Below are 55,063 nucleotides of genomic sequence, written 5' to 3' on the forward strand. Positions count from 1 at the left end.
CAGCTCCCGACGGGCCGTCTCCCCCAAGGACCGGTCACCGGGCTCGCGCCCCCCGCCTAGCAGGGACCACGCTCCCGGCTCCCAGATGCCAGGGACCTGATCTCGCAGGTGCAGCAAGTACTCGCCGCGGTCGTTGACGATCAGGACCGATGCGTTCTCAGGCTCTGGAATGGACGAGTCGGAGTCGAGTGGTCCGGTAATTGTCGGTGCTTCTTCGTGAGCTGAGGCCAACACGTCCCCCAGAAGTCGCGCGAGAGTTCGATGTCGCCCAGCTCAACGACACAGCGAGTCTGCCGAACGCACGTTTTTCAGACGTGTTGAGATCCGCACCAGGAAGGGAGCCACGAGACGTGCGGGATGAGAAGGGTTGCGCGGCGGGTCGGAACGTGGCCCGCCGCGCTTGTGGTGCTCAACTACGCCACGGGTCGCAGCCACTCATCCGCTCGAGGCCATACCCGTGGGTTCATGGCGCCGCGAAGATTGAGCCGTTCTGCGCACTTTCCTTCGATGGCGTTGAGCGCGTCGCCCGGGTGTGATCTTGGAGGTGGAGTACGCGTACATGGGTGAAGACGGCTCGCTTGTGCGGGTCCGCCTATGCTCACCCAGGCGCGCACTGAGGTCGTCGTCGCGACTCTTCCCGGTCGTCTTGGAGGTGGTCTTCGGCAACTCGGGTTCGTGGATGTCCGATTCATCCGAGGCGCAGCCGGTGACCGTAACTACGGTGCTGGCTCGTCCCGGCCAGGACCATTCAGTGTCAGCGGTCCCTGCGAGCATACAGATCATGAAACGATCCGACGATCTCCTGGCAGGGCTGGACGACATCGACTGGGCAGCCCTGGGGCACGCCTATGGCAGCGCCGAGGACGTGCCCGGCCAGCTCCGGACGGTGTGCGGACTGGACGAGGAGGCCCGGAAGAGCGCCTTCCGCAGCCTGTTCGGCAACATCTTCCACCAGGGCACCCGGTACTCGACCTCTCCGTACGCCGTGCCGTTCCTCACCCGAATCGCCGTCGCGGGCCCGGTCGGCGCCCGGGCCGACGCGCTGCTGCTGCTGACCCGTCTGGCCATTGATTGGCACGACGAGTACGACCTCCCGCTCGGCATCGACACCGCCGCGTGGCGCGCCACAGCCATCAGCCCCGAAGAGAATCTGCGCTGGTACGACGAGCAGATCGCCGCCGAGACCGACGAGGAGCGGCTGAAGAACCTGTGCGAGGGACGGGCGTACTGTGCGGCGGGGCACCCCGTCGACGCCCGCGAGGGCGCACTGCGCTCCTATGACGCGGTCCGCGCCCAGCTTCCCGTCCTGCTCGAACTGCTCGACGACCAGGACCCCGAGATCCGCACCAAGACCGCGTACCTCCTCGGCTGGTTCCCCGAGGAGGCCAACGCCACCCTGCTCCCATTGCTGGCCTGCCTCGACGGCGAGCGGGACCCAGTCTGCGTCGCCACGGTCCTCGTCTCGGTCGGGCTGATCGCCGACCACGACCCGGACGGCCGACTCCGGCACCACCTCGACCACGAGCACCCCTTGCCGCGCTGGGCCGCCGCCACCGCCCTGACCCGCTTGCTGGTCGCACACCCGGCCACCGCGTCCGGCCTGCCGCCAGCGGAGCGCATCGCCGCCGAGCTGGCGGCCTTCGGCGCCGGGCCGGCCCCCGAGACCGCCACCGCCCACCACGCGGGCGACCTGCACAGCTACACCGTCCGCAGCCTGCTGCACCTGATGGGCGCCGCCGAGGACCCGGACGGGGTCCTCCTGGAGATCGTCCGCGCCCTGCCTCGCATCGAGGAGACCGGAGTCGTGCCCCGCCCGCTGGCGGTCCGCGCCGAGAACCTGCTGGAAGCCCTGTTCGACCCCGCGGACACCGTACCGGTGTTCGCCGAGCTCTCCCCTGGGCGCCGGGAGTTGCTGAGGGTCCTGGCCGAGCTGCTGACCGCCGCGGATTTTCAGCCCGTGCCGTTCGGCTCCGACCTCCACGAGCGGTTCACCCAGTACGGCCTCCCCGGTACCCGCCCCGCCCTACGCGCCTACGTCGGACTGTCCACCGAGGGTGAGGACCCGAGCGCTCCCCTCCCCGACCCCTGGGCACCGTTCCGCAACCACTGATCCCACCGCCCCTCACCGAGCGCTGGCCGCTGGCCGAGATCGGGTGGCAGGAACCCAGCAGCGGTCAAACTCACCTGGCAAACGTCTGGTCGCCGCCCGCGGCGATGAGCTGCAGGCGTTGCGCGAGCTCGCACGCTGGAGCAGACCGAGCCCCGCGAGGGCGACGAAGCCGCCCGGGCCGAACTCACCCGCCGCGCGGGAGGGTACGTCCAGGCCGACGTCGACGCCTGGCTCGCCCACGCCCTGGCCGCGCGCATTGGGCACTACGCGGATCCGGCAGCCCGCGAGACCGCCGCCATTCTCCTGCCGCAGCCCGTCCTCGCCCACGCCGCGCTGGACGCGGTCGGCAACGGCGTCCTTGGCGGTGAGCATCAGCACCGGCAACCAGGTGCCGCGCCAGCGTAGCGCAGCGCAGACCTCGAAGCCGTCCAGACCGGGCAGCATCACGTCCAGCACCATCGCGCCGTAGGCGGCCACGTCCGTCAGGGCGAGGGCCTGTGGCCCGTCCTCGGCCGTGTCAACGGCGTAGCCCTCCTCGGTCAGGGCCCGGCGCAGCAGATCCCGCATCTTGGGCTCGTCCTCGACCACCAGGATCCGCATGATGCCATCCCTCTGCCTTCTGCTGCTGCGCGCCGTTTGCCCCCACGATCCCGGTCGCTGATGAAGCTGTCATGAAGTCACCCAGATGGCGGTGCTCTTCATGCCAGCTTCATCAGCGGCGGCTTGTCTGGCCACACAGGCACCATCGACGAGGAACTCGACGAGGAGTGGTCATGTCACCCCATTCGCACATGAAGCCGGCCGTAGGGGCAGCGGCCACCCTCCTTTTGGTGGCGGGTTCCGGCCTGCTGGCGGGCTGCGGCTCCGCGACGACAGAGGGCGCTGCAGGTGGCGATACGCAGGCGGTCGCGGATCAGACCGCCACCCACGGCCAGGCGCAGCAGCCCGAGCAGACCACCGAGAAGGACTGGAAGCCGGTCGCCGACGCCCTCGGCCGTACCGGCACCCTGATGAAGGGCACCGTCTACCGCGTCCCGCTGCCCCGCAAGGACCTCACCGTCACCACTCAGGGCATCACCATCAAGCCGGGCCTCGCGCTTGGCGGCTACGCGACCTTCGCCAAGTACCACGACGGAACCATGCTCATGGGCGATCTGGTCGTCACCGAGGACGAACTGCCCAAGGTCACCGACGCGCTGCAGGCCGCCGGGATCGAGCAGACCGCGCTGCACAAGCACCTGCTCCAGCAGTCCCCGGCGATCTGGTGGACACACGTCCACGCCATGGGCACCCTGGCCGCTCTCGCCAAGGGCCTGAAGTCGGCGCTGGCCGCGACCGCCATCCCGCCAGCCTCGCCGCCCCCGGCCACCCAGCCGCCCATCGACCTGAACACCGCAGGCATCGACAAGGCGATCGGCCGCAAGGGCACCGCCGACGGCGGCATCTACAAGTTCTCCATCCCCCGTAAGAACACCGTCACCGACGGCATGCACGTGCTGCCGCCCGCGCTCGGCATCACCACCGCCATCAACTTCCAGCCGCTGGGCGGCAACAGGGCCGCCATCAACGGCGACTTCGTCATGACCGCACCCGAGGTGCAGAAGGTCATCCGCGCGCTGCGCAAGGGAGGCATCGACATCGTCGAACTCCACAACCACTCCCTGAACGACCAACCGCGCCTGTTCTACATGCACTTCTGGGCCACCGGCGACGGCGTCACCCTGGCCAAGGCACTGCGCCCGGCGCTGAACGCGACCGCGCTGGCTCCCACGTCGTGATCGGTTGGGGCCAGATCGTCTACGGCGCCGTGCTGTCAGCCGTCGTCGCCGCCGTCCTCATCGCCGTCACCCGTGGCCGCAGCCGTGCCGTCGTCGCGACCGGCGCGCTCGCTGCGGCCGTCGGCCCCCTGGCCTGGAACGCGATCCTGCGCGCCGCCCACGGAGATCAGTTCTTCACCGACGCACCCGTGATCGTCTTTCCCGTCAGCTGGCAGGACACCGGCTCCGGCGTCTTCACCCTGGCAGCCGCGTCCCTCGGCTACGGGCTCGGCCCGCTGGCCGCGCAGCCGAGCCGCACCAGCATCCGCAACGCGCTCCTGGCCGCTATCGCGGCTCTTCTCGTGGACATCTACCTGTACTGATACCTGTACTGAACGGCCCGGTCGTCCCGCCGCCGCTCGCCCCCGCGGGCGGCGGCGGGACGACCGGGTCTCTTCACCACCAACCCCGGGAAAGCCCACACATGATCCGTCGTTTCAGCCCTCGAGTTCTGCTGGCCCTTGCCACCGGGCTGGTCCTCGCCGTCGTCGCCGCCGTGGCCGGCGTAACGCTCACCCGGGTCGGCGGCCAGGCACCCAAGGTGGCGCTGCCGCTCCGCTCGGTGAAGGAGATCGCACTGCCGGGTGACAGCTCACGCTTCGACTACGCGAGCCTCGACCTCGACCGTGGGCTGCTGTTCATCGCCCACCTCGGCGCGAGCCAGCTCATCGAGGTGGACGTTCACACGGACCGCGTCGTACGCACCATCGACGGACTGGCCGGCGTCCATGGCGTGCTGGTCGTCCCCTCCCGCCACACGGTGTACGCCACCGCCACGAAGGCCAACCAGATGGTGGCCCTAGACGAGACCACCGGCAGAGTCCTGCAGCGCAGCCCCACCGGCGACTACCCCGACGGACTGGCCTACGACCCCGTGCACGACACGGTGTGGACCACCAACGAGTCCGGCGGCTCGGAAACCGTCGTCGACGCCAGCAGCGGAGCGGTCCGCGGCACCGTCACACTGGGGGGCGATGCCGGCAACGTCGCCTACGACCCCACCACCCGGCAGATACTCGTCGACGTCCAGACCCGCAACCAGCTTGCCGTGATCGATCCGGCCTCCCTCCACATCACCCGCCGCGTCCCTCTGCCCGGCTGCGACCACGACCACGGCCTAGCTGTACTGACCCGTGAGGTTGGGGACGCGGCTGGCGGGTGGTTGGCCTTTCAGCGCGGTGTGTCCGCGGTGGTGATTGTAGGTGTGGAGCCAGCCGGGGAAGGTGTCGCGTCGCTCCTGCTCCGAGCGGTAGGGGCGGGCGTAGGCCCACTCGTCCAGCAGCGTGCGGTTGAAGCGTTCGACCTTGCCATTGGTCTGGGGCCGGTAGGGCCGGGTGCGCTTGTGCGTGATCCCGGCGCGGGCCAGCTCGTCTCGCCAGTCGTGTGAGCGGTAGCAGGCGCCGTTGTCGGTCAGGACCCGCTCGACGGTGATCCCGCACTCGGCGAAGAAGGCGTGGGCCCGCTTCCAGAAGCTGGTGGCTGTCTCCTTCTTCTCGTCGGTGTGGATCTCGCTGTAGGCCAGGCGGGAGTGGTCGTCGACGGCGGTGTGCACGTAGCTGTAGCCGACGTTCGAGCGGGTCTTTCGGCCTGTCTGCCGGCCCAGGACCTTGTGTCCGCCGCCGTCGGGGATGTTGCCGAGTTTCTTGATGTCGACGTGGACCAGTTCGCCTGGCCGTTGGCGTTCGTAGCGGCGTATGACACGGCCGGTTGCCCGGTCCAGATGCGCGAGGCGGGCCAGGCCGTAGCGGGTCAGCACGCGGTGCACGGTCGAGGGCACCAGCCGCAGCAGGCCCGCGATGCGGGCTGGTCCCCAGCGGCGCAGGACACGAACCTTGATGATCCGGCGCTCGGTGCGGGTGGGGGTGCGGCGCGGGCTTGTGCGCGGGCGGGAGGAGCGGTCGCACATCCCGGCCTCACCGAACTGCCGGTAGCGCTCAGCCCACCGCTGGGCTGTCGTCGGCGAGACCTGGAAGCGTTCCGCGGCGCGTCTGAGGGGCCAGTCGTCCTCGACCACGCAGCGAGCCAGACGCAGGCGGCCGGTCTCGGTCAGGGGTGCATTACGGTGGGGCACGAGGGCCTTTCTGTTGCTGGTGCAGATGTCGCAATCCACACCAGGCCAGAAGGCCCTCACCCATTTCAAGATCGATCAGCCGTGAGCCCTGTCACCGTCCACAGCCTCCCGGAACAGAACACCTAGCCCTCGCCCCCACCGACCAGCTGGCGTTTGTCGCCTGCGACGGCAACGCCCGCCTGCTCACGATCGACCTGACCAGCTGGCGCGTCACCGGCACCGACCAGGTCGGCCAGGACCCCGACGTCCTCGCCTACGACCCCACCGCCCGCCACCTCTACGTCGCCGTCGAATCCGGCTGAGTCACCACCGCCAACAACCACAACCGGCACCTCACCGTCACCGGCCGCGCCCTCCTGGCCGACGGCGCCCACGTCGTCGCCGTCGACCCCACCACCCACCTCAGCTACTACCCCATCCCACACGGCGCCGGCGGACACCCGGCGCTGCTCGCGTATCGGCCCGGCCCATGAACCCTGACGAGACCGACAGGGATTGGTGTAACCGGCCTAGTAGGCGAGGCGCCGAGACGACCGCGTGAGCTGCGTCTTCGCTGGTGGAGTGCTTCGTTAGAGCCCCGGAGCCGCCAACTATCGTGCAGAGGTCCCGCCAACTGCGGTGACCAGAAACGCTGCGACCTGCAGAGACTCCCCGAGCAATCCGCCAACTATCGCGAACAGTCACAGCGGCTGTGACACCGGCCGATAGCTGGCGGTTCCGATCGCTACCTGGCGAACGAGGCGACGGACTGGGCACCAGCCGTGCAGGGTCAGGTGATTGCGGGACTGCGACGTTCGACGAGGACGACGTCGCGCCACGTTCCGTGGTGGCGGCCAATGCGTTCGCGGGTGCCGATAACGCGGAATCCGGCCCGCTGGTGCAGGGCGAGGCTGGCGGTGTTCTCCGGGAAGATGCCGGACTGCACCGTCCAGATCCCGGCGGCGTCGGTGGAGGCGAGCAGAGCAGTCAACAGGGCACGGCCGACTCCTCGACCGCGGGCGGCGGGGTGGACGTAGACGGAATGCTCGACGACACCGGCGTACGCGCACCGGTCGGAAACCGGCACCACGGCAGCCCAGCCCAGGACCCGGCTGTCCTCGTTCAACGCGACGAGGCGGTGCTCGTCCAGCTTGGCGGCGTCGAACGCCTCCCAGCTCGGGGCGGTGGTCTCGAAGGTGGCGTTGCCCTCGTCGATACCCAGCTGGTAAATCGCCAGGACCTGCCCCGCGTGCTCCGGCCGCATCGGCGCGATGCGCACGCCGGTCACGGTGTCCCTCACGCCACCGCCTCAATGCCGAGTTCGGCGAGCAGGCCGCGGATGCGCCGCTCGATCTCATCCCGGATCGGCCGCACCGCAGCGACGCCCTGTCCGGCCGGGTCATCCAGCTGCCAGTCCAGGTACCGCTTGCCGGGGAAGTACGGGCAGGCGTCGCCGCAGCCCATGGTGATCACCACGTCCGAGGACTGCACGGCCTCGGTGGTGAGGACCTTCGGGATCTCGGCGGAGATGTCGATGCCGGCCTCCTTCATGGCCTCCACCACGGCCGGGTTAACGGCGCTCGCGGGGGCGGACCCGGCCGAGCGAACCTGAACGCGGTCGCCTCCGAGGTGGGTCAGGAAGGCGGCGGCCATCTGGGACCGGCCGGCGTTGTGCACGCAGACGAACAGCACGGAGGGAACGGCAGAGGTGCTCATCAGGTCAGGGCGCTTTCTTCGGCGGAACGGGCGGGAGCGGCGGACTGCTGCCCACCATGGGGAACGACGACCTCGTCCTCACTCACGGCGGCCGGGCGGCCGAAGCAGACGCCGACCAGGCCCAGGCCGACAGCGGCGCCGATCAGCTGGGCGGCGACGAACGGCAGCACGGAGGTGGGGGCGATGCCGGCGAAGGTGTCGGTGAACGCCCGGCCGATCGTCACGGCCGGGTTGGCGAACGACGTGGAGGAGGTGAACCAGTACGCCGCCCCGATGTAGGAGGCGACCAGTAGCGGCGCGAGGTGCGCGCGGCCGGCGCGGGCCAGGCCGAAGACGAGCCAGACCAGCCCGGCGGTGGCCACGACCTCCGCCAGCCACAGATGTCCGGCGAACCGGTCGTGGGTGGAGAAGCGCACCAGCGGCTTGCCGAACATGGCGTCGGCCAACACCGCGCCGACGATCGCCCCGGCGACCTGGGCAGGCACGTACACCGCGACGTCGCGCAGGGCCAGGCCGTCGCCGGTGCGGCGGCCGGTGAACCAGGCGGCGAGGCTGACCGCCGGGTTGAAGTGCGCCCCCGACACCGAGCCGAGCAGGGCGATCAGCACGCCGAGGCCGAAGACGGTGGCGAAGGAGTTCGCCAGCAGCTGCACCCCGACGTCACGGGTCAGTTCGGTGGCCTGGATGCCGGAGCCGACCACCACCGCGACCAGCGCGGCCGTACCGAGCCCCTCGACGACGGCCCGCCGCAGCAGCGGAGCCGGCGCGCTCACGCGGGGGCCTTCGCGGACACGACGGGGATCTGGAGCAGGGCGGAGAGCTTCGCCAGAGCCTCGGGGAGCACCCAGTAGTACACCCAGGTCCCGCGCCGCTCGGAGCCGACCAGCCCCGCCTCGCGCAGCACCTTCAGGTGGTGGGAGATCGTCGGCTGGGAGACATTGAACGGGCCGATGAGGTCGCACACGCACGCCTCGCCACCCTCGTGGGAGGCGATCAGCGACAGCAGCCGCAACCGGATCGGGTCGGACAGCGCCTTGAACATCCGCGACAGCTCAGCCGCAGCCTCCTCGCCCAGCGGCTCGCGGACCAGCGGCGCGCAGCACGCCGCGTCGTCCTGCCCGAGCACCGGCAGACCAGCTTGTTTCGACATACCTCAATATTGACAGCCGTCGATCCTGGCGGCAAGGTCGGTTGTATCGACAGACGTCGAAACAGCCCGTTTGATGGGAGACCGCCATGTCCCGTATTCAGCTCGCCCTGCGTGTCGCCGACCTCGAAGCCTCGATCGCCTTCTACTCCAAGCTTTTCGGAGCCGAGCCGGCCAAGCGCCGCGAGGGCTACGCCAACTTCGCCATCACCGAGCCCCCGCTCAAGCTCGTCCTCATCGAGGGCGAGACCGACGAGGACACCCGTCTGGACCACCTCGGCGTGGAGGTCGCCACCACCGACGAGGTCACCGCGGCCACCACCCGACTCAAGGACGCGGGCCTGGCGACCTTCGAAGAGAACGACACCTCCTGCTGCTACGCCCTCCAGGACAAGGTGTGGGTCACCGGCCCCGGCAAGGAGCCCTGGGAGGTCTACGTCGTCAAGGCCGACGCCGACACCCTGGAGAAGGCCGGCACCGCTCCGGACGCCTGCTGCGGCACCACAGCCTGCTGTACCCCCGACGAGCAGGCCGTCGACCCGACCCAGACCCCGGCCGAAGCCAAGGTTGCCGCCGGATGCGCCTGCACCAGCTGACCCTGGGAACGCCCCGGCGATGGCGGCCGCAAGGCGATATGACATCGGCCGCGGCGACCGCGCCAAGGTGCGGTGTAGCAGATGCAGTCGACCAGTAGGTCGGTACCGTCTCCCAGGGCAGCCTGGAGCTGACTGTCGTCAGACCGGTCCGCCGCGACAAAGCGGGCTAGCCGACGCCCGGCTCCTGCTGCCACTGGCCAGGAACGCCATCTCCACGGTGTTGATCTCCAGCAAGGCCGTGTACGTCGATGCCGACGGCAACCACTCCAACTCCGACGCTCCGCCCCGCTACGACGGTCCTGTCCGCGAAACCCAGCCCACCCTGCCCCCCGGTGACATGGACTACCAGTCACGGGAGGGATACGGCCCCAACAAGGTCGCGGCCGAGCATGTCGCCCTGGACAGCGGCTTGCCCATCACTGTCGTGCGCCCTTCGCGCATCCACGGTGTGGGCGCGGCCCGCCCCAGGGAATGGGTGGTCGTCAAACGCGCCCTGGACCGTCGCGGTGTTGTGCTGCTCGCCAACCGGGGCAACGGGGTCGTCCACCCGACGGCGGCGGCCAACATCGCCGCTCTCATCGAAACGGCCGCCGACAAGCCCGGCGCGCGCATCCTCAACTGCGCGGACCCCGACGCGCCGAGCGCACTCGAGATCTTCCGCGCCATCGCCCGGCACCTGAAGCACACCTGGGAAGAAGTCCTCCTCGACGACACGGTTCCGGACACCCTGGGTCGAACCCCCTGGGACTCGCCCCACCCGGTGGTCCTCGACACCTCCGCCGCGGAAGCTCTCGGGTACCGGCCAGCCGGCGACTACGCGACGACAGTCGCTGCTGAGATCGACTGGCTGCTCGACGCCGCCCGGGCCGGCGACCGGGCGGGAATCCTGCCCAAGACGGAGGACCCGTACTTCAGCCGGTTCTTCGAGTACGCAGCTGAGGATGCGTTCCTCGCCGGGCGCACACACTGAGGTCCGGGGCACGTACGGCCAGCAGTCCGGCCCGGCCGTTACTGGACTCCTTCAGGCGCGGCGGAGAAGCTCATGCCGCGTGAGTCTCGGGGCATTCGACGAGGTGGCCGCGTTCGAAGCGGTCTCCGGCGCGGACAAGGGCGACGAGGTGGGGGCCCTGCTCGCCCATGCCTTCCTCGCCATCACCGCCGCAATCGAACGCCGAGACCAGACGCTGACCGACGACGGAACGAGCCCGAACGGGTCTGGCTTTGTTCACGAGTTGCGTCGTCAGTTGTTCACGGTTTGGGAGGCACCCAGATCCACGGTCGGGTCATGTTCACGAGTTTTGGGCTCTGGCACAGATCTTGGGGAGCGGTCGCGGAGCATCACCGGTCAGGTCGTTTCGCGGCTGTAATCACACTTGTTCTTGGTAGATCCTGATTTCCTGGGGATGGGAGTGGCGGACGATCGTCCAGAATTCCTGGCGGCCAAGGCCGTCGGCCCAGCGGTCGAGTTCGTCGTCCGTGTCGTGGAAGAACCAGGACTCGAAGTGCCCCAGCGCCCGAAGTTGAGGGACGGGCTCGTATCGAAGTTCGCAGTGGAGCTGGATGTAATGATCACGCTCGCCGGAAGCGTCGTTGATCTCGAACTGCCGGGCAAGGTCCAGCGTGAAGACGGGCGGTCCCTCGAAGGCGTGAGTCCCGTACTGGAAGAGAAGGCCATCAGCGTCCGGCGTATCCGCGGTGTCGAATCGTTGGGAGCCGAAGCGTACGAACCTGAGCCACACCTCGTCCAAGTCCAACTCGGCCAGGGGCTGCTGCCCACGGCTCAGCTCATGTTGAAGTCGCTCCTCGGCCCGGTCTATGGGCAGTCTCCTCGACATCCCTGTCCTTCGCGGTCTCGACGGAATCTGTGGCCTCGCGGCGATCTTCTCAGCCCACCACACTCGCTGACGTGATCAGGGTTGGCTGCAGAGCCTGGGGCGAGACGCTATTGGAGCAGGATCATCTTGCGGAGTAACTCGAATCCGGCACGTCCGTAGAGCTGCCTCTTGATCTTCTTGATGCGGTTCACGGCGCCTTCCGTGCCGCCGGAGCTCCAGTGCAAGGTGAGGCCGGCGGTCACCGCATCGAGGTCTCGAAGCAGATGGAGGGCGAAGTTGGTGAGGCCGGGCAGCTGGCTGGCATCGACGGCCTCGATCCATGCGGGGAGCGTGGGACCCAGCCGGTGAGCTGTCCGGTCCGCCGCGCACCGAGTCATTGGGCGGCGCCTCAACGTCCGTTTGTGTTGGCGCTGTGGGTCCGTTCAGGCATTCGCGGTGGGCGGCGACGCAGGTTTCCACGGCTCGGCCGATGCCCTGCCACAGGTGGAACCGGTCGGCGACCTGGATCGCGGCGGGAGCGCCGAGTCGCGCGCCCTCGGCATAGGCGCCCGCTCGGTCACGGCAGATGATCTCCACGCCCGGGTGGGTGGCCAGCCACGCGGCCAGCGGTCCCGAGTCGCGCGTCGGAATCACGTCCACCACGCGATGGGTTTCTCCACAGGTCAAGACGGTGGAGTAGGTCTGCCCACGGCGGGTAGCGAAGTCGTCCACACCCAGCACTCGCGGCGTGCTGGGCTGCGGGTCAGGCAGCGCCATGACCTTGCGCAGCAGGGTCATCCGTCCCACCTGGAAACCCAGGTGGGCGGTCAGCCGAGCGCCGGCCCGTCCGGCGAGTGCAAGCCCGACGCGCTCCAGGACCTCGCCCAGCCGCGTGGTGAAGCGCGCGTACGGGGCGGTCAACTGAGCGAACGGCTCGGCGAACGTGCGACGCGGGCAGTTGTCCGTGCTGCAGATGAAGCGTCGGACCGTCAGATGTATCACGACACTCTGTTCAGCGAGCGGCAGATCCTTCAGTCTGCGCTGGTAGGAGTCGTGCACTCGGCTCGAGGAGCGGCCGCAGTCCGGACATGCTGCCCCGGCTGTCCGGCCTCTGGCCGTGACGTCGATCGTGCCGAAGGCGGCGGTCACCGCTTCGACGTCCACGTCGTCGATTCCATCGAACACGAGCGAGTCCCAGAACGTTGCGTCGGCCTGCACGACAAGCACCGTCACTGCTCGCTGCGGTCACCGGAGAGGTCGAGCGCAGAGCTGACGGAGCGTCACTCCCTGCTGCAAGGCGGGAAGGCGTACGCGGTCTCACACGAATCTGGGTCCTTGCAATCGAACGCCGCGGTGACGCTTCGCGACCGCTCCCCAAGATCTGTGCCAGAGCCTCTTTTTCATGTACGAAGCCACTCAGCCGGACTGCCGGTGGCCGGCGTGGAAGGCATGACCGTGTGACGTGGAACCTGCCTGATCCGATGCTGACCGTGGCCGTGAACAACTCCGCTCTGCCCACCGGGTGGGCGGCGGAGCCGAAATTATGGACAGGGTTTAATGCTGTCCGTTGTCCGCTTCTCGACGCCTGTTGGTGCCCGCATCGAGGGGATCCTCAACGCACGGGTTGTCACGGGTCGTGAGCTGGCCTGAGCACAGCAGCGATCGGTGCAGTCACTCCGGATTGGCTTTGATCACCGAGATCCCTGCCGGTGCTGCCACTCTCGCCGTGCCGTCGGCCGCGATGGCGACGTCGAGTGAGCCGTCGGCCGCCCGGAGCCCCGTCACCGTCAGCGGGCCGTACGCGTCCGCGAAGGTGGGGGTGACCGTGACCGTGCCGCCGGGCACATCCGTCTCCAGTCCGAGGGCTGCCTGGACCACGAGGACGGCTGACGCCGCCGCCCATGCCTGCGGCCGGCAGGAGGCGGGGTAGGGCGCGGGGCGGGTGCCGGCCTGGGCGCCGTGGCCAGCGAAGAGTTCGGGCAAGCGGGCGTCGAAGTCGGCGGATGCGGTGAGCAGGCCCGCCGCGAGCGAGGCGGCCGCTTGGGAGAAGCCTGCCCGGACGAGACCGTGCACGGCGATCGCCGTGTCGTGCGGCCAGATCGAACCCGTGTGGTAGCCGTAGGGGTTGAAGCCCCCCGATTCGCTGCTCAGGGTGCGTAGTCCGTGGCCGGAGTCGAGGTCCGGTGCGCTCAGTCGGGCCGCGATCAGGGCGCTTTCCTCGTGGTTAAGCATGCCGATGCCGAGCAGGTGGCCGATGTTGGAAGTGACCGAGTCGACGGGGCGGCCGTCACGGTCCAAGGCGACGGCCGGGTAGGCGCCTTGGGAGTCCTGCACCCAGAAACGCCTGCGGAAACGCGTGGCCAGCCGCTCGGCCCAGTCCTCCCATTCGTCGGCTCCCGGACGGCCGAAGGCGCGCAGCAGTGCGGCTCCGCCGCGCGCGGCTTCGTAGGCGTACGCCTGTACCTCGCACAGCGCGATCGGGGATGCGGCGAGGCGCCCGTCGCGGTGGCGGATGGAGTCGTCGTGGTCCTTCCAGCCCTGGTTGGTCAGGCCGCGGCCGGTCTGGTCGACGTACTTGAGGAAGCCGTCGCCGCTCACGTCGCTCTGCTCGCGCATCCAGGACAGGGCCGCCTCGGCGTGCGGCAGGAGCTGTTCGACCTCTTGCGAGGCGAGGCCCCAGCGCCAGGAGTCGTGCAGCAGGATGATCCACAGGGGGGTGGCGTCGATGGTGCCGTAGTAGATCGGTGGCAGGACGAGGGTGTCGCTGAACTGCTGGGTGCTGCGCCGTACTTCGTGCAGGATCTTGCCCGGCTGTTCCTCGGTCGTCGGGTCGGCCAGGGCGCCCTGGCGGCGAGCGAGGGTGCGCAGGGTACCGGCGGCCAGATCGGTCCCCAGGGGCAGGAGCATGCGGGCCGCCCAGAGGGCGTCGCGGCCGAAGAGTGTCAGATACCAAGGGGCTCCGGCGGCCAGGAACTGATCGGGGCGGCCCGCCGGGGTGCCGGCTGAGAGCGGGTCGGTCAGGCGCAGCCGGTCCAGGTCGGCGAGGGACTGCTGCAGCCAGCGGTCCAGGCGCCGGTCGGCGCTGCGCAGCACGGGCGTGCTCCACGGCACGTCTTCGGCCGGTGCGGCCGGGAACTGGTCGCCCTCGGCCTGTGCCGCCGTGCAGGCCAGGAGTATGGTCCACGACCGGCCGGGGGCCAGATCGATGTCGTACGACAGCCGCCCGGATGTCGCGTCCAGTGTGTCGGGCACCGGCGTGCTGAGCAGTCGTACCGTGAGCCCGTCGCGGGACCAGACCAGTCCGCCCGCCGTGGCCTGGGCGGGTATGTCGTCGAGGTGCTGCCCGGACTTCACCCGGTCCATCGAGGCGAGGTCGGTGGCCGCCTCCACGGTGAGCCGGAAGCGGACGGGCTGCGCGCCGGAGTTGGTGACCTCGAAGGTCTCCTCCAGGCGGCCGGAAACGACGCTGCGGCGGCGGTGCAGCGCCACCACCGGGTCTTCCGTCACCTCGCCCAGGCCCCGGAAGACCGCCCGGAAGCCGGCTCGGTCGGCGCCCTGCAATCCTCCGGAAACCGGCGCGAGAGGGATGCCCGCGGCGGCGACCGTCAGCCGGGCCAGCGCCCTGCTGTCGCCGTGGAAGAAGCCGTCCGCACCGCCTGTGACCTGGCCGTCCGCCCGCGAGATGACGAAGCTCGGGGCGTGCAGCGTGACGACGGCGTCATGCAGGAACGGCTGCAGGCCCTGGGCCGCGGCAGCGGAGGCGGTGGCGGAAATGTTGCCGTCGTGGGGCTTGACAGTGACGTCCAACGGGGCGCAACCTCTCGTTCATTAAATCGATAAAACGAACCTAAACACGAGGCCACATGACTGACAAGCCGCTCTGAATCGCTTAAATAGAGGCCACAACTCGTCTCTTTCCGTCTGACCGATCCTGGAGATCGTTATGCCCCGCTCCCCTCGCAGCTCCTCGGCCAAGGGCCCGGTGACCATCGCCATGGTCGCCGCCCGGGCCGGTGTCTCCGCGCCGACCGTGTCCAACGCGATCAACGCGCCGGAGAAGTTGCGCCCCGAGACCCTTGAGCGGGTGCTGCGGGCGATCGAGGAAACGGGCTACCGGCCCAGCCGCGCCGCCCAGACCCTGCGCACCCGCTCCAGCAAGCTGATCGGCTACGGTGTCAGGCCTACCCCGCCCGGCACCACGGCCCCGGTCATGGACCGTTTCCTGCACGCCCTGTCGAAGGCCGCCGACGAGGCCGGCTACCGCATCCTGCTGTTCGCCTCACCGCCCGGCGGCGCAAGCCTCACGGGATATGAGGACCTCCTCGACCAGCACGATGTCGACGGTTTCGTCCTCAGCGACACCGACGAGCGAGGGGATCCGCGACAGCCCTGGCTGGACAAGCAGGGGGTGCCGTTCGTGGCCTTCGGCCGGATGTGGTCGAAGCGGCAGATCGGCGACTGGGTGGATGTGGACGGCGCCGCCGGCACCGACGCGGCGGTAGAGCATCTGATTTCGCTCGGCCACCGCAAGATCGCCTTTCTGGGCTGGGAGCGCGGTTCGTGCGTCGGTGACGACCGTGCCGAGGGCTGGCAGCGGGCCATGCGACGGCACGACCTTCCGACGCGGGCCCGGCGGGCCCAGAGCGCCGATGACGTCGATGCCGCGCGCAGTGCCGTCAAACCTCTACTGGACGCGGGCGCTACCGCGGTGATCGCGGCCAGTGACACCCTCGCTCTGGGCTGCTACTACGCGCTGCGCGAGCGCGGGGCCACCCCGGGCCGGGACGTGGCCGTGGTCGGTTTCGACGACTCGCCGACCGCCGGCATCCTCTCGCCCGGCCTGACCTCCGTCGCCCAGCCGCTGGAAGCCGTCGGCCGGGAATGCGTCCGGCTGCTGCTGGCACGCATGGCCGACCCGGACGCCGAGCCCGAACGGGTCCTGCTGGAGCCGTCGTTGGTCGTCCGCGACAGCACCCCCGCACCGGACGCCTGAACCAAAGAGGCTGAGCCGCCATGTACCTGTGCACGACACAACGCCCAAACCGAGCCGACCAGCGCAGTGCGCCCCGGCCACGCACCCGTCCGGCACGGCAGGTGCGTCTTCGAACCACCGGTGTGGCCGGTCATCCCTGACCTGCCCGGCCGCACCGGTTCGACCGCGGCGCCCCGCGCCCTCCCCGCCCCGCGCGCGGGGCGCCGCCGAGCCGCCCATGGCCCGCACCCGCCGCTGAGCGCGGTTCGCTCTCCGATCCACCGAAAGGCACGCGTGTGTCCACCGCACCCCTCGATCCGCACCGGCCCGTCGCACACCTGCGCCCGCCCCAAAACTGGATCAACGACCCCAACGGACTGGTCTTCCACGACGGCCACTACCACGTCTTCCACCAGTACAACCCGCACGGCGCGACCCACCCGATTCATGCACTGGGGCCACTTCCGCAGCCCCGACCTGATCAGCTGGGAACCCCTCCGATCGCTCTGGCCCCGACCCCGGGCGGCGTCGACGCCAACGGCTGCTTCTCCGGCAACGCCGTCTCCGACGGCGACCGGATGATCGCCTTCTACTCCGCCTACCGCCAGCAGAGCCCACACCACCAGCCGGTCACCACCGCCACCTCCCACGACGGCGGACACACCTTCACCCCGCGCGGCCGACTGCTCATCCCCAAGGTGCCCGACGGCTGCACCATGTACCGCGACCCCTACGTATGGCAGCACGCGGACGGCTGGCGGATGCTCGTCGGCGCCTCCCTCGCCGACGGCCGCGGCGCCGCCCTGCTCTACGACTCGCCCGACCTGGAGACCTGGACCTACCGCGGCCCGTTCGCCGCCCACCACAAGCAGGACGTCGGCCACGCCGGCCTGCACACCGGCAAGGGCTGGGAATGTCCCCAGTACCTCCCGGCCGCCGGCGGCGGGCCCGGCGCCCTGATCTTCAGCGCGTGGAACGACAACGACAGCCCCCGCTGCGTCGTAGCTCTGATCGGCGAGGAAGACGGCGACGCGTTCGAGGGCGGGCCGCCCGTCTTCGTCGAGCATGGCCCGGAGGGTTACGCGCATGCGCTGCTGCGCGCACCCGCTGGCCGGTGGCTGCTGTGGGGCGTGGACTCGGGGGCATAGGTGCCTGTTCCTGATCCGAACATGCCAGGCTCGTTTTTGCGATCTCTCGCAGTGAAGGCCGTTTGGCTAGATCTTCTGGAGAGCGAGAGCCGCTCCACCTGCCCCAGTACTGTGACTTCGCATGACCGACTCTGAGATCGAGATCACCGCAGACCTGGTCCGCGAGCTGCTGCGGGAGCAGCATCCGGACCTTGCGGGGTTGGCCATCCGTGAAGTAGCGGGCGGGTGGGGCAACCAGATGTGGCGCCTTGGGGACGAGTTGGCCGTGCGCATGCCACGCATGGAAGGTGCCACGGATCTCCTGCGCAAGGAGTGCCGGTGGCTGCCTGTCCTGGCCCCGCGTCTTCCGCTCCCGGTTCCGACGCCTGTGCGGATCGGCCAACCGTCCGCGCGTTTTCCGAGGCCCTGGAGCGTTATGACGTGGGTCCCCGGCGAGCCACTGGACTACACCTCGATCAGCCGCGGCGACCATTCGGCCGACACTCTGGCGGGCTTCCTCAGGGCACTCCATGTGGAGGCGCCCACCGAGGCGCCCACCATGTCGGACCGTGGCGCCCACCCCAAGAAGTGCACGGACGGCTTCGAGAATTTCCTGCAAGGCATTGCCCCCGGCGGCATTGCCGCCGACGTCCGGGCCGTCCGGGCCGTCTGGGACGATGCTGTAGCGGCCCCCGAGTGGGAGGGTCCGCGGGTGTGGCTGCACGGTGACCTCCATCCCGCGAATGTCGTCGTCTCGGACGGGACGCTCTCGGGCGTGATCGACTTCGATGCCATGTTCGCCGGCGATCCGGCCTGGGACCTCGCGGCCGCGTGGGTGCTGCTTCCCGCGGGCGCGGGCCCACGGTTCTTCGAGGTGTACGCGCGTGCGGACGAGGCGACGGTCCGGCGCGCCCGCGGGCTGGCTGCAATGAAGAGCCTCTTCCTCATCCTCATGGGCCAGGCCGGAGATCGGGGCCTTCCGGGCGGCAAGCCGACCTGGGGACCCGCAGGTCGGGCAGCGCTCGATCGTGTTCTGGCAGCGTGATGAGTGGCTTTGTATCTCAGTGCGGGAGTCGTTTCGAGATGACTGCGGGAGCCACCTTCTAACCGAGTTTGCGATGTCGGTTTGTTTTCACGTCGCCCAGGCCCTGGCCCGGCTCCGCCGCGATACCGCCGCCGCCAAAGGGCGGCTGTACCGGTGGTGTGTTGTGCGCCGGGTGATGCGGCGTGTGCTCTTGTGCGCCCCTTCGGTATTCCGCCTCTGCGGCCGGTGCGGGGATAGCTTCATTGCCAGATATCCCAAGTGGCGGGCCGGGCCCGCCGGACTGGAAGGAGCGCTGGCTTGCTGAAGCGTGCGGGGTTGTCGGTGGCTGCGGCTGCCGTGCTTGCTGGGGCTGTGGTACCGGTTGGTCTGACGAGTGAGGCTTTCGCCGCTGGGGCCAAGGCGGGGGTGTGCAAGTCGTCGGTGGACGGTACGTACTGCGGCTACTACTCGGGGTCGGCGTACACCGATCGCGGTGATACGGGGGCCAAGGTGAAGGAGATCCAGGCGCTGCTGATCCATCATCACGACTACTCGGTGGGCCCGAAGGGTGTGGACGGCTACTTCGGGGCGGGAACGGAGTCGGCGGTGAAGCGACTCCAGAGGGGTCATGGGTTGAAGGCCGACGGCATTGTGAGTGCGAAGACGTGGGACCGGCTGCGTGGAGAACCGTTGGATCGCTGAGGGCGATCTTCTCCGGGTGAGCCCCCCGTCGCTGACGGGCTGTGCGTGCGACGGCGGCCTTGGTACTGGTGGGCTCGCGTATTCAACTGTCGCCGGTTCCCCGAGGAACCCAGCCCGCTGGTGACCGGCTGTGATCGCCAGCGGCGTACAACTCGCAGGACTCGTTCATCGCCTTCATCGACTACGGCCAGGGCCTTCGAGTCCGCTGATAGATTCCTTCGGTGAGCGAGCCACTACCCAGCGGCGGCATCGAGCTGTCACCCGACGAGATCGAAGCCCTCCCCGCCAGGTGGTCATCATGCTGGGCCCCGAGTGAGGTCGCGCAGCGGCTGGCTGGGACCAGCACGCCCTGGTACGTGGCCGCGGGCTGGGCGCTGGACTTGTTCCGCGGCACGCAGACGCGCGCTCATGGAGACATCGAGATCGCGATTCCGGCCGCGAGCTTTCCCGAGGTCCGCCACCGCTTCCCCGGATACGTCTTCGACGCTGTAGGCAGCGGCCGGATCTGGGAGGACGCCACACCGGAGGTGCTGGCCGCCGTGCACCAGACATGGCTCCGCGATCCGGCCACCGGAAACTACCTGCTCGACGTGTTCCGCGAACCGCACGACGGCGACACCTGGATCTGCCGACGCGATGAGAGGATCCGGCTTCCCTACAGCGACATCGTCCATCACACCCAGGACGGCATCCCGTATCTGGCGCCCGAACTGGTCCTGCTGTTCAAGGCCAAGCACGCCCGCCGAAAGGATCAAACAGACTTCGAGGCGACCGTCCCGCACATGACCTCGGCTCAGCGCGAGATCCTGGCCGAGCTACTCGCCCGCGTACACCCGGGACACCCCTGGATCGCGGGCCTGTAGCCAACGGTTTACTGGTGTGACCGCCTAATCGACTGTCGCCGGTCCCCGAGGAAGCCAGCCTGTTGGTGAGCTTGTCGTTTAACCTTCGCCCTCATGGATGCTCGGCTGCGACGATCAAGAAGTTGGGGAGGTGGACGTAGCTCTCGATGCCAGGTTCAGTGTCCGCTGTCTCCCGCGCGATGCCGGGTTCGAGGCCCGGCTCGGCGATCTCGCGTAGTCGGCATCCGAGCGCGGCCAGTTCGTTGAGGTAGGCCGAGATCGGCCGGTGGAAGTCCGTTGCGCGGGTGAGGGGGATCTCGTACTCCTCCAGGTACCGCCTCAGGCGGTACTCCCCGTGTTTGCGCCAGGTGGCCAGCAGTTGCTCGAAAGCGGGATGGTTGACGGAGAAGAGGAACAGTCCGCCAGGTCGCAGGGCCTGCACGCAGGCTCGCATGGCGGGCTTCCAGTCGGGGATGGCGGGTAGCATCATGCTGCAGATGACGGCGTTGTACCCGCTGCCCACATCTGGCATCCGGGTCAGGTCGGCTTGGATGCAGTGGATGCCCTGCTGGAGGGCACGCTCCTTCTCCTGGTTGCAGGCGAACATCGCGTCGGTGGGCTCGACGCCGGTGACGTGGGCACCGCGGGTGGCCAGCACCTTGCCCACCTTGCCTGGCAGGCCGATCGGGTCGCCCCCGGACTACTGGCCGCGACCGACGCCGCTCCAGAACCGCAGGTCGAACAACGGACGCTTCCGTCCACCCCGACCATGGGCCCAACCGTGCCCCCGAGCAGACGTGGTCGGGCCCATGGTCGGGGGCGCCCCGGTTCACCGGGCGCGGGTGACCACGGCGACCAAGACGCCGGCACCGACCAGCGCGACCGTCAGCGGCTGGGTGAGCCGCGGGAGGCGGTAGACGGCGTAGGCGAGCACGCCGAGCGGCCGAATGGAAGTTCCGGGCCGTCGGGCAGGGGTTGCGGGGCTAACCCCCGGGTCCCCGACCTTGGTGGCGCCCTGTCCGGACTGGCCGACCGTGACCCCGATGCCGTCCACAAGGCGGCCGAAGAGATCACCGGCCGCGGAGGGTGCGGCTGGTGTCTGAGCCAGGACGCCGAGGCCGCGCAGATGGCGTCAGCGGGCCTGGTTCAGTGCCCGGGTCAGCTCCCGGTTAGCCGCTCGGGCAGTCTCTGCGGGCTAAGGTCGGGCAGGGGCTGGCGGACGCGCGGTATGCCCAGGGAGACGCCGCCCCGCGACACAAGGGCCGGGGAGCTCCCACGCTCCACCGTCCGTTTCACACGCCCGCGTTGGGCGTGCCTGATCCCGAGGGGGGAACCCGGCGTCAATGTTGCCCGCGCCGGTCGCCAACTCGCGTGGGCACCCGCCAACTGAAGCGCTCGGTCACACCCGGGCTCGCAGGCTGTTCGGAACCGAGTGAAGGACAGCAGTGCGATGCCTACGCCACCCAGCTCACCCGGCTGGTGCGCTTGCGCTGCGGGCCGAGCAGTGAAGGGCCGAGGCGGCTACAGGCTACGGCCCGTTTTGTCTGGGCCGCCCGGCTGAGGCTCTGCTTGGCGAGGGGAACCGCCGCGTCGCCGAGCACCGGGAAACAAGATCGCGCGGTTCCGGTCCATCTGTTAACGTGCCTGCGGTTCGGTCGAGCGCTGCTGACCACAGCGCACGCCGGAACGGCGAATTACCGGTGTTGCAAGGGGGAACCCGAAAATGTCTGACACCACGTCTGCAGAGGTGTTTTCCGGCCACGTGCTTGAGTGGCACAGCGAAGAGGGCTGGGGAGTTCTTGCTTCCGATGCCCTCCCGGACAGGGTGTGGGCGCATTTTTCGGTCATCCAGGCCGAGGGCTATCGAGAGCTGACCGTTGGCCAGTCCGTCACCTTCTCAGTCGAGCAGGCTGAACAGGACGAGTTCAGCTGGCGTGCCGTGTCCGTCTGGCCCGGAGCTGGAGCGCGACGCTCGCCCAACGAGGGCGAGCAGCCTGGCTATTCATCCGACCTGAACATCAGGTTCGATTCCTGACACTATATCGGTAACCGACCGAATCTTTCCTATCAGTATGCGCAGCAGTGGCGTGGTCTCTGCTGTTGTGCGCTTCAGACAGGAATCTGGTGTCTTCGAAGTCCACGAAAAGGGTTGCTGCAGTCGGCTCCGCTGCGCTGGCCGCAGTTCTCGCTCTGGGTGCCGTTCCCGCTCATGCCGGGACGCAGCAGGGCAGGTTCACGTTCAAGGTCTCAGACCCCTACTACACGAAGACGGACGGCAACGGCACCTTCACCGGCCAGGTGAACATGGCCGGTACCGTCGGGCGCCCCGCTCCCATGGCCTGGTCGTTCCGCACCTCCCCGGCAATACAGGCCATAGCAACAGGTCGAATGACATGCTCGGCCGGTCACATGCAACTGCCCTACCACGACAGTCACGCCAATGTAACCGTCAACTATTTCTGGCACTCGTCAGTCCCCAACAATCGGCGCAACAAAAACTACACGCTGTACGGGAACTGCACGTTTCCCGTACAGGTCGGCGGCAGGACCGGCAAGGCAGACCTGGGCTTCAGCTTCAACTATTCTCTCTTCGACGGGATCACTCCGTCCATGACTGCGCAGGACGGTGGCAGCACCGAGGACACGCCTTACACCAGCGACCTCAAGATTGCCTATGACTCCTGAGAGGTCGTAACTTCGGCATCCGAGTCGGTTCGTCAGATCAACTGGCGAGCCGACTCGGATGTTTGGACTGGTTACGGTTCTCCCGGGTATGAAAACAGGTAGGTGGCCGAGGATGCAGTCCTGAGAGTTCGGCCAAGCAATTTTGGGCTTGATTCCTTGGCGCGAGTGATCGCGCCCCATGAATCGATCTCGACGTCGCGCGGGCCTTCTGCTGGCGGAGATGGCCGTCCCGCACCCTGCGATGTGCCGTCTTCATGGCAGTGAGCCAGCTGGGGATGCACCTACTCATGACAGCCGCGAGCCACGAAGTACCACCGCCGTGTCAGTGGCAAGCTCCAGCCACGAGCCGACGACCAGCAGGAAAACCCGCTTCCCCGCTCAACCGTGACTGACACGCCCTCACTGACACCAAGCCAAAACATCGCATCTGCAGATCCGCAAGCCGTACGTAAGACGCCGTTTCCTTTGGCTTGATCGTTCGTTGAGCGGTGCATGACGGGTCTGATTGAGCGGTTGGTGCCGGATGAGTTATGGACGTTGTTCCGGCGGGTGGTTCGGCCGACGGAGGTCACACGTCCGCAGGGCGGCGGCTGACGGCGGTCGGGTGACCGCGAATGCCTGGCTGCGATCATCTTCGTGGCCGCCTCGGGGTGCACCTGGCGGCAGTTGCCCCCGGTGTTCGGCCCGGCCTGGCCGACGATCTACCGGCGCTTCGCCCAGTGGAGCCGTGACCGAGTCTGGGCCCGGCTGCACCGCATCCTCCTGGACGAGCTCGGCACCAGAGGGGAGCTGGACTGGTCGCGGTGCGCCATCGACTGCGTCAGCCTCAGGGCCGCAAAAGGGGGCCACTGACCGGACCGAATCCGACCGACCGCGGCAAGAACGGATCAAGGATCCACCTGATCACGGACCGGAACGGTCTGCCTCTGTCGCTGGGCATCTCCGGTGCCAACGTGCACGACAGTCTCGGTCTGAAGCCGCTGGTGCGGGGATCCCACCGATCCACTCCCGGCGCGGCCCACGCCGCCGACGACCGGCCAAGCTCCACGCCGACAAGGGATACGACTACGACCACCTGCGCCGATGGCTCCGCAAGCGAGGCATCCGCCACCGCATCGCCCGCAAAGGCATCGAGTCCTCGCAGCGGCTGGGCCGTCACCGCTGGGTCGTCGAAAGGACAGTGTCCTGGCTGGCCGGATGCCGCCGCCTGCACCACCGCTACGAACGCAAGGCCGAGCACTTCCTTGCCTTCGTCGGCATCGCTGCAGCCCTCATCTGCCACCGTCGCCTGGTGGGCTGAACCACGGTCGACGGAAGTCGATAGCCGGACGCCGTCCCGCCACTGTCACAGCTGTCCGTCATGCTGTGCGACATGAACGAGAACGCCTTCTGGCAGCTCATCGACGACTGCACACCGTCCACGCCCGACCCCGACGCGGAACATCTGGCCGCAGCACTGACGAACCGTCTAGTGCGTTGACCACTAACCTTTGTCGGGGTTGATTGTTCTGTCGTTCGAAGGCTGAGTGTTCTCAGCGAGGCTCGGTGACGGGTACGTTGTCTCATCGAGTTGATCAAGTAGGTCGGGGCACGGGGGAAACCGGTGTATGGGCTTGATGGTGGTGCGGAGGAGGGCTTCACCGAGGTCAAGCAGGTGTTCGCCTCGTTGGCGGAAGCCGACCAGGATCACGACATGCAGGTGGCGGTTTATCACTGCGGGCGGTTGGTGGTGGATCTTTGGGCTGGCCCGGAGATGCGGCAGGACTCGCTGCTCAACGTCGCGTCCGTGGGCAAGGCTGCCGCATATGTCTGCGCCGCGCTGCTCGTGCAGCAGGGCGACTTGGAGCTCGATCGGACCGTGGCACGGTACTGGCCGGAGTTCGCGGCGGCCGGCAAACAGGACGTGACGGTTCGGCAACTGCTGAGTCACCAGGCCGGTCTGGTTGGCGTGGACGGCGGTTTCAACCTCGACGAGCTCCACGATGACCAGGCGGCAGCCGTCCGGCTGGCTTCCCAGCGCCCCTTTTGGCGGCCGGGCACGGCGCACGGCTACCACGGGTTCACCATTGGCCCGTTGATCGGCGAGCTGGTGCGGCGGATCACCGGCAGCACCCTGCGGGATTTCCACGCCGCAATGGTCCGCGAGCCACGAAGCATCGACATGTTCGTAGGGCTGCCCGCCGAATACGAGCCTCGCGTTCTGACCCTCCAGCCGCCTGTGCCGAGCGAGCAGGCCGGCTCCGACCCCGTGCCAGCACCGGCGCCCGACAGTCTTGCCGGCCTGGCATTCAGCGTCCCGGTGGCCGACAGGCTCGGCCTCGTCAACGCCCGCCGATTCCGTGCAGCCGGGCCGGTGTCGATGGGAGTCCTGGCCAGCGCACACGGAATCGCGCGAATGTACGCCTCATGCCTTGACGCCGTGGATGGCCTGCCTGCCCTGCTTGCCGCGGAGACACGGGAGGAGTTCGCGCAGATTCACTCTGTCGGCCACGACCTGACGCTGGCCTGCCCCAGCCGCTACGGCTTGGGCTTCCAACTGCCCGGCGATGCACAGCCCTACCTGTCCGCCCGCACCTTCGGCCACGACGGTGGAGGCGGTAGCTGGGGGTTCGCGGATCCCTCGACCAGACTCGCCTTCGGCTATGTCCGGCGCCGTATGACCAATCCCGGAGGTCTCGGTCCCGACGCGCACTTGCTGGCTCGCGCTGCCCGCTCCTGCGCCGCCGGTCAGCTCGCCTTCTGATGGTCTTACGCGGGGCTGAGGCCACGACCCCATGTCGGGATCAAGCAGGTGCAGGTGCTCAAAGTTCTTGCTCAACCTTCACTGCGGCAGGACATTGATCAGACGGCTTCGGTTCGTGGGCGGCCCGAGCGTTGCCGGCGTTCGCTGCGGACCTTGGCGCGTTCCGGCCGCTGGGCGGCCAGGACGTCGGGATGGCGGGCGTTGGCGTTGCGCCATCGCAGGTAGTCCTGAAGTCTGCGGGCAAGCACGGTGTGGTTGGGATGGTTCGAGCCGCCCATGACGAAGGTGCGTAACGGCCCGAACTGGGCTTCGATCGGGTTGGCCCACGACGCGCTGGTCGGTGTCAGGCACAACTCGACCTTGTTCTGGCCGGCCCAGGCCCGGATGGCTGGGGTCACATAATCACATAGATGGGGGCGCCGTCCGGGCGGGCGGCGCGGATCGACTTCAGTGCCGCCAGGCTGTGGTCGCCGCCTTTGCGGCGGCGGGTCACGCCCCACAGGCGGTCGTCCCCCAGGGAGTAGCACCCGTGGAAGTACCGGATGCCATGGGTGCGGTGGTAGGTGGCGGGCAACCGGTCGGGTTTGCTGCGCCGTGCCCAGGCGGTGCCGTGACAGGGCCGGATCGACAGCGGGCCGAACTGGTCGAATGCGAAACACCGATCCGGGAAACGGCTGGTCACATACTCGATGCGGTCGAGCTTGGCATCCTTGTCCGGGTCCGTGGACTCCTTCCAGGTGCGGGTGCGCTGGAAGGAGATTCCCTTCTCGTGCAGGACCTGCCGCAGCCGCTCGCGGCCTATGCGCACCCGGCGGCCGGGCTTGCGGGCCAGGTAGTCGCACAGCTTGCGCAGACTCCAGTGCGTGAAGGGCAGCCCCAGCGCCGTCGGGCGGGTCGTGGCCGTCGCGATGATGAATTCGCGGTCCTCATCGCTGATCAGGCGAGGACGGCCTCCCGCCCACCGAGGGTCCAGCGCGGCCAAACCCTTCTCGTTGAACGCATGGATCACGTCCCGGACGGTGTCCTCATGCGCGGCAACCAGACGGGAGATCGCCGTCACGGGCGTACCCGACGCCGACGCCATGATGATCAGCGCCCGGCGCACCCGCACCGACTCATGCCGGCCCCGCCGGACAATCTGCCGCAGCCACTGACCTTCCTGATCAGTCAACCGCCGTGCCCTGACCGGCCCTACCATCCACGACCTCACCCTCGACGGCGATCACGCCGCCGTCAACGATGAGGCCACCAACCCCAAACCACCAGCACCCGCCAAGCCGAACCCCCACCCGGCGAACGTTCGTGGACAACGCACTATCGACAGCCCGCACCGTCGGTGGCTGCTCTGGCCGCCGGTCTTGAGCCGCAGGCGTTCACCACCGTTGCCTGGCGGCAAGGCACCCGCGGAGAGTTACGGTCCCGCTTCGCCGCCGTGCGTGTCCGCCCCGCCGGAAAGGCCGTCGAGCGTCCGATCAAGGCCGCTGCTTCCTCCGAGCAGGGCTGGTGGGACGGGGTCCTGCCCGACTGCTGGCTGCTGGTCCAGTGGCCGGAAGAGGCCCAGGCCCCCACCGACTACTGGCTGTCCAGCCTTCCGGCCGACACGGCGATCGCCGAGCTGGTCCGCTTGGCCAAGGTCCGCTGGCGCATCGAGCACGACTACCGAGAACTCAAGCACGGGCTCGGTTTGGACCACTTCGAAGGCCGTTCCTGGCCGGGCTGGCACCACCACGTCACCCTCGTGACCGCCGCCCACGCCTTCCTCACCGAACAACGGCTGGCCCCAAAAGTCACCGCACCGGGCTCACTCTCTACCAGATCCTCGACGCCCTCCAAGACATCTTGAGGTGCTGGACCGGCATCTGCACCACCTGCCACCAGCCCCCTGCCCCGCAGGACACCCAGAACGCCAAGATCGAGACAGACCTAACGGAGTCCTACTAGGGCAGCGGAACTGATCGCAGTCGGCGCAGCCGGCGCACTCCATGCAGATGGCGCGTGGTGTGCACGGGCAGAGGCAGATCGGGTTGTAGTCGGGGGCGTCCTCGCCGGCTAGTACGTCTCGCCGAGCGGCGGCTCGGTCCACGCGCAGACGGTGCCGTCGGCGAGCAGCTCCTCGAAGCGGCGGCCGATGGGGCTGGACTCGCGCCAGACGGCGACCACCTCGGGCTCTTGGGCGGAGGTCATGCTGGGCTCCCTGCGGTGTCGGCCGGCTCGGTGGCGCGGGTGAGGAACGCGGCGAGGCCGGCGGTGGCCTCGGGGTCGGCGGCGGCGAGCCGGGCCGCGAACGCCACCTGGTCGACACCGGCGGCCGGGACCAGGCGGGCGAGTTCGGCGAGCAGCGCGGCGAGGGCGAGGACGGGCTGCGGCAGGAGACCGGCGGCGGTCTCACGGGCTGCCGGATCCGCGTAGTGCCCAAGGATCGCGGCCAGGGCGTGGGCGGGCCAGGCGTCGACGTCGGCTTGGACGTGCCCGCCCGCGCGGCGGGTGAGTTCGTCCCGGGCGGCTTCGTCGCCCTCGCGGGGCTCGGTCTGCTCCAGCGTGCCGAGCTCGCGCAGCGCCTGGAGCTCATCAGCGCGGGCGGCGATCCGGGCGGCTTCGCGCAGCTCGGCCTCCCGTGCGGCGGCGGCCGCTGCTTCGGCGGCGAGCTCGGCCTGGACGACGGCGTCGCTGTCCGGTCGTAGACGGTGCCCGGTGCCGTGTCGGTGAGCAGCTGGTCGATGCGCTCCCACTCCGCCAGCTCCGCCCGGCCGCGCGTGTCGTCGGCCAGGTGCTCGTGCCGGGAGTCCTGGCGCGCATCGAACCGGGCTTCCTCGAGGGCGCGGGCCACGGCGGCGGCGTCCATGCCCTTTGAGCGGCGGCGCACGACACGCCGGCCGATGCGGGCGTGGTCGACCGGCTCGCGGGGCGCGGCGACGCGTGAGGCGAGCGGGCGGCGGACATCGCGCCGAGACGACCAGGGTGTGGTCGTCAAGTCCTCGCATTCGTCCGCGGATTTGGGAGCGGGCCGCCGCCAGAGCGCTGTGCGGCGGCCCGCGAATATGTGAGCCGAAGCTCAGGAGTTGTCACCAGCGGGACCGGCTGAGCTGGTGAATGGGGACGACCGAGGCAGCCTGGTTGTCACACGCGAGGCATCCGACTTGTCACAGGCGCTCATTCAGCAGTCTTTCTGTCACCAGAAACGAAGATCGGGAGCCTGAGGTTCTCCACGGCGCTTCCATGGGCTCATGGCCGCTACACGTGCCGGGTCGGGAAGGGTAGTCGACGCCGCTGACGCCCGGGTCCGTCTTGTCGCATCAGTGCAGCTGGGAGGACCTTTTCGTGCCGACGGACGTCGACGCGGGCAGGTCCGGCCTGGATCTGGGCGACGGCTGGACGAGACGGTGGACGGTCTCGTGGCGGGCCGGTGGGGACGATGCGTCCTGCTCGGTGCACGATCTCGTACAGAAGCCGGTGCTCACGAGCGACCCGATGCGGCACTTCACCTGGCGCCGGGACCAACGGCACCGTCCTGGCCTGCAGTTCATGACCAGTACTGGCCGTCACCACGGCGCGGAGAGCCTGGAGGAGAGCCGGGTGTTGCTGGCCTTGGACTTCGCCGGGGATGTGGTGGACGTCGTCTCGCAGCCGCTGAAGATCTCCTTCGGGACCTGCGGGAAGCGCCGCGCCCACACCCCTGACTACGTCGCGGTGACCCGCCGCGTCGTCTGGCTGATCGACGTACGCCCCGAGCTTTTGATCAAGGAGTCGGACCGGGAGTCGTTCTTCGCGGCCGCCGAGGTCGCCGTCGCCTGCGGCTGGCACTACGCGGTGGCCGCCCGCTGGCGTGAGCACGCCTTCGCAGGGCTGGACGCGATGGCGTCGCCGCGCCGGCTGAGGTCCGATCCGCTGGGGCTTCGGCCGGTGCTGCTCGCCGAGGCCGGTAGTGGGCGGAGGTTCGGCGAGCTCGCGGCGGCGACGGGCTGCGAGCCGGTCGCCCGGGCCCAGCTGCTGCACCTGCTGTGGTTTCGGCATCTGGGCGTCGACCTGGCCGGCCCGCTGCAGGACCGCTCGCTCGTGCTGCCCGCTGGGAAGACTGCCCGGTGACCGCGGCAGCGGTGCTGGACCTTTCCCCCGGCGCCGGGCTGGTGCTGGACGGGACGGAGTGGACGGTCGAGCGCCATGAGGCGAACTCGATCGACCGCACGTGTGTGAAATCAGCGCGCAGCCCGTCAGCCCGGGTGCCCCAGTCCGTGAAATACGACTCGGTGATCGCCTCGGCGACGATCGGATGCAGCTCCTCGTCCGTCGCACCGGCCTCCTGGAGCTGGAGCATCTGGGAGGCGTAGGTGGGTGATATCGGCGTGGTGATGGTGCGCTCGCGGCCGTGGTCCGAACTGCCCGTGCAGGTGAATCCGAAGTAGGCCGTCACCTCCACCATCATCCCGATGGAGTGGCCGCTCGTTCCCTCGCCTGTGCTCTGACCTGCGGTTGCCACTGGGATTCGGTTTCCTCCACGAGCGCGGCCTGGAGGCGCTTCTGGGGCTTCTTCAGCTGTCCGACGCGGTAGCGCGCTGCACGGTGCGGGTCGAGACGCCCAGGCGTTCGGCGACGGCCTTCGTGGACCGCTTGGCCCGCGTGTAGAGGAATTCCATCTGAGCCTTTGCCGATTTCGGCGCGGGCCGGGTGAACACCTTCCGCTCCGCCCGTACGAGGGCGTCCAGGACCTTGCCCCGGCGTTGGGTCGGCTGCTGCGAGTCGTGCTGATCGTCCATGGGAGAAGCGTCCGTCAGGTGACCTGTGGACAGATGACGGCGAGCAGGCCCCGGCGTCGCACGGACGGCGCTGTGGGCGGGTCGAACTACTGTTGGGCCGTGACGACGTACGCCTATCCCGACGATCTCCTCCAGGCTCAGCGGCCCTGAACGAGGTGCGCGCCAGCCTCAAAGCCCTGGTCAAGACGCTGCCGTACTCGGTGGAACCCGTGAAGGCCTGGGAGCGCCCCGACGGCTACTGGCTCGCCACGTCCCGGTCGTACCCGGACTCGCCGGGCTGGTCGGAGCAGGAGAAGAAGGAGGTTGCCGCGCTGCGGGAGAAGGAACGCGATCTCACTGCCGTGATCCTCACGCACGCCTTCTGGGGCGAGGTCGACGCACCCGAGCGGGCCGATGCCCGGTCCCAGCTCAAGCACGCCCTCGAACGCGAGGACGGCGAGGGCCAGGAGGCGGCGTAACCGTGGCGGACACGCCGCACGAGCCGCCACCCATCACCGTGGTCCTCCCCGACGGACAGGAGTTCTCCGGGGCGCCGCAGGTGTGCAGTTCGGGTTCACGCAGCTCAGAAGCGGTCGGGACGACCATAGGGGGTGCAACAGGTGTGGTGCACGGGTGTCGTGGCTGATTCACTCCGCGGACTGACAGATGGGTTCGGGCTCCGACTCGAGGCCCGGCCACTGGGTGCGACGGGCGTCAGTGGTAGGCGTGCACCACCGCGTGGCCCTTGCCGCGGCCGATCATCCACTTGTTGACCGGGGTGGTGATCAGGAAAGCGACGACGAAGCCGCCCAGCAGCGAGGACCAGAACAGTCCGTCCGCGAGGTGGGCGTCCATCGCGCCGGGGACCAGGGCGATGATGCCGTTGTCGACCAGTTCCATCACCGCGATGGACACAGTGTCGGCGGCCAGCGCAACCTTGATCGCGGTCTTGAAGTCCAGGCCGGCCCGGCGAACGGCGAACAGCGTGAACGAGTAGCCGAAGACGAAGGCCAGCACGATCGCCAGGACCATCGTGGGCACGTTGCCCCACAGCAGAGCGGTGCCGATGACCATGCCGAGGATCTCGCCGATGGCGCACCCGGTCAGGCAGTGCAGGGTCGCCTTCGCCGCCGTAGTCCAGGACGCGCCGACGTGCTCAGCCCCGTGTCCGCCGTGGTCCTGGCCGCCTACGCCGTGGCCGAGGTGTGCGGCGTGCTGCGCGGTGGTGTCGTGAGCGGAGTGGTCCATGGCCTGTCCTCTCCATTCCCGTCCAGTGTGACCCCGTTCCCGGGCTCACAGCCACAAACCAATATACCCCCTGGGGGTATCCCTTTGCGCTCGTGCCGGTGATCGAACGCTGCCTCCCTCCCGCGCCGGCCTGGGGCCGTACGGCATCCGGTGGTGCTCTTGGACGGCGACCGCGAAGCAGCGGCGGAACGGTGCGTCGGTATCAGCAGGCAGTCCTCAGGTGCGGCGCAGGATGGCCCACGATCCCCAGCCGGCTGCGGCTTCGGTTGCCTGCCAGCTGCCGGGCAGGGCGGCGGCCACGTCGTCCGCCGGAAGGTACAGGGGGCCGTCTTCACCGAGCTGGTTGATCCACAGCAGGACGCCCTCGGGGGCGAGGACGCGGGCGGTCTCGGTGGGAAAGAGCAGCATGTCGATGGCGGCGACAGCCGCGACTGAGGCATCGGGGAAGGGAAGCCGGCTGGCGTCGGCGCGTACCCGGCGAGGTGAGCGGCCCGCGGCCTGGCGAAGCATCCGCTCGGACAGGTCCAGGCTGATCACCGTGGGGAAGGCGGCGGCCAGCAGGGGGGTGAACAGGCCGGTGCCGGAGCCGAGTTCCAAGCAGGGCCCTGCGGGGAGAGGTCCGCCGCGGGCGATGGCGTCGCACAGGGGGTCGTCGCGGCCGGTGGCGCGGGTGGTGTCCCAGTCGGCGGCGAGCTGGTCGAACTGGTCGGTGATGAACGCGGCGGCTTCGGCCGTCCAGGGGCGCCGGCCGGCAGCCAGGTCGCGGGCGAAGGCCCGGAAGACGTCGGCGGTGCCGGGGGCGGAACCGGTTTGCCGTCCGGGCTGGGCAGGACGCGCGGCAGGGTGGCAGTCACAGCGCTACTCCAGCATGTCGACGGTGGTTCACGGATCGGCCCGTGGGCAGAACCGGCCCTCCACCCACGGGTGGAGGGCCCCGTCAGTTGTGTCCGCCGTGGGGGTCCGCTGCGTGGTGCATGTGGTCGGCGTGGTCGTGGCCGGTGTCGGGTGAGCCGCCCATCAGGCGGAGCATGGCCATGCCGCCGGTCCGCCAGAACCGCACGAGGAGCACCGCGGCCAGGAGGAGGAAGGCGATGTTGAGCCAGGTGGTGTAGTTCCAGCTGACGCCTTCCATGGGGACCTTCGCGTCGGCCTGGTCGGGGATCAGGCCGAGCCCGCCGAAGGCGAACTCCACGATGTATCCGGCGATGACCATCGCGAGGTAGAAGGTGCCGAGGAGGAAGGCGGCCGTCTTGGCGCCGTAGTACTTCCGGTAGATGTTGAGGATCGGCAGGATCAGCAGGTCGGCGAAGATGAACGCCACCACGCCGCCGAAGCTGATGCCGCCCTTCCACAGCACTACCGCCAGCGGCACGTTGCCGATGGAGCACACGAACGAGGCGATCGCCACCAGCGGGCCGACGATGGGCCCCCACAGTTTGGCGGCGAGCGGGTGGCCGTCAAAGAAGAAGGTGCGCCAGAACGAGTCCGGGACCCAGGCGGCGATGGCGCCGGCGATGAGCAGGCCGACGACGAGGTCGCGCAGGATCGCCGCCCATTCCATGACGAATACGTGGCTGGTGGCGGTGAAGCCCTCGCGGGAGAGGAGCCGGCGGGTGAAGGAGCCTTGGCGCTGGACGGACATGTCCATCGCGGCGTGGCCCTCCATCGACCCGGCAAGCCCCTGTTCTGCCTGCTCGCGGGCCTGACGCAGGAGCCTGTCGCGCAGGAACAGCCGGAACAGGACGGCCAGCAGGATGATCATGATGGGGCCGCCGACGAATTCGGCGGCGGTGAACTGCCAGCCCATCAGCAGCGCGAGGATGACGCCGAGTTCGACGACGAGATTGGTGGAGGCGATTTCGAAGGCCATCGCGGCGGTGAAGTTCGCGCCCTTGCGGAACAGCGAGCGGGCCAGCGCCACCGCGGCGTAGGAGCAGGACGAGGACGCCGCGCCCAGGCCCGCGGCGACGGCAAGGGTACGGGGACGGTCGTCGCCGAGCAGGGAGACGACGGTGGACTTGCGGACCACGGCCTGGACGACAGCGGACAGCGCGAAGCCCAGGATCAGGGCCCAGGTGATCTCCCAGGTCATGGAGCCGGTGATCGACAGTGCGTGCAGCACGGCGTGCATCTGAAAAGCCTTCCTCGCACGAAACGGCGTACGCCCGGCGGACACGCGGTGAGGGGGCGGGTCTGTCGGGCCGGGTGCGGGGCGCCGCCGGGGCGGCGCCCCGCTCGGGGTCAGCCCACGTGCAGGGTCAGGGCGGCGGTGTGGAGCGTGCCGCCGGTCTGGAACTGCAGGAACAGCCGCCAGTTGCCGGAGGTGGGCAGTTCGGCGTGGAAGTTCAGGTCCGGACCGCCGTGGTCGCCGGTCACCTTGGTTGTCGGGTGGAGGTGGGCGAACGCGGCGTCGCCTTCGTGGAAGGCGGTCAGGTGGGCGTAGGTGGCCAGGTAGGGCTGCAGGTCGGTGACGGGCTTGCCGTCCTTGGCGATGGAGACGGTCAGCGGGTGCGCCATGCCGGCCATGGGCTCGCCCTTGACGGTGACGGTGTACCCGTCGGCCTGCGTGCTGGTGGCGGGGGCGGGCAGCGGGGTCTTGGTCGCGGTGCCGGGCACGGTGACGGTGTGCGAGAGCACGAAGTCATTGCCCTTGCCGGACCCGCCATCGGGAGTGAAGGAGGCGAACAGGCGCCACGAGCCCGGTGCGAGGGCGGCCAGATCAGCGGTCCAGGTGCCGTCGGCGGCCATGGCGGGGTGGATGTGCTGGAAGCCGGTCAGGTCGGAGCGGATGGCATAGAAGTGCATCCGCTTGGTCTGGTCGAGGGCGAAGCCGGTGACCGCCTTGCCGTCCGGGCCCGTGACCGTGAACCGGTAAGCGGTCTGCTTGCCGGACGGCAGGGTGGCGTCCTTGGAGGTGAGTCGGTACCCGTCCTGGGTGTCGGACAGGCCGTTGCCGGAGGCCATGTGGTCCATGCCGGGCATGTCACCCATCGCTTGCGACGCGCTGGGCGAGGAGGAGGCGGAGGACTTGCTGCCGTGGTCCGTGCCGGGCATGGACGAGGAGTCGCTGGAGGAGCCGCAGGCGGCCAGCGTCAGCGCGAGAGCGGCTGCGGCGCCGGCCGCTGCGAGGCTGCGGCGGCGGGGGGTGAAACGGTACGAGGTGGCCATCGAGGTGAGTCTTTCCGGGTGGGCGCACCACACCGGTGGTGCGCGGAAACGAGCAGGACGCGGTGCCGGCTCCGGCCTGGGGCCGGGATCCGGTGCGCGCCTGTCACGTCCGCGCGATACACACCTGAAGCAGGAGATCTCGCCCGCCGCCCGGTGGTCCGCGCCGCCCCGTCCCGCCGGCTGCCACCCGCAGGCGGGCCAGCACCCACGGGGCGAACACTGCGGCGCCTGCCACGCCGAGCAGGCCGGGCGCGGGCAGGTGGGTCCGCTCGTGGGCCGGGGTGGACACGCACAGCGCCCCGGACATCCCGGAGGCGTCGGCGGCCCGGACAGCGGGGCCGGTACCGCGCGCGGCGGGCGTATGAGTCGCGAGCAGTGCGGCGGGGTTGTGGCCGCCGGTCATCGGCGAGGCCGCCATCGTGGACATGGCGCCGTGGCAACCCTCTGCGGCCGTGGCTGGGGCGCCATGCATGAGGAACAGGCCGAACAGCACCGCGCACACCGCCAGCAGCCGGGCGATGCCCCGCCTGCCTGCATGTCCGCTGCCCACGTTCTGTCCCCTTACTCTGCCTCACTGTTCGGCGTGCCCCCTGCGATTGCCCACCCACCATACCGGGGTGGGGTATGCAGCCGCATCAACGGGGACCTGGCGGGGTGATACCAGCCGAAGGGCAGACGCGAGGATCTTGAAGTCCCGACGGGCGAGCCAGCAGCCAGAACGAGGCCGGGGTCTGCCTGCACTCAGCAGTCACGGTCGTGTCTCGATTCCGTTCATGTATCGGTCGATGGACGAGCGTGGGCGGTGTGGTGCCCAGGGCCGTGCAGCGGGATAGACGATGAGCGGCCCGCCGCGGCGACGCGTTGAGGAGGCTGGGTGGCCCCGGTGGCCGGCGGCGAGGGGCGCAACCCGGCCAGCGTGACCGCGACCAGTCGGTGAACGGCAGCCTTGGAGGGCAGGCTGCCGGCGGCACCCAGGGCATGCAGGCAGTAGGTCGCGAGCTCGCCGGGGGCGACGTCATCGCGGATGTCCCCGGCCTGCGCGGCTTCGGCGATGAGATCACGCACGAGGGCGTTCAGGTGCTGCTCGGCGTGGGCGAGGTGCTCGCCCCGATGCACCAGCGCTGCGAGTTCGGTGTGCTGGGGGCGCTCGTGGGTGATGTCCGCGTAGGCGTGGAGGACGGCTTCGAGTTGTTCGCCGGGGGTGCCCGCCTGGTCGCGGATGCGGGCGAGGTGCTCGAGATGCGCAGTCACGTGGCGTTCGTGCCACGCGGCCAGGATCGACTCGACGTCCGGGAAGTACTTGTACAGCGTCGCCCGGCCGATGCCGGTCTCCTTCGCGATCTGCGACATCGTCACCGACGCCAGTCCGTGCTCGGCCACCAGCGCCGCGGTGGTCTCCAAAGTCGCTTCGCGGACCGTGCGACGGTGCTCGGCGATCGTCTCATTCCACAGCTTCGGCACCCCTACAGTGTACGCAGTGACGGCTTTCAGACACTATGGATTGACGTAGACAGAGTGTCTCGATAAAGCTGAGGGCGTCGCGGAGATCCGTCCTTCCACGCGACGGAGAGGAGTGCTTCTCATGGCACAGCTCGCGGACGAACCGACTCCCGATCCCGAGTTCCGCGACGTCGGCGCCGCCCGGCCCGGGCCACACCACGCTCCCGGCCGCCAGGGCGCGACCGACGCCGGTCTCCGGCACGAGGAGCTGTACGCGAGTCCGCCGCCGTGGGACATAGGCCGCCCCCAGCCCGCCTTCCTCGCCCTCGCCGACGCGGGGCTCCTGCACGGTCGGGTGCTGGAGGTGGGCTGCGGCACCGGCGAACACACGCTCATGGCCGCACGGCTCGGACTGGAGGCACCGGCATCGACCTCGCCACCAACGCCCTGGATCCTGCGGCGAAGAAGGCGGAGGAACGCGGCTTGAAGGCGCGCTTCCTGCGCCACGACGCCCGGCGTCTGGCCGACCTCGGCGAGCGGTTCGACGTCGTCCTGAACTCCCTGGTCTTCCACGGCTTCCGCGGCCAGGAGCGTGCGGCCTACGCAGAGAGCCTGCACGCCGCGGTGAAACCCGGCGGGCGCTACTTCATGCTCTGCTTCCGCGACGAGCCGCCGACCCCATCCGGGCGAGTGCACCGGCTGACACCAGACGAGATCCGCACGGCGTTCGCCGACGGGTGGCGGGTCGACGCCGTCGAACCCATCACGATCGACAGCGCCCTACCCGCCTACACCGACGGCATCCGCGGCTGGCGCACCGCTCTCACCAGGAACTGAAAACCTCCGCAGGGCAAGCCCCATCCGTGCGCGCAATCCGTCGGTGCCCGCTCCGACGGCACCACCCTGCGGTACAGAAAGGAAGGTCATGCCGACCGCCGAAGCCCACATTCCCACCGAGCGTGCCAGCCGGTATCTCGTGCAATTCTGCCGCCACCTTGGCCAGATGAGCCGAATGCGTCACCAGCCGCCCGCCCGCCACGGCGGCGATGGCATGCCGCCGACGGTGCAAGATGTCGACTACTCCGACACGTACGGCGTGATCCGTTTCGATGACGGCCAGTTCACCCTGCAGGCCACCTCGGACACGCTGAGCCTGCGCGTCGACGCCGACGACGAGCACACTCTGCAGCGACTCCAAAACGGCATCACCGCACGCCTTGAGAAGATCGGCCGACGTGACCAGCTGACGGTGACCTGGCAGCGGTCCCAAACGCCTCCAGGCCCACCCGGCGAAGCGGCCAGCCCAGCCTCCGCTCCCGAAACCGAAACTGCAAAGCGCCCGGGCCGCGGCAGGACCATAGGACTGATGGCGGTCGGCGCCGTGGTCGTCGCCGTCCACCTGGGTCTGGGCGGAGCCGCACTGGCCGCGTCGACGTGGACCGGCTGGGCCGTCAACGCAGTCGTGGCGATCATCCTGCTGAAGGTCGTCTTCGTGGCCGTCCACGTTGTTCTGGGCCGCTTCGCCATCCGCCGCGGCACGTCGTTCCGGCCCCGATGGACCTTGCGGCACTCCCCGCACAAGTCCATACCCGCGACCGAACAGACGGCTGACGTCGCGCCGGGCAAGGAGTGCACCTAAGCACCCGCCGAGGCGCCGGTGCTGGCCCTGGACAAGGCGCTGGACGCGGCGGAGCACCCCGGCACCCGGCTGTGCTCTTTGTGCAGTGCGGCGGCCGAACTCGATCCCGTGCTCAAGGGGTTCGAACATGGCTTCGGCGGCTCGGAAAACAACGGCAGGGAACCGTCGTGATCGTCACACTGGCGGGATGAGCTTGTTCTACGCCGACGCCTACGATCCCGACGACATGATGGTGCACCCTCGCCATCAGGCGATGCAGCCGGTCTTGGCTCAGCTCATTCAGCAGCTACAGCGCGTGACGCCGACCGCGCGAATACACCGGCACTCCGTACGCGAAGTGGGCCGCCGTACCCGGCTTCTCAGGAAGATCTACCCGCCATCTGCTTTCGAGACAGCTGGCCCCACCACTCCTTCGCCGTCTCCAGGGCCTTCCTGGCCCGGGTTGGCCGTCCACCAGATGCTCCCCGTGTCACCACGGGCATCGGCCCTCAGGACGTGATCACGGCCGTACGCTCAGGATGCTCCGGCCGACGCTCCGGTGCCGTCGGCACGCTGAGCACCATTGTGAGGCCCCCGCCGGGGGTGTCCTCGGCGTGCAGGGTGCCGCCCACGGCCTCGGCGAATCCGCGGGCGACCGCGAGGCCGAGGCCGACGCCGGCACCGCGCGGGGAGTCGCCGTAGCGCTGGAAGGGCTCGAAGATGCGGTCCTTGGCCGAGTCGGGGACGCCCGGGCCTCGGTCGACGACCCGCACTTCGACACGGTCGGCGATGGCGCTGGCCGCCACCAGCACCGGAGTGCCGGGCGGGCTGTACTTGACAGCGTTCTCGACGACGTTGGCGACCGACCGTTCCAGCAGTCCCTTGTCCACGTCGACCATGGGCAGGGTCTCCGGGATGTCCAGGTGCACGCTGCCGTCGGGGACGCCGCCGAGCGCCATCGGGATCACCTCGTCGAGGTCGGTCTCGCGGATGATCGGGGTGACGGTGCCGGTCTGCAGGCGGGACATGTCGAGCAGGTTGCCCACGAGGTGGTCGAGGCGGTCGGCGCCTTCCTCGATGGCCGCCAGGAGTTCCGCCTGGTCTTCCTCAGACCATTCGACGTCGTCCGAGCGGAGGGATGTCACTGCGGCCTTGACACCGGCGAGCGGGGTGCGCAGGTCGTGGCTGACAGCGGCGAGCAGGGCGGTGCGGATGCGGTTTCCCTCGGCCAGTTCCTTGGCCTGGTGCGCCTCCTGCTGGAGGCGCTGGCGGTCCAGGACGACCGCGGCCTGGGCAGCGAAGGCGCCCAGGACCCGGCGGTCCTCTGCCGGTAGGACCCGGCCGGAGAGCACCAGTGACATGCGGTCGCCGGCCGGTACGTCGACGTCCGCTTCGTCGGGGGTGGCGCAGGGCCCGGGGCCCACGCTGCCGGCGCAGGCCCAGGGCGCCACGTCGCTCTCGCGTTCGAGCAGTGCCACGGATTCCATGCCGAAGGTCTCGCGGACCCGTTCCAGGAGGGCTTCCAGGCTGGTCTCGCCGCGCAGGACGTTACCGGCGAGGAGGGAGAGGATCTCCGACTCGGCTCTCAGTCGTGCCGCCTGATGGGTGCGGCGGGCTGCCAGGTCGACCACGGATGCCACGGACACGGCGACCCCGAAGAACACCGCGATGGCGACGATGTTTTTGGGATCCGCGATCGTCCAGGTGTGGACCGGCGGGGTGAAGTACCAGTTGATCAGCAAGGAGCCCGCCACCGCCGATGCCAGCGCCGGGAACAGGCCGCCGAGCAGGGCCGCCGCCACCGTCATCGTCAGGAACAGCAGCATGTCGTTGGCGATCCCCACCTCGGGGAAAACGCTGCTCAGCAGCCAGGTCAGCAGCGCGGGTCCGCCGAGGCCGACCAGCCAGCCCCACACGATCCGGGACCGACCAAGCCGTGCGCCCCTGGCAACTGGCAGGCCGCGGCCCTTGCCCGCCTCGTCGTGCGTGATGAGGTGGACGTCGAGGTCGGGGCCGGAGTCGCGCGCGACCGTGGCGCCGACGCCGGGTCCGAGAACGTACTGCCAGCCCTTGCGGCGGGAGACGCCGAGGACGATCTGGGTGGCGTTCACGCCGCGTGCGAAGTCCAGCAGTGCGGCGGGAACGTCGTCGCCGACGACCTGGTGAAAGGTGCCGCCGAGGTCCTCCACGAGAGTGCGCTGGACGGCCAGCTCCTTCGGGGAGGCGGAGGTCAGACCGTCGCTGCTGGAGATGTAGACGGCCAGCACCTCGCCGCCGGCGCCCTTCTCGGCCAGCCGCGCCGCCCGGCGGATGAGCGTGCGCCCCTCGGGACCCCCTGTCAGGCCGACCACGATCCGCTCGCGCGAGCCCCAGATCGTGGAGACGCGGTGCTCGCTGCGGTACTCCTGCAGGTAGGCGTCGACCCGGTCGGCCACCCACAGCAGGGCCAGTTCCCGCAGGGCGGTGAGGTTTCCGGGCCGGAAGTAGTTGGACAGAGCGGCGTCGACCTTGTCGGGCTTGTAGATGTTGCCGTGTGCCATGCGGCGGCGCAGAGCCTGCGGAGACATGTCGACCAGCTCTATCTGGTCGGCGCGGCGCACGACCTCGTCCGGCACGGTCTCTCGCTGCCGTATCCCCGTTATCGACTCGACGACGTCGCCCAGCGACTCCAGGTGCTGGATGTTGACGGTGGAGACCACATTGATGCCTGCGGCGAGCAGCTCCTCCACGTCCTGCCAGCGCTTGGCGTTGCGTGAGCCGGGGATGTTGATGTGGGCGAGTTCGTCGACGAGCGCGACCTCGGGGTGCCGCGCGAGGACTGCGTCGACGTCCATCTCGGTGAACGTGCTGTCCCGGTACCGCAACTCCTTGCGCGGCGTCTGCTCCAGGCCGTGCAGCATCACCTCGGTGCGCGGGCGGTCGTGGTGCTCGACGAAGGCGACCACGCAGTCGGTGCCCCGCTCCACCCGGCGGTGCGCCTCGGAGAGCATCGCGTAGGTCTTGCCGACGCCGGGAGCCGCGCCGAGGTAGATCCGGAGCTTGCCGCGTGCCATGGTCATCCTTCGAAGCGGTAACCCATGCCGGGTTCGGTGACGAGATAGCGGGGGTGGGCGGGGTCGGTTTCCATTTTGCGCCGTAGCTGGGCCATGTAGACCCGCAGGTAGTTGGTCTTGTTGCTCTGGGAGACCCCCCAGACCTCCCGCAGCAGGTGCTTCTGTGTGATCAGGCGGCCCGGGTTGGTGGCGAGGATCTCCAGCAGGTGCCATTCGGTGGGTGTCAGGCGTACGTCGCGTCCGTCCCGGTGGACCTTCTTGGCGAGCAGGTCGATGGTGAAGTCGTCCGTCTTCACCAGTGTCGTCTCCGGGGCCAGCGGCGCGGCTTCCGTGCGCCGGACGGCCGCCCGCAGCCGGGCGAGCAGTTCGTCCATGCTGAACGGCTTGGTGATGTAGTCGTCGGCCCCCACATCGAGGGCTACCACCTTCTCGTCGGACGCCTGGCGGGCGGACAGCACGAGGATCGGTACCCGGGTCCAGCCACGCAGCGCTCTGATCACATCGGTGCCGTCCATGTCGGGCAGCCCGAGGTCGAGCAGCACCACGTCCGGCTGGCGAGCGGCCGCCAGGCGGAGCGCGGTGGCGCCGTCGGGCGCCGCGTCGACGCCGTACTGGCGGGCCTGCAGGTTGATCACGAGGGCGCGAACGAGCTGCGAGTCGTCCTCCACCACGAGCACCCGGGTCATGGGTGTGTGCCCTTCCTGTCGTACGTCGGGCCAGGCGAGCCGGGAGCCGCGCACCCGACGTCGCGGCTGCGGGAGTTGACGGCACCGGGACTGCTCGTCGGCCGCCAACTCCCGCGCGTATCGCGTAAGGCCATCAGTGCTTCGCCACAAGGTCCTTGAGCGCGATGTTGAGTTCCAGGACGTTCACGCGGGGCTCGCCCATGAAGCCGAGAGTGCGGCCCTCCGTGTGGTCCTCGACCAGCTTCTCCACCTCGGCGACGGACAGGCCGTTCCTCTCCGCGACCCGGTGGACCTGGAGTTCCGCGTACTGCGGGGAGATGTCCGGGTCCAGACCCGAGCCGGAGGACGTCACCGCGTCGGCAGGCACCTGGGACGGCTTGACGGTGTAGCCGGGTACCGCATTGTCCTTGATGACAGCGGCCTTAGCGTCCTCGACCTGCTTGATGAGCACCTTGCTGTCGGCGGAGAGGTTGGTGGCGCCGGACACGAGCAGCTTGTACCGCGTGTTCACACTGTTCGCGCCGAGGCCGTTCGCCGGACGGCCCTGGAACCACTTCAGGTCGGCGTCCGGGGTCTGCTGCCCCTTCTTGAGCGGCAGGTTGTACGACTGTCCGATCAGGGACGAGCCGACGACCTTGCCGTCCGCCTTGATCTCCGAGCCGTTGGCCTTGCTGCTGAACAGCCCCTGGGCGATGCCGGTGATCACCAGCGGGTAGATGACGCCCGTCACCAGGGTCAGCACGAGGAGGGCGCGCAGGCCCGCCCAGAGCAACCTGGCGATGTTGGTTACCGAGTTGTTCATGGCGATCAGCCGATTCCGGGGATGAGGGAGATGAGCATGTCGATGATCTTGATGCCGATGAAAGGCGCGATGAGACCGCCGACGCCGTAGATCGCGAGGTTGCGGCGCAGCATCCTGTCCGCGCTCATCGGCCGGTACTGCACGCCCTTCAGGGACAGCGGCACCAACGCGATGATGATCAGCGCGTTGAAGACGACCGCCGACAGGATCGCCGAGTCCGGCGAGGCCAGGTGCATGATGTTCAGCTTGTCCAGCCCCGGGTAGACCGCCGCGAACAGCGCCGGGATGATCGCGAAGTACTTCGCGACGTCGTTGGCGATGGAGAACGTCGTGAGCGCGCCCCGGGTGATCAGGAGCTGCTTGCCGATCTCGACGATCTCGATGAGCTTGGTCGGGTTGGAGTCCAGGTCGACCACGTTGCCGGCCTCCTTGGCGGCTGACGTGCCGGTGTTCATGGCCACGCCGACGTCCGCCTGTGCGAGGGCGGGGGCGTCGTTCGTGCCGTCGCCGGTCATCGCGACCAGCTTGCCGCCGGCCTGCTCCCGCTTGATGAGGGCCATCTTGTCGTCGGGGGTGGCCTCGGCGAGGAAGTCGTCGACGCCCGCCTCCTCGGCGATCGCCTTCGCGGTCAGCGGGTTATCGCCGGTGATCATGACGGTCTTGATGCCCATACGGCGCAGCTCGTCGAACCGCTCGCGCATGCCCTCCTTGACGACGTCCTTCAGATGGATCACGCCCAGCACGCGGGCGCCCTTGTCGTCGTGCATGGCGACGAGCAGTGGGGTGCCGCCCGCCTCGGAGATCCGGTTGGTGATCTCGCCGACGTCCGCTGCGACGGTTCCGTCGTGCTCCTCGACCCAGGCGATGACGGAACCGGCCGCGCCCTTGCGGATCTTCCGGCCGTCGACGTCCACACCCGACATGCGGGTCTGGGCGGTGAAGGCGATCCACTCGGCGCCGACCAGTTCGCCCTGGTGCCGCTCGCGCAGCCCGTACTTCTCCTTCGCCAGGACGACGATGGAGCGGCCCTCCGGCGTCTCGTCGGCCAGCGACGAAAGCTGGGCGGCGTCGGCGACCTCGGCCTGAGTGGTGCCGTGCATCGGCACGAACTCGGACGCCTGGCGGTTGCCGAGGGTGATGGTGCCCGTCTTGTCGAGCAGCAGGGTGGAGACGTCTCCGGCGGCCTCGACCGCGCGGCCCGACATCGCGAGGACGTTGCGCTGGACGAGACGGTCCATGCCGGCGATGCCGATCGCGGACAGCAGCGCGCCGATCGTCGTCGGGATGAGGCAGACTAGAAGAGCCACCAGGACGACCATCGTCAGATGCGTTCCCGCATAGGTCGCGAACGGCGGCAGCGTCGCCACCGCGAGCAGGAAGACGATGGTCAGCGACGCCAGCAGGATGTTCAGCGCGATCTCGTTCGGCGTCTTCTGCCGGGCCGCGCCTTCGACCAGGTTGATCATCCGGTCGATGAATGTCTCACCGGGCTTTGTCGTGATCTTGATGACGATGCGGTCGGAGAGGACCTTCGTACCGCCGGTGACGGCGCTGCGGTCGCCGCCAGACTCGCGGATCACGGGTGCCGACTCGCCGGTGATGGCCGACTCGTCGACGGAGGCGACGCCTTCGACAACGTCACCGTCGCCGGGGATGATGTCGCCTGCCTCGCACACGACGAGGTCACCGATCTTCAGGTCGGTGCCCGGGACCCGCTCCTCGGTGTCGCCCACGAGACGCCTGGCCACGGTGTCGGTCTTGGCCTTGCGCAACGTGTCTGCCTGCGCCTTGCCGCGGCCCTCGGCGACCGCCTCCGCCAGGTTGGCGAAGACGACGGTCAGCCACAGCCAGGCGCTGATCGCCCAGCCGAACCAGTCGCCCGGGTCCTTGAAGGAGAACAGCGTCGTCAGCACGGAGCCGATCCACACCACGAACATCACGGGGGACTTGACCATCACCCGGGGGTCGAGCTTGCGGAAGGCGTCCGGCAGCGACTTGACGAGCTGCTTGGGATCGAAGAGGCCCGCGCCGACACGGCCCTCGGCAGGCTTGTGCCCGGTGGGCACGTCGCTGTGCGGCGCCCGGGTCGGAGTGGCTGTGGACATCGAGTCCTCTTGCTCGTGTTTACCAGTGGTCATGACGCCAGCCCCTCGGCCAGCGGGCCCAGCGCGAGGGCCGGGAAGTACGTCAGACCGGTGATGATCAGAATGGCGCCCACTAGCAGGCCGGTGAACAGCGGCTTCTCGGTGCGCAGGGTGCCCGCGGTGAACGGGACCGGCTTCTGCTCGGCCAGCGAGCCGGCCAGGGCGAGCACGAACACCATCGGCAGGAAGCGGCCGAGGATCATCGCGAGCCCGGTCATGGTGTTGAACCAGTCCGTGTTCGCGTTCAGGCCGGCGAAGGCCGAACCGTTGTTGTTCGACGCGGACGTGAAGGCGTACAGCACCTCGGAGAAGCCGTGGGCCCCGGAGTTGAGCATCGAGTGCGGGGGTGTGGGCAGGGCCATGGATGCCGCGGTGAAGACGAGGACCAGGGCCGGAGTGATGAGGATGTAGCAGGCCGCCAGCTTGATCTCGCGGGAGCCGATCTTCTTGCCCAGGTACTCCGGTGTGCGGCCGACCATCAGACCGGCGATGAACACCGCGATCACGGCCATGACGAGCATGCCGTAGAGGCCGGAGCCGGTACCGCCGGGCGCGATCTCGCCCAGCATCATGCCGAGCATGGCGATGCCGCCGCCGAGACCGGTGAAGGAGGAGTGGAAGGAGTCCACCGCACCCGTCGACGTCAGGGTGGTCGACGTCGCGAAGATCGACGACGATCCGACGCCGAAGCGGACCTCCTTGCCCTCCATCGCACCGCCCGCGAGCTGCAGGGCAGGGCCGTGGTGGGCGAACTCGCTCCACATCATGAGGGCGACGAACCCGACCCCGATGGTGGCCATGGTCGCGAGGATCGCGTAGCCCTGCTTGACCGAGCCGACGATCACTCCGAAGGTCCGGGTCAGCGAGAACGGGATCACCAGCAGCAGGAAGATCTCGAAGAGGTTGGTGAACGGGGTCGGGTTCTCGAACGGGTGGGCGGAGTTGGCGTTGAAGTAGCCACCGCCGTTCGTGCCGAACTCCTTGATGGCCTCCTGGGAGGCGACCGCGCCGCCGTTCCACTGCTGCGAGCCGCCCAGGAACTGACCGACCTCGTGGATGCCGGAGAAGTTCTGGATGACGCCGCACGCCACGAGGACGATCGCGGCGATGGCCGCGCCCGGCACCAGGATGCGGATCGTGCCGCGCACCAGGTCGGTCCAGAAGTTGCCCAGTTCACCGGTGCGCTTCCGTGCGAAGCCGCGCACCAGCGCCACGGCCACCGCGATACCCACCGCGGCGGAGACGAAGTTCTGCACGGCCAGCCCGGCGGTCTGCACGACGTGCCCCATGGTCTGCTCGCCGGAGTACGACTGCCAGTCGGTGTTGGTGACGAACGACGCGGCTGTGTTGAACGCCTGCGCCGGGTCGATCGATTTGAAGCCCAGCGACAGCGGCAGCACGCCCTGGAGTCGCTGGAGCAGGTAGAGGAACAGGACACTGACCGCGGAGAAGGCGAGCAGACCGCGCAGGTAGGCCGGCCAGTGCATGTCCGCGTCCGGGTTGGAGCCGATGCCCTTGTAGATCCACTTCTCGACGCGCCAGTGCTTGTCGGAGGAGAAGACCTTGGCCATGTAGTCGCCGAGCGGGATGTAGGCGAGCGCCAGCGCGCCGATGAGGGCGAGCAGTTGGAGCACGCCGGCAGGTACGGGACCCATGTCGCCCGCTGCGGTAGCAGCTGATGTCACCGTCAGAACCTCTCCGGGAAGATCAGGGCGAGGACGAGATAGCCCAGCAGGGCGACGGCCACGACCAAGCCGACGATGTTCTCGACGGTCACAGCTTGGTCACCCCCTTTGCGGCGAGGGCCACCAGCGCGAAGGCCGCCAGCGTGATGACGACGAAGGCCAGATCGGCCATCGTGAACTCCTGGTTTGAGGTTCGGGTGGAACAAGAACGGTTAGAGGAAACCGCTTCTCCGGCCGGATTCGGTCGTCCCTTGACGGCCCTCATACGGCGGGCGCCACAGCTTTGACGGGACTCTTACGGGCGCTGATCCATACCGGCGAGTAGCCCCTGCGTATCCGTGAGGGGCGTCACAGGGCAGTCATGACGACAGATGGGCTTTCCATCGCTCGCGGACGCTCCGCAATGGGAGCGCCAAGACCTGCCCCAGATTCGTCAGAGTGGCGTCAAGAGGCGTTGATCCGGCTGCCCGTATGTCTACGGTCACCGGCATGGGACGCCGCGACCACGCGCGCAAGGCGCCGGAGGATGCTCGCGCAGACACATCCGGTGACACCGCGCACGACCTCCGCTGGGCCCGGGACGTGAAGGACTCCGTCCGCTGCGCCGGCGCGCTGCTCGTCCTGCTCCTGCTCATCGACTGGGGATCGGGCCGACGGGCGCTGCGGCGCGGGGCCCTGTGGCTCGCCCTGGCGCTGCTCCTGCTCCTCGTGCTGTACCCCGCCCAGGTCTCTGCCAGCGAGGGCCGGCTGGCCTCGCGCCGGTTGCTGCGCGAGCGCCGGGTCCGTACGGAGCTGCTGGTGTCCGTCCGCTGGCTGGACGGCGTCTCCCCACGGCTCCTGCTACGGGACGCGCTCGGCGGCCGAGTGCAGATCGACCCGGACGTCCTCGTGCGCAACCCCCGGCTGTGGTACCGACGGGACGAGGGCGCCCGGAAGGCGGCAGCCGACGGCCTGCTGCTGTGCGGGGGCGACCGCATTGCGCAGCCTCTCGCGACGCATCGACCGTGAGACCGCCCGCGCCGAGAAGAAGGGCGAGGGCCGCGTAGCCGTGGGTGAGGGTGGTCAGCGAGGCGACCGCCGCGACGAGCAACGGGTCGCCCGCGTCACCGAGTTGACCGTCGAGTTCGGCGGCGCCCCTGGTCTGACCGAGGCGTTCCGTGGGGGTCGCGCTCTCCCTGAATGAGATCAAGACGATCCTCGATGACGCAGCGGCCGCCTGCCGCCCTCCTCCTTCAGGGCCGGGCGCCGCAGGTCCCGCATCTGGGCTTGTCCTCGACCGCCAAGATCCGCATCCGTGCCTTCCCGCCGCTTCCGCGCGCCCTTTGGCTCCCAGGATTCTGGCCGCTGATGTAGCTGTCATGAACCCCGGACGTGTCCACCGGCCTGTACACACATCGCCACCCAGCTCGGCGTGCCGGTCGAGGTAGCGCCCGCCACCCAGCTCGGCGTGCCGGTCGAGGTAGCGCCCGCCGCCCGGACCGAGACCATCGACGGCATCCCCGTCCGCATGGAGTTACCTGCGGCTCGGCTTGAGGGATCGTGATCGGTAGGAGTTTCGCATTTCGGTAGTCTGGTAAGTCCTTCTGCTCCCTCTGAGCATCATGTGATCACGCCAGAGGCCCGATCCGATACAAAGTTCCTGATCACGTCGCGTGTGCGGCTGTTATCGTCGCTCGCATGGCTGAACTCATCGCCCCCACGGAACGACTGCATTCCTCGTGGCTCACGGCGCGCGATGAGTGGCAGCCGGGTGCCCACCAAGATGGCGCCGGCCTGCGTCTGGTTGCCGACGATGACCTTGACAGCCCGGAAGGGTTCGCCACATGGGTCGAGCGACTGCGCCAGCAGTCAGACCGGTCTCTGCCTGTCGGGGAAGGACGCGTCCACGCCACCCACTGGTGGATCGTCGACGACGAGACCTACCTGGGGGCCATTGACCTTCGGCACTATCTGAACGCCTTTCTGCTCGAAGGCGGCGGACACATCGGCTACAGCATTCGGCCCTCTGCCAGGAGACAGGGACTGGCTACGTGGGCGCTGGGAGAGGTCCTGCTCAAGGCGCCGGGGCTCGGTCTGGACCGGGTCCTTCTCACCTGTGACGATGGCAACGTCGGTTCGGCGCGCACCATCGAGAGCAACGGCGGCGTTCTGGAAGATGTGCGCAGCACCGAGATCGGGGTCAAGCGCCGCTACTGGATCGTTCTCGATGGCGCTGGTCACAACCATTCGCTAATGGCGGCGACGAGGACGGTTGCCTCGTAGCGGACCGGGAGTTTGTCGTAGCTTGTGGCCACGGCCCGATGCCTCTTGAGGCGGTTGATGCCGCACTCGACCGCGTGGCGCTCGCGGTAGTCGATCTTGTCGAACTTCGGGGGGCGTCCTCCGTTGGAACCGCGCTTCGGGTTGCGAACGGAGTCGGCCTTGTGCTCGCACTGCGGTGAGCCTCCACACTGCCAGGCCGTGATCACGATCGACCCGCCTCACCTCGCCCTTCTTTGTGCGTCGACGCGAAGCCGGGAAGGGGGAATGGGCCGGGCGGGCGGGTGTTGCCCGGGCTCGGGTCACTCGCGCCGGCCGGCGCGATCGGCGGTGAGGCGGGCCTCGAAGCCGTCGAGGAGGCAATGAAAGCCGAACGCGAAGGTGTTGTCGGGCGCTGCGGCGTACTCCGTGGCGGCCCTGGTGCTGAGGCGTTCGCGCAGGCGCGGGAATTGCATGGCGGTCTCGGTGGCGCGGGTCATGGCGTCGGCCATCAGTTGCTCAACGTCTGCGCCGTTCTTGCTCAGCCGGCGGTTGAGCGCGACCTGTGCGGCAGGGCCGAGCGCGCTGCCGAGTACGAAGGTGAACACGGTGGCGGCCGCCCGGTCCGCGTCGGCGGCGGCGAAGCCCGCCTTTTCGTATATGGCGAGGCTGAGGTCGTTGTGCCGGGCCTGGCGGGGTCCGTGCAGGAGGTGGCTGCCGTATGCCTGGACGAGCCAGGGGTGCCGGGTGAGCATCGCGTGCATGCCGGAGGCATGGGCGGTGGCGGCCGTGCGCCAGTCGGTGGCGTCGAGATCGGGCAGCTCGACCTCGTGCCAAATCGCGTCGCTAGCGAGTCGGACCAGGTCGTCCTTGGTCTTGATGTGCCAGTAGACGGCCGTGGCGGCCGAGCCGAGCCGTTTCGCCAGGCTTCGCATGTTGAGGCCGTCCAGTCCCTCGTCGTCGAGCAGCTCGATGGCCGCACGGACGATCCGGTCTGCGGTCAGGGTGTCTCGCGGCATGGCCATCACCTTACTTGAACTTAGTTCACGCAAGACTTGCACTTTGTTCGAGTAGCGGCCTACGCTCGCTCGTACTTAGTTCAAGTGACCGGAGGGGGAGCAATGTCGCAGGACAAGCTGTCGGAGTTCGTCAAGGCGCAGGCCACGGAGCTGGGAGTTCCTGGCGCCGCCGTGGGGGTGCTCCTGGACGGCCAGGAGATCTACGTCTCGCACGGCGTGACGAGCCTCAGCAATCCGCTGCCGGTCGACGAGAAGACGCTGTTCCCTGCGGCGTCAGTGTCCAAGACCTTCACTGCGACCGCGCTGATGCGCCTGATCGCCGAGGAGAAGGTGGACCTGGATGCGCCGGTGCGGCGCTACGTGCCCGAGTTGAAGCTTGCAGACGAGCAGGCCGCGGGGCAGATCACCGTCCTGAACCTGCTCAACCACACCGCGGGCCTGGACTGGAACCTGATCGACGACGGCGAAGGCGACCGCTCCCTGGCCGGGCTCGTGGCGAAGCTGCCCCAGCTGCCGCTGATCGCACCGCCCGGGACCCGCGCCTCCTACAGCCAGGCCGGATACAACCTGGCCGGGCGGATCGTCGAGAAGGTCACGGACCTGCCTTTCGAGCGGGCCATGGCCTCGCTCGTCCTGGAGCCGGTGGGCCTTGCGGACACCGTGTACGGCCTGTCCGAGGTGATGGTCCGCAAGTTCGCCGTGGGCTACAACCGCGGCGACGACGGCGAACTGCGCCCCGCCCGGCCCTGGGGAGCGTTCAAGGAGGGCGCGCGCGGCGACAACCCCGGCGGCGGCCTCGCCTCCTCGGTGAGCGATCTGCTGCGCTGGGCACGGTTCCACCTCGGCGACGGCGAGGGCGTGCTGCCCGCGGCGGAGCTGCACCGCATGCGGGAGCAGACGGTCGAGCTGCGCGCAGCACGCTCGGCGACGGCTTCGGCATCTGCTGGTTCCTGCGCGACCTGGACGGCCTACACGGGATCGGCCAAGGCGGCTCGGGTAACGGCCAGTTCGCCGAACTGCTCATCGTGCCCGAGCGCAACTTCGCGGTGGTCTCCCTGGCCAACGTCGGCCCGGACGGCTATCCCTTCAACCAGTCCGTCCTACGGTGGGCACTCGAGCACTACCTCGGCATCGTCGAGAAGACGGTGGAGCCGCTCCCATACGACGAGGAACAGGCCCAACAGGTCGTCGGCCGCTACGAGATCGACGCCATAAACCTCGACATCGACACCGACGGCACCCGTCTCACCCTGGCGGTCGGGATCAAGCCGGAGATCCGCGAGGCATCGGACGAGGAAATGCCCCCGGACCACCCGGCCGCGGCCATCGGCTTCCTTCCCGGCGACGGCGACGAGTACATCGTCACCGAAGGAGGCCTCAAGGGACAGCGCGGCTACTTCTCCCGCGACGCCAACGGCGCGATCACAGGCGTCGACCTTGCCGGCCGTCTCTTCAACCGGGTCCAGGAAGCATCCTGATCCAACGCAGGAGGGGAGGTCCGAAGCGGCCGCCCCTTCCGGCACCTTGGTGTCCTGCCAACGCTTAGGGTTGCGGCCCTCCCGGGGGAATTGCTGTGGGCGGACTCGTCGACGCCCGCGGGCGACGGGTGAGTACTGCGCCCAGGTCCATTTCCTCGAAATGTCCGCTCCGGTAGGAGCAGCGGGCGCGCGGGACGACCTCGAGGCCGTCGAGCATCGCCTGCGTGTGCGGGCGCCCGTCGCACTCCGCTCACGTCCGCCCCGTGGGCGGCGCGGCGCCACCCCTCGTCGAGCATCCGACAGGTCTTGCCGCTCCGGGGCCGCCTCAGGTAGACCTTCGGCCGTCCTCGCCGTACGTCACCGTTCATCGCCGCCGACGCGCTCCGCTCACTGGATCAACTCCCCTGTGCAGAAGGGGACTCCTTTGACGGAAGCACTTCCGCGGGCCGGTCAGGGCGGCTGTCAGCGCTTTCTTGGCGCTGGTCACCGGGACGTTGACACTGTCTTGACGTGCCACTGGCCCGATTGGGTGACAGCGGTGTGCCGGGAAGTCTGGTCGGCGGGGAGCCACGGTGGCTCCGATCGCAGCTTCAGGGGGCGGCATGCGCAGTGCGGGGACGGTTCTCGCCCTCGTCGTCCTGGCCACGGTGGTGGCCACCTTCGCCCGCCGGTGGCGTATCCCCCGCTCCCTCACTGCTTGTGGTCGCGGGTCTCGTCGTGGCGCTGCTGCCGGGCACCCCGCAGATCGAAATCAGTCCCGACATCATCGGCCTGGTCGTGCTGCCTCCCCTGCTCTACGCGAGCGCCGAGGACATGCCCTGGCGGGAGCTGCGCGCGGTGTGGCAGCCGGTCGGGATCCTCGCGATCGGCCTGGTCCTGGCCTCCGCCGCGGCGGTGGCCGCAGTGGCGTCGCTGGTGACGCCTCTGTTGTGGCATCGTGCTGGGCGCGGTCCTGGCCAGCACCGACCCGGTGGCGGTCACCGCGCTCGGCCGCAGGCTGGCCCTGCCGCCGAAGGTCCAGGTCCTGGTGCAGGCGGAGAGCCTCTTCAACGACGCGACCTCCCTGGTGCTGGTCCGGGTGGCGGCGGGCGTCGCCGTGGCCTCGGCGGCCGCCCATCGGGGTGCGGCGGGTGGCGAGTTCCTGCTGCCCGCGGGCGGCGGCACGGTGATCGGCGCGGCCCTGGCCGGAGTGGTGACGCTGATCCGGCGCCGAACCGAGGACCCGGTCCTGGAGAAGGTGATCGCCCTGGTCACCCCGTACGCCGCCTACCTGCTCGCGGAGGCCGCGCACACCTCGGGCGTGACGTCGGTGGTGGTGGCCGGGGTGGTCCTGGGCGGGCGGGGCGACCGGCTCACCAACGCCCGCATCAGGCTCCAGCTGCACGCCGTCTACGGCACGGTGGTATTCCTGCTGGAGAGCGTCGTCTTCAGCCTCATCGGGCTGGCCCTGCCCGCGGAGGTGCGGGCGTTGTCCGACGGCGACCGGTCCTGGCCGCTGTACGCCCTCGCCGTCGCCGTCACGCTCATCGCCGTACGCATGCTGTGGCTCGCGCCCCTGTCGGCGGTCGTCCAGCGCAAGGGCGGCGTCAGCCGCATGAACTGGCGGGTGCCGATGGTCCTCACCTGGCCGGCACCCGAGGGGTGATGCCGCTGGCCGCCGCCCTGTCCATCCCCGAGGTCGCGAAGAACGGCACCGCGCTCACGGACCGGCCGCTGGTCCTCGTCCTGACGACCTCGGTCGTGGTCGTCACCCTCGTCGTGCAGGGCTTCACCCTCGCCCCGGTCGTCCGCCGCTCCGGCATCGCCCTGGAGCCCGCCCACACCGAACGGGAAGAGGTCGAGGCCCGCTCCCGCCTCGCCCATGCCGGACTCGCCAGGCTGGAGGAACTCGCGGAACTGGAAGCCGTACCGGAGATCGTCCTCGACCGGCTCCGCCGCGCCCTGACCGCCCGTCTCGACGACGCCCGCGACCGCCTCGCCGAAAGCAACGGCGGCGGCGTGCCCACCGAGCCCAATGACCTGGTCCACCGTCAGCTGCGCCGCGACCTGATCGCGGTGGAGACGGCGGAACTTCAACGCCTGTACGACGACACCGCATCAGCAACACGACCCGACGGCGGCTCCAGCGGTCCCTGGACCTGGAGGAGGCCCGGCTGACAGACGCCTGAAGGAGCCACGGTCAGCGGAACTCGGCCAACCTCGGCCGCAGTCCGAGCACGGTGAGGAGCATCGCCGCGAACAGCAGGCCGTCTACCCAGGGCAGCAGGTCGCTCACCGCCGACCTGCCCGCACGGACGGAGGCCGCGAAGTGTTCGCGGTTGATGTCCGTCACCTGGTCGAGGGCGGCCATCCACGCCCCGAAGTGCGCGTGGCCACGTGGTCACCGACTGGACCGGCGCCCTGACCACCGAGCACGGCAACGTCCTCGCCATGATCGGCGTCTCCCTGCTGGTCTTCCCGAAGCTCGCGCTCGGCCTGTCCGGCTTCGAGACCGGCGTCGCCGTCATGCCCCACGTCCAGGGCGACCCCGGCGACACCGAGGACCAGCCCGCGGGCCGGATCCGCGACACCAAGAAACTGCTCACGGCCGCCGCGCTGATCATGAGCGTCTTCCTGATCACCACCAGCTTCATCACCACCGTGCTGATCCCGGCGAAGGAGTTCGAGCCGGGCGGCCAGGCCAACGGCCGTGCGCTGGCGTACCTCGCCCACGAGTATCTGGGCGGCGGTCTCGGCACCCTCTACGACGTCTCGACGATCGCGATCCTGTGGTTCGCGGGTGCCTCCGCCATGGCCGGGCTGCTCAACCTGATGCCCCGCTACCTGCCCCGCTACGGCATGGCCCCGCACTGGGCCCGCGCGGTGCGCCCCATGGTCATCGTCTTCACCCCTGATCGCCTTCCTGGTCACCTGGACCTTCGACGCCAACGTCGACGCCCAGGGCGGCGCCTACGCCACCGGCGTCCTGGTGCTGATGTCGTCGGCGGCGATCGCGATGACCATCGCAGCGCGCAAGGCCCGCCAACGGGGTTGGACCATCGGCTTCGCGGTCGTATCGGCGGTCCTGCTGTACGTCACCGTCGTCAACGTCATCGAACGGCCGGACGGTGTGAAGATCGGCGCCTGCTTCATCGCCGGCATCATCCTGGTGTCGCTGCTGTCCCGGCTCGCTCGAGCCTTCGAACTTCGCGTCACTCATGTGACGCTGGACGACATGGCGGAACGTTTCATTCGGGACATGTCCCACCGCAAGATCCGGTTCGTCGCCAACGAGCCCGGTGAGCGGGACGCCCGCGAGTACCGCGCCAAGATCGAGCAGATCCGACAGGACAACGACATCCCCAGTCAGGAGGACTTCGTCTTCGTCGAGGTGACCGTCACCGACCCCTCCGAATTCGAGGCCGGCCTGACGGTGCGCGGGGAAGTGCTGCACGACCGGTACCGCGTACTGACGCTGGAGTCGTCGTCCATTCCGAACGCCCTGGCCGCGCTGCTCCTCCGCGTCCGCGACACGACCGGCCGCACCCCGCACATCTACTTCGAGTGGACCGAAGGCGGCCCGTACGCCAACTTCCTCCGCTTCTTCCTCTTCGGCCAGGGCGAGGTGGCCCCGGTCACCCGCGAGGTGCTGCGCGAGGCGGAGGCGGACCGGGAGCTGCGCCCGAGGGTCCATGTGGGCTGAGCCGGGCGCAGGCGTCAGGATCCCGTCAAGATCGGTGCCTGCGGCGTTAGAACAGCGTCAGCGGCACGTGCCCCCGCATACACACCCGCCTACCGTCGGCATTATGCGCAGGAGAAGTCCGCCAGGACCGGTCGGCGACCGCCACTGGAGCGGCAGCGCCCGGCTCGCGGCCCTCTGTGCTGGCGTCTTCGCCGCGCTGACCCTGCTCATCGACTGGGACGCCAGCACCCTAACCGCACCCCGCGCGCTACTGTGGACCGCCCTGTCCGCCGCGATCTTCGTCATGCTGCTGCCGCACCGCGTGACGGCGGGTCCTGGCTGGCTGGCCGTACGCAGCCCACTGCGCCGACAGACCGTACGGACCGACGCCCTGACGTCCCTACAGCAGTACGGCGACGTCAGCACCCACCTCGTTCTGAGGGACGCGTACGGCCACCGTCTGGAACTCGACCCACGCGTCCTCGCCACCAACCCCTTCCTCTGGCACGAACTCGACACCGGCGTCCGCCGCTCCCTCGAGCGCGGGACACTCCGCCAAGGAACGGACGTCCTGGAGCACCTGGGTCGGCAGATCGACGGCGAGACGGCCCAGGCGGTCCTCAGAGCCTCTGGCCTGTCCTGATCGCCAGCGGGCGCGAAGACGCCGGCCGTCAACCTCGGGGAACTCCACGCAGCGCTAGCCCGCCACGCCACCGGCTCACCCCCCGGCTGACGGGGGCGACCGCGT

Annotated in this window: 59 protein-coding genes and 6 pseudogenes; 31 read left to right on the forward strand and 34 right to left on the reverse strand. The window is 69.1% G+C overall.

Going from position 1 to position 55,063, the window contains the following annotated elements; all coding sequences use genetic code 11:
• On the reverse strand, nt 1–234 hold a 234-nt coding region (locus tag C3488_RS18820; RefSeq protein ID WP_258053493.1), incomplete at its 3' end, for an NUDIX domain-containing protein.
• Nucleotides 235–781: 547 nt separating this feature from the next.
• On the opposite strand from C3488_RS18820, the gene C3488_RS18825 reads away from it, so the two are divergent.
• A complete protein-coding gene (locus C3488_RS18825; protein WP_146067883.1) occupies nt 782–2,110 on the forward strand; it encodes a HEAT repeat domain-containing protein in 1,329 nt (442 codons plus the stop codon).
• Nucleotides 2,111–2,122: 12 nt separating this feature from the next.
• On the opposite strand, the gene C3488_RS42385 is transcribed toward C3488_RS18825, so the two are convergent.
• Nucleotides 2,123–2,710, reverse strand: a complete 588-nt coding sequence (locus C3488_RS42385) for a response regulator (protein ID WP_103840901.1) — start codon at nt 2,708–2,710, stop codon at nt 2,123–2,125.
• A gap of 173 nt (nt 2,711–2,883) precedes the next feature.
• Between C3488_RS42385 and C3488_RS18835 the strand changes: the two genes are divergently transcribed.
• Nucleotides 2,884–3,888, forward strand: a complete 1,005-nt coding sequence (locus C3488_RS18835; RefSeq protein WP_219822319.1) for a DUF1259 domain-containing protein — start codon at nt 2,884–2,886, stop codon at nt 3,886–3,888.
• On the forward strand, nt 3,885–4,250 hold the full coding sequence (locus tag C3488_RS18840; RefSeq protein WP_103840904.1) for a hypothetical protein: 366 nt from the start codon (nt 3,885–3,887) through the stop codon (nt 4,248–4,250). Before C3488_RS18835 ends, C3488_RS18840 begins: the two co-directional genes overlap by 4 nt.
• Before the next feature lie 269 nt (nt 4,251–4,519).
• Here the strand turns inward: C3488_RS18840 and C3488_RS40580 are convergent, their stop codons facing one another.
• The 7 genes from C3488_RS40580 to C3488_RS18875 all read right to left on the reverse strand — a co-directional run bounded on the left by C3488_RS40580 (nt 4,520) and on the right by C3488_RS18875 (nt 8,843).
• The gene (locus tag C3488_RS40580; RefSeq protein WP_181139078.1) at nt 4,520–4,684 is read right to left on the reverse strand and encodes a hypothetical protein; all 165 of its coding nucleotides are present in this window, start codon (nt 4,682–4,684) and stop codon (nt 4,520–4,522) included.
• A 360-nt stretch (nt 4,685–5,044) separates the two neighbouring features.
• Nucleotides 5,045–5,998, reverse strand: coding sequence for an IS481 family transposase (locus tag C3488_RS18850; RefSeq protein WP_103840906.1), 954 nt, complete (start codon nt 5,996–5,998; stop codon nt 5,045–5,047).
• Nucleotides 5,999–6,120: 122 nt separating this feature from the next.
• A complete protein-coding gene (locus tag C3488_RS18855; protein WP_146067884.1) occupies nt 6,121–6,399 on the reverse strand; it encodes a hypothetical protein in 279 nt (92 codons plus the stop codon).
• Between the two features lie 368 nt (nt 6,400–6,767).
• Entirely contained in the window at nt 6,768–7,241 is a 474-nt protein-coding gene (locus C3488_RS18860; protein ID WP_103840979.1) for a GNAT family N-acetyltransferase, read from the reverse strand.
• Between the two features lie 32 nt (nt 7,242–7,273).
• Entirely contained in the window at nt 7,274–7,693 is a 420-nt protein-coding gene (locus tag C3488_RS18865; RefSeq protein ID WP_103840910.1) for an arsenate reductase ArsC, read from the reverse strand.
• Nucleotides 7,693–8,466, reverse strand: a complete 774-nt coding sequence (locus C3488_RS18870) for an MIP/aquaporin family protein (protein ID WP_181139079.1) — start codon at nt 8,464–8,466, stop codon at nt 7,693–7,695. The genes C3488_RS18865 and C3488_RS18870 overlap by 1 nt, the downstream gene beginning before the upstream one ends.
• Entirely contained in the window at nt 8,463–8,843 is a 381-nt protein-coding gene (locus C3488_RS18875; RefSeq protein ID WP_103840912.1) for a helix-turn-helix transcriptional regulator, read from the reverse strand. The genes C3488_RS18870 and C3488_RS18875 overlap by 4 nt, the downstream gene beginning before the upstream one ends.
• An 86-nt stretch (nt 8,844–8,929) precedes the next feature.
• Between C3488_RS18875 and C3488_RS18880 the strand changes: the two genes are divergently transcribed.
• The 3 genes from C3488_RS18880 to C3488_RS40585 all read left to right on the forward strand — a co-directional run bounded on the left by C3488_RS18880 (nt 8,930) and on the right by C3488_RS40585 (nt 10,803).
• Nucleotides 8,930–9,436 (forward strand): ArsI/CadI family heavy metal resistance metalloenzyme, encoded by a 507-nt coding sequence (locus C3488_RS18880; RefSeq protein ID WP_103840914.1) that lies wholly within the window; start codon nt 8,930–8,932, stop codon nt 9,434–9,436.
• A 217-nt stretch (nt 9,437–9,653) separates the two neighbouring features.
• On the forward strand, nt 9,654–10,406 hold the full coding sequence (locus C3488_RS18885) for an NAD(P)-dependent oxidoreductase (RefSeq protein ID WP_146067885.1): 753 nt from the start codon (nt 9,654–9,656) through the stop codon (nt 10,404–10,406).
• 79 nt (nt 10,407–10,485) lie between these two features.
• Nucleotides 10,486–10,803 carry a hypothetical protein gene (locus tag C3488_RS40585; RefSeq protein WP_181139080.1) on the forward strand — a complete coding sequence of 106 codons (318 nt, stop codon included), beginning with the start codon at nt 10,486–10,488 and terminating at the stop codon, nt 10,801–10,803.
• Here C3488_RS40585 and C3488_RS18890 read toward each other — a convergent pair whose 3' ends face one another.
• The 4 genes and pseudogenes from C3488_RS18890 to C3488_RS18900 all read right to left on the reverse strand — a co-directional run bounded on the left by C3488_RS18890 (nt 10,804) and on the right by C3488_RS18900 (nt 15,057).
• On the reverse strand, nt 10,804–11,271 hold the full coding sequence (locus tag C3488_RS18890; RefSeq protein ID WP_103840918.1) for a hypothetical protein: 468 nt from the start codon (nt 11,269–11,271) through the stop codon (nt 10,804–10,806). It lies immediately after the preceding gene.
• 107 nt (nt 11,272–11,378) lie between these two features.
• Nucleotides 11,379–11,648 carry a transposase gene (locus tag C3488_RS41620; protein ID WP_258053503.1) on the reverse strand — a complete coding sequence of 90 codons (270 nt, stop codon included), beginning with the start codon at nt 11,646–11,648 and terminating at the stop codon, nt 11,379–11,381.
• A gap of 100 nt (nt 11,649–11,748) precedes the next feature.
• Nucleotides 11,749–12,483, reverse strand: a pseudogene (locus C3488_RS41625) (ISL3 family transposase); the annotation flags it as partial.
• Nucleotides 12,484–12,921: 438 nt separating this feature from the next.
• On the reverse strand, nt 12,922–15,057 hold the full coding sequence (locus tag C3488_RS18900; RefSeq protein WP_103840920.1) for a glycogen debranching N-terminal domain-containing protein: 2,136 nt from the start codon (nt 15,055–15,057) through the stop codon (nt 12,922–12,924).
• A gap of 136 nt (nt 15,058–15,193) precedes the next feature.
• On the opposite strand from C3488_RS18900, the gene C3488_RS18905 reads away from it, so the two are divergent.
• The 5 genes from C3488_RS18905 (at nt 15,194) to C3488_RS18925 (ending at nt 19,938) form a co-directional block, all read left to right on the forward strand.
• Nucleotides 15,194–16,243 carry a LacI family DNA-binding transcriptional regulator gene (locus C3488_RS18905; protein ID WP_103840922.1) on the forward strand — a complete coding sequence of 350 codons (1,050 nt, stop codon included), beginning with the start codon at nt 15,194–15,196 and terminating at the stop codon, nt 16,241–16,243.
• 275 nt (nt 16,244–16,518) lie between these two features.
• Nucleotides 16,519–17,370: a glycoside hydrolase family 32 protein gene (locus tag C3488_RS18910; protein ID WP_103840924.1), complete on the forward strand. Its 852-nt coding sequence runs from the start codon at nt 16,519–16,521 to the stop codon at nt 17,368–17,370.
• Nucleotides 17,371–17,491: 121 nt separating this feature from the next.
• Nucleotides 17,492–18,394: an aminoglycoside phosphotransferase family protein gene (locus tag C3488_RS18915; RefSeq protein ID WP_103840926.1), complete on the forward strand. Its 903-nt coding sequence runs from the start codon at nt 17,492–17,494 to the stop codon at nt 18,392–18,394.
• Between the two features lie 297 nt (nt 18,395–18,691).
• Complete coding sequence (locus C3488_RS18920; RefSeq protein WP_103840928.1) at nt 18,692–19,075, forward strand: peptidoglycan-binding protein; 384 nt, start codon at nt 18,692–18,694, stop codon at nt 19,073–19,075.
• A 221-nt stretch (nt 19,076–19,296) separates the two neighbouring features.
• A complete protein-coding gene (locus tag C3488_RS18925; RefSeq protein ID WP_103840930.1) occupies nt 19,297–19,938 on the forward strand; it encodes a nucleotidyltransferase domain-containing protein in 642 nt (213 codons plus the stop codon).
• A gap of 91 nt (nt 19,939–20,029) precedes the next feature.
• Here the strand turns inward: C3488_RS18925 and C3488_RS18930 are convergent, their stop codons facing one another.
• Complete coding sequence (locus C3488_RS18930) at nt 20,030–20,584, reverse strand: bifunctional 2-polyprenyl-6-hydroxyphenol methylase/3-demethylubiquinol 3-O-methyltransferase UbiG (protein ID WP_258053495.1); 555 nt, start codon at nt 20,582–20,584, stop codon at nt 20,030–20,032.
• Between the two features lie 1,056 nt (nt 20,585–21,640).
• Here C3488_RS18930 and C3488_RS18940 point away from each other — a divergent pair.
• The 5 genes and pseudogenes from C3488_RS18940 to C3488_RS18955 all read left to right on the forward strand — a co-directional run bounded on the left by C3488_RS18940 (nt 21,641) and on the right by C3488_RS18955 (nt 25,345).
• Nucleotides 21,641–21,952 (forward strand): cold-shock protein, encoded by a 312-nt coding sequence (locus tag C3488_RS18940; RefSeq protein WP_181139081.1) that lies wholly within the window; start codon nt 21,641–21,643, stop codon nt 21,950–21,952.
• Nucleotides 21,953–22,041: 89 nt separating this feature from the next.
• Nucleotides 22,042–22,602: a hypothetical protein gene (locus C3488_RS40140; protein ID WP_146067888.1), complete on the forward strand. Its 561-nt coding sequence runs from the start codon at nt 22,042–22,044 to the stop codon at nt 22,600–22,602.
• Nucleotides 22,603–23,094: 492 nt separating this feature from the next.
• Nucleotides 23,095–23,902: pseudogene (locus C3488_RS18950) on the forward strand (IS5 family transposase).
• A gap of 72 nt (nt 23,903–23,974) precedes the next feature.
• Nucleotides 23,975–24,082: a DUF4240 domain-containing protein gene (locus C3488_RS41085; RefSeq protein ID WP_219822320.1), complete on the forward strand. Its 108-nt coding sequence runs from the start codon at nt 23,975–23,977 to the stop codon at nt 24,080–24,082.
• 123 nt (nt 24,083–24,205) lie between these two features.
• Nucleotides 24,206–25,345 (forward strand): serine hydrolase domain-containing protein, encoded by a 1,140-nt coding sequence (locus C3488_RS18955; protein ID WP_103840938.1) that lies wholly within the window; start codon nt 24,206–24,208, stop codon nt 25,343–25,345.
• Nucleotides 25,346–25,443: 98 nt separating this feature from the next.
• On the opposite strand, the pseudogene C3488_RS18960 reads toward C3488_RS18955, so the two are convergent.
• Nucleotides 25,444–26,543 (reverse strand): annotated as a pseudogene (locus C3488_RS18960) (IS630 family transposase).
• A gap of 60 nt (nt 26,544–26,603) precedes the next feature.
• Here C3488_RS18960 and C3488_RS18965 point away from each other — a divergent pair.
• A pseudogene (locus C3488_RS18965) lies at nt 26,604–27,188 on the forward strand (transposase); the annotation flags it as partial.
• A 206-nt stretch (nt 27,189–27,394) separates the two neighbouring features.
• Here the strand turns inward: C3488_RS18965 and C3488_RS41630 are convergent.
• Complete coding sequence (locus tag C3488_RS41630; protein WP_258053496.1) at nt 27,395–27,529, reverse strand: hypothetical protein; 135 nt, start codon at nt 27,527–27,529, stop codon at nt 27,395–27,397.
• Nucleotides 27,526–28,074: a hypothetical protein gene (locus C3488_RS40590; RefSeq protein WP_258053497.1), complete on the reverse strand. Its 549-nt coding sequence runs from the start codon at nt 28,072–28,074 to the stop codon at nt 27,526–27,528. Before C3488_RS40590 ends, C3488_RS41630 begins: the two co-directional genes overlap by 4 nt.
• Before the next feature lie 589 nt (nt 28,075–28,663).
• Here C3488_RS40590 and C3488_RS18975 point away from each other — a divergent pair.
• Entirely contained in the window at nt 28,664–29,428 is a 765-nt protein-coding gene (locus C3488_RS18975) for a TnsA-like heteromeric transposase endonuclease subunit (RefSeq protein ID WP_103840940.1), read from the forward strand.
• Nucleotides 29,425–29,670, forward strand: a complete 246-nt coding sequence (locus C3488_RS42590; protein ID WP_374955433.1) for a hypothetical protein — start codon at nt 29,425–29,427, stop codon at nt 29,668–29,670. Before C3488_RS18975 ends, C3488_RS42590 begins: the two co-directional genes overlap by 4 nt.
• 201 nt (nt 29,671–29,871) lie before the next feature.
• Here the strand turns inward: C3488_RS42590 and C3488_RS42595 are convergent, their stop codons facing one another.
• Complete coding sequence (locus C3488_RS42595) at nt 29,872–30,096, reverse strand: hypothetical protein (RefSeq protein ID WP_374955434.1); 225 nt, start codon at nt 30,094–30,096, stop codon at nt 29,872–29,874.
• A gap of 155 nt (nt 30,097–30,251) precedes the next feature.
• Here C3488_RS42595 and C3488_RS18985 point away from each other — a divergent pair, with 155 nt between their 5' ends.
• On the forward strand, nt 30,252–30,554 hold the full coding sequence (locus tag C3488_RS18985) for a nucleic acid-binding protein (protein WP_258053498.1): 303 nt from the start codon (nt 30,252–30,254) through the stop codon (nt 30,552–30,554).
• 235 nt (nt 30,555–30,789) lie between these two features.
• On the opposite strand, the gene C3488_RS18990 is transcribed toward C3488_RS18985, so the two are convergent.
• The 6 genes from C3488_RS18990 to C3488_RS19015 form a co-directional block, all read right to left on the reverse strand.
• Complete coding sequence (locus C3488_RS18990) at nt 30,790–31,323, reverse strand: DUF4396 domain-containing protein (protein WP_103840942.1); 534 nt, start codon at nt 31,321–31,323, stop codon at nt 30,790–30,792.
• A 216-nt stretch (nt 31,324–31,539) separates the two neighbouring features.
• Nucleotides 31,540–31,920, reverse strand: a complete 381-nt coding sequence (locus C3488_RS18995; protein ID WP_258053499.1) for a class I SAM-dependent methyltransferase — start codon at nt 31,918–31,920, stop codon at nt 31,540–31,542.
• Nucleotides 31,921–32,260: 340 nt separating this feature from the next.
• Nucleotides 32,261–33,454, reverse strand: coding sequence for a permease (locus C3488_RS19000; protein ID WP_103840946.1), 1,194 nt, complete (start codon nt 33,452–33,454; stop codon nt 32,261–32,263).
• Between the two features lie 110 nt (nt 33,455–33,564).
• Entirely contained in the window at nt 33,565–34,491 is a 927-nt protein-coding gene (locus tag C3488_RS19005; protein ID WP_103840948.1) for a hypothetical protein, read from the reverse strand.
• Between the two features lie 103 nt (nt 34,492–34,594).
• Entirely contained in the window at nt 34,595–35,041 is a 447-nt protein-coding gene (locus tag C3488_RS19010) for a hypothetical protein (protein ID WP_103840950.1), read from the reverse strand.
• Nucleotides 35,042–35,262: 221 nt separating this feature from the next.
• Nucleotides 35,263–35,952 (reverse strand): TetR/AcrR family transcriptional regulator, encoded by a 690-nt coding sequence (locus C3488_RS19015; RefSeq protein ID WP_258053500.1) that lies wholly within the window; start codon nt 35,950–35,952, stop codon nt 35,263–35,265.
• A gap of 121 nt (nt 35,953–36,073) precedes the next feature.
• Here C3488_RS19015 and C3488_RS41635 point away from each other — a divergent pair, with 121 nt between their 5' ends.
• The 4 genes from C3488_RS41635 (at nt 36,074) to C3488_RS19030 (ending at nt 37,741) form a co-directional block, all read left to right on the forward strand.
• Nucleotides 36,074–36,418, forward strand: coding sequence for a class I SAM-dependent methyltransferase (locus C3488_RS41635; RefSeq protein WP_258053505.1), 345 nt, complete (start codon nt 36,074–36,076; stop codon nt 36,416–36,418).
• Entirely contained in the window at nt 36,301–36,768 is a 468-nt protein-coding gene (locus tag C3488_RS19020; RefSeq protein ID WP_258053504.1) for a class I SAM-dependent methyltransferase, read from the forward strand. Before C3488_RS41635 ends, C3488_RS19020 begins: the two co-directional genes overlap by 118 nt.
• An 88-nt stretch (nt 36,769–36,856) precedes the next feature.
• Entirely contained in the window at nt 36,857–37,570 is a 714-nt protein-coding gene (locus tag C3488_RS42600; RefSeq protein ID WP_374955435.1) for a DUF2218 domain-containing protein, read from the forward strand.
• 18 nt (nt 37,571–37,588) lie between these two features.
• Nucleotides 37,589–37,741, forward strand: a complete 153-nt coding sequence (locus tag C3488_RS19030; protein ID WP_374955436.1) for a hypothetical protein — start codon at nt 37,589–37,591, stop codon at nt 37,739–37,741.
• Nucleotides 37,742–38,058: 317 nt separating this feature from the next.
• On the opposite strand, the gene C3488_RS19035 is transcribed toward C3488_RS19030, so the two are convergent.
• The 7 genes from C3488_RS19035 to C3488_RS40595 form a co-directional block, all read right to left on the reverse strand.
• On the reverse strand, nt 38,059–40,602 hold the full coding sequence (locus C3488_RS19035; protein ID WP_103840954.1) for a sensor histidine kinase KdpD: 2,544 nt from the start codon (nt 40,600–40,602) through the stop codon (nt 38,059–38,061).
• A 2-nt stretch (nt 40,603–40,604) separates the two neighbouring features.
• Nucleotides 40,605–41,288, reverse strand: coding sequence for a response regulator (locus C3488_RS19040; RefSeq protein ID WP_103840956.1), 684 nt, complete (start codon nt 41,286–41,288; stop codon nt 40,605–40,607).
• Nucleotides 41,289–41,421: 133 nt separating this feature from the next.
• Entirely contained in the window at nt 41,422–42,090 is a 669-nt protein-coding gene (locus tag C3488_RS19045) for a potassium-transporting ATPase subunit C (RefSeq protein WP_103840958.1), read from the reverse strand.
• A gap of 5 nt (nt 42,091–42,095) precedes the next feature.
• Nucleotides 42,096–44,228: a potassium-transporting ATPase subunit KdpB gene (gene kdpB, locus C3488_RS19050; protein ID WP_258053501.1), complete on the reverse strand. Its 2,133-nt coding sequence runs from the start codon at nt 44,226–44,228 to the stop codon at nt 42,096–42,098.
• On the reverse strand, nt 44,225–45,889 hold the full coding sequence (gene kdpA / locus C3488_RS19055; protein ID WP_103840961.1) for a potassium-transporting ATPase subunit KdpA: 1,665 nt from the start codon (nt 45,887–45,889) through the stop codon (nt 44,225–44,227). Before kdpA ends, kdpB begins: the two co-directional genes overlap by 4 nt.
• 32 nt (nt 45,890–45,921) lie before the next feature.
• Complete coding sequence (gene kdpF / locus C3488_RS19060) at nt 45,922–46,011, reverse strand: K(+)-transporting ATPase subunit F (protein ID WP_067057375.1); 90 nt, start codon at nt 46,009–46,011, stop codon at nt 45,922–45,924.
• Nucleotides 46,008–46,184, reverse strand: a complete 177-nt coding sequence (locus tag C3488_RS40595) for a hypothetical protein (protein ID WP_181139082.1) — start codon at nt 46,182–46,184, stop codon at nt 46,008–46,010. The genes kdpF and C3488_RS40595 overlap by 4 nt, the downstream gene beginning before the upstream one ends.
• A 224-nt stretch (nt 46,185–46,408) precedes the next feature.
• Here C3488_RS40595 and C3488_RS19065 point away from each other — a divergent pair, with 224 nt between their 5' ends.
• On the forward strand, nt 46,409–46,927 hold the full coding sequence (locus C3488_RS19065; protein ID WP_258053502.1) for a hypothetical protein: 519 nt from the start codon (nt 46,409–46,411) through the stop codon (nt 46,925–46,927).
• A 669-nt stretch (nt 46,928–47,596) separates the two neighbouring features.
• Entirely contained in the window at nt 47,597–48,181 is a 585-nt protein-coding gene (locus C3488_RS19070; RefSeq protein WP_103840963.1) for a GNAT family N-acetyltransferase, read from the forward strand.
• A gap of 299 nt (nt 48,182–48,480) precedes the next feature.
• Here C3488_RS19070 and C3488_RS19080 read toward each other — a convergent pair whose 3' ends face one another.
• Nucleotides 48,481–49,176 (reverse strand): TetR/AcrR family transcriptional regulator, encoded by a 696-nt coding sequence (locus C3488_RS19080; RefSeq protein WP_103840965.1) that lies wholly within the window; start codon nt 49,174–49,176, stop codon nt 48,481–48,483.
• A 102-nt stretch (nt 49,177–49,278) separates the two neighbouring features.
• Between C3488_RS19080 and C3488_RS19085 the strand changes: the two genes are divergently transcribed.
• Nucleotides 49,279–50,391 (forward strand): serine hydrolase, encoded by a 1,113-nt coding sequence (locus C3488_RS19085; RefSeq protein ID WP_219822321.1) that lies wholly within the window; start codon nt 49,279–49,281, stop codon nt 50,389–50,391.
• Nucleotides 50,322–50,654 (forward strand): hypothetical protein, encoded by a 333-nt coding sequence (locus C3488_RS41090; protein ID WP_219822322.1) that lies wholly within the window; start codon nt 50,322–50,324, stop codon nt 50,652–50,654. The genes C3488_RS19085 and C3488_RS41090 overlap by 70 nt, the downstream gene beginning before the upstream one ends.
• Nucleotides 50,655–50,718: 64 nt before the next feature.
• Here the strand turns inward: C3488_RS41090 and C3488_RS42605 are convergent, their stop codons facing one another.
• Nucleotides 50,719–50,871: a hypothetical protein gene (locus C3488_RS42605; protein ID WP_374955437.1), complete on the reverse strand. Its 153-nt coding sequence runs from the start codon at nt 50,869–50,871 to the stop codon at nt 50,719–50,721.
• Nucleotides 50,872–51,256: 385 nt separating this feature from the next.
• Here C3488_RS42605 and C3488_RS19095 point away from each other — a divergent pair.
• A pseudogene (locus C3488_RS19095) lies at nt 51,257–52,822 on the forward strand (Na+/H+ antiporter).
• Between the two features lie 11 nt (nt 52,823–52,833).
• Here the strand turns inward: C3488_RS19095 and C3488_RS40600 are convergent.
• Entirely contained in the window at nt 52,834–53,004 is a 171-nt protein-coding gene (locus tag C3488_RS40600; RefSeq protein ID WP_181139083.1) for a hypothetical protein, read from the reverse strand.
• A 20-nt stretch (nt 53,005–53,024) separates the two neighbouring features.
• Here C3488_RS40600 and C3488_RS19100 point away from each other — a divergent pair.
• Together C3488_RS19100 and C3488_RS19105 are read left to right on the forward strand one after the other, a co-directional pair.
• Nucleotides 53,025–54,336: pseudogene (locus tag C3488_RS19100) on the forward strand (amino acid transporter); the annotation flags it as partial.
• 103 nt (nt 54,337–54,439) lie between these two features.
• Entirely contained in the window at nt 54,440–54,958 is a 519-nt protein-coding gene (locus tag C3488_RS19105; RefSeq protein WP_103840967.1) for a hypothetical protein, read from the forward strand.
• Nucleotides 54,959–55,063 lie beyond the last annotated feature (105 nt).

The sequence above is a fragment of the Streptomyces sp. Ru72 genome, assembly GCF_002920635.1.
Classification (GTDB): domain Bacteria; phylum Actinomycetota; class Actinomycetes; order Streptomycetales; family Streptomycetaceae; genus Streptomyces.

Bases quoted from the DNA above. Each gene is read 5' to 3' on its own strand.
- C3488_RS18825 (WP_146067883.1), top strand. From the start codon at position 782: ATGAAACGATCCGACGATCTCCTGGCAGGGCTGGACGACATCGACTGG.
- C3488_RS42385 (WP_103840901.1), bottom strand. From the start codon at position 2,710: ATGCGGATCCTGGTGGTCGAGGACGAGCCCAAGATGCGGGATCTGCTG.
- C3488_RS18835 (WP_219822319.1), top strand. From the start codon at position 2,884: ATGTCACCCCATTCGCACATGAAGCCGGCCGTAGGGGCAGCGGCCACC.
- C3488_RS18860 (WP_103840979.1), bottom strand. From the start codon at position 7,241: ATGCGGCCGGAGCACGCGGGGCAGGTCCTGGCGATTTACCAGCTGGGT.
- C3488_RS18865 (WP_103840910.1), bottom strand. From the start codon at position 7,693: ATGAGCACCTCTGCCGTTCCCTCCGTGCTGTTCGTCTGCGTGCACAAC.
- C3488_RS18875 (WP_103840912.1), bottom strand. From the start codon at position 8,843: ATGTCGAAACAAGCTGGTCTGCCGGTGCTCGGGCAGGACGACGCGGCG.
- C3488_RS18880 (WP_103840914.1), top strand. From the start codon at position 8,930: ATGTCCCGTATTCAGCTCGCCCTGCGTGTCGCCGACCTCGAAGCCTCG.
- C3488_RS18890 (WP_103840918.1), bottom strand. From the start codon at position 11,271: ATGTCGAGGAGACTGCCCATAGACCGGGCCGAGGAGCGACTTCAACAT.
- C3488_RS41620 (WP_258053503.1), bottom strand. From the start codon at position 11,648: ATGACTCGGTGCGCGGCGGACCGGACAGCTCACCGGCTGGGTCCCACG.
- C3488_RS18905 (WP_103840922.1), top strand. From the start codon at position 15,194: ATGCCCCGCTCCCCTCGCAGCTCCTCGGCCAAGGGCCCGGTGACCATC.
- C3488_RS18915 (WP_103840926.1), top strand. From the start codon at position 17,492: ATGACCGACTCTGAGATCGAGATCACCGCAGACCTGGTCCGCGAGCTG.
- C3488_RS18940 (WP_181139081.1), top strand. From the start codon at position 21,641: ATGTCTGACACCACGTCTGCAGAGGTGTTTTCCGGCCACGTGCTTGAG.
- C3488_RS41085 (WP_219822320.1), top strand. From the start codon at position 23,975: ATGAACGAGAACGCCTTCTGGCAGCTCATCGACGACTGCACACCGTCC.
- C3488_RS41630 (WP_258053496.1), bottom strand. From the start codon at position 27,529: ATGACCTCCGCCCAAGAGCCCGAGGTGGTCGCCGTCTGGCGCGAGTCC.
- C3488_RS42595 (WP_374955434.1), bottom strand. From the start codon at position 30,096: ATGGACGATCAGCACGACTCGCAGCAGCCGACCCAACGCCGGGGCAAG.
- C3488_RS18990 (WP_103840942.1), bottom strand. From the start codon at position 31,323: ATGGACCACTCCGCTCACGACACCACCGCGCAGCACGCCGCACACCTC.
- C3488_RS19000 (WP_103840946.1), bottom strand. From the start codon at position 33,454: ATGCACGCCGTGCTGCACGCACTGTCGATCACCGGCTCCATGACCTGG.
- C3488_RS19005 (WP_103840948.1), bottom strand. From the start codon at position 34,491: ATGGCCACCTCGTACCGTTTCACCCCCCGCCGCCGCAGCCTCGCAGCG.
- C3488_RS41635 (WP_258053505.1), top strand. From the start codon at position 36,074: ATGGCACAGCTCGCGGACGAACCGACTCCCGATCCCGAGTTCCGCGAC.
- C3488_RS42600 (WP_374955435.1), top strand. From the start codon at position 36,857: ATGCCGACCGCCGAAGCCCACATTCCCACCGAGCGTGCCAGCCGGTAT.
- C3488_RS19035 (WP_103840954.1), bottom strand. From the start codon at position 40,602: ATGGCACGCGGCAAGCTCCGGATCTACCTCGGCGCGGCTCCCGGCGTC.
- C3488_RS19040 (WP_103840956.1), bottom strand. From the start codon at position 41,288: ATGACCCGGGTGCTCGTGGTGGAGGACGACTCGCAGCTCGTTCGCGCC.
- C3488_RS19045 (WP_103840958.1), bottom strand. From the start codon at position 42,090: ATGAACAACTCGGTAACCAACATCGCCAGGTTGCTCTGGGCGGGCCTG.
- kdpB (WP_258053501.1), bottom strand. From the start codon at position 44,228: ATGACCACTGGTAAACACGAGCAAGAGGACTCGATGTCCACAGCCACT.
- kdpA (WP_103840961.1), bottom strand. From the start codon at position 45,889: ATGGGTCCCGTACCTGCCGGCGTGCTCCAACTGCTCGCCCTCATCGGC.
- C3488_RS40595 (WP_181139082.1), bottom strand. From the start codon at position 46,184: ATGAGGGCCGTCAAGGGACGACCGAATCCGGCCGGAGAAGCGGTTTCC.
- C3488_RS19065 (WP_258053502.1), top strand. From the start codon at position 46,409: ATGGGACGCCGCGACCACGCGCGCAAGGCGCCGGAGGATGCTCGCGCA.
- C3488_RS19070 (WP_103840963.1), top strand. From the start codon at position 47,597: ATGGCTGAACTCATCGCCCCCACGGAACGACTGCATTCCTCGTGGCTC.
- C3488_RS19080 (WP_103840965.1), bottom strand. From the start codon at position 49,176: ATGCCGCGAGACACCCTGACCGCAGACCGGATCGTCCGTGCGGCCATC.
- C3488_RS19085 (WP_219822321.1), top strand. From the start codon at position 49,279: ATGTCGCAGGACAAGCTGTCGGAGTTCGTCAAGGCGCAGGCCACGGAG.
- C3488_RS42605 (WP_374955437.1), bottom strand. From the start codon at position 50,871: ATGCTCGACGGCCTCGAGGTCGTCCCGCGCGCCCGCTGCTCCTACCGG.
- C3488_RS40600 (WP_181139083.1), bottom strand. From the start codon at position 53,004: ATGGCCGCCCTCGACCAGGTGACGGACATCAACCGCGAACACTTCGCG.
- C3488_RS19105 (WP_103840967.1), top strand. From the start codon at position 54,440: ATGCGCAGGAGAAGTCCGCCAGGACCGGTCGGCGACCGCCACTGGAGC.